The 46,251-nt window shown below is 43.4% G+C and carries 43 protein-coding genes, 1 tRNA gene, 2 pseudogenes and 2 riboswitches (1 of these 48 cut by a window edge); of the genes and pseudogenes, 12 read left to right on the top strand and 34 right to left on the bottom strand.

Annotated features, from left to right (window positions below):
• Positions 1-466: 466 nt before the first annotated feature.
• Positions 467-568: riboswitch (TPP riboswitch) on the top strand.
• Between the two features lie 99 nt (positions 569-667).
• On the top strand, positions 668-1,246 hold the full coding sequence (thiT, locus tag ACQXR1_RS04295) for an energy-coupled thiamine transporter ThiT (protein ID WP_069840206.1): 579 nt from the start codon (positions 668-670) through the stop codon (positions 1,244-1,246).
• Between the two features lie 40 nt (positions 1,247-1,286).
• Here the strand turns inward: thiT and ACQXR1_RS04290 are convergent, their stop codons facing one another.
• From ACQXR1_RS04290 to ACQXR1_RS04280, 3 genes are read right to left on the bottom strand one after another with little or no spacing between them, the layout of a single operon-like run.
• Positions 1,287-1,808 carry a GNAT family N-acetyltransferase gene (locus tag ACQXR1_RS04290; RefSeq protein ID WP_430771774.1) on the bottom strand — a complete coding sequence of 174 codons (522 nt, stop codon included), beginning with the start codon at positions 1,806-1,808 and terminating at the stop codon, positions 1,287-1,289.
• Between the two features lie 17 nt (positions 1,809-1,825).
• Positions 1,826-3,355: a flotillin lipid rafts scaffold protein FloT gene (gene floT, locus ACQXR1_RS04285; protein WP_014665126.1), complete on the bottom strand. Its 1,530-nt coding sequence runs from the start codon at positions 3,353-3,355 to the stop codon at positions 1,826-1,828.
• Between the two features lie 20 nt (positions 3,356-3,375).
• On the bottom strand, positions 3,376-3,900 hold the full coding sequence (locus ACQXR1_RS04280) for an NfeD family protein (RefSeq protein WP_430771773.1): 525 nt from the start codon (positions 3,898-3,900) through the stop codon (positions 3,376-3,378).
• Between the two features lie 168 nt (positions 3,901-4,068).
• On the opposite strand from ACQXR1_RS04280, the gene ACQXR1_RS04275 reads away from it, so the two are divergent.
• Complete coding sequence (locus ACQXR1_RS04275) at positions 4,069-4,557, top strand: DinB family protein (protein WP_069840209.1); 489 nt, start codon at positions 4,069-4,071, stop codon at positions 4,555-4,557.
• 5 nt (positions 4,558-4,562) lie between these two features.
• On the opposite strand, the gene ACQXR1_RS04270 is transcribed toward ACQXR1_RS04275, so the two are convergent.
• The 3 genes from ACQXR1_RS04270 to betB form a co-directional block, all read right to left on the bottom strand.
• On the bottom strand, positions 4,563-5,141 hold the full coding sequence (locus tag ACQXR1_RS04270) for an MOSC domain-containing protein (protein WP_430771772.1): 579 nt from the start codon (positions 5,139-5,141) through the stop codon (positions 4,563-4,565).
• 87 nt (positions 5,142-5,228) lie between these two features.
• On the bottom strand, positions 5,229-6,437 hold the full coding sequence (gene gbsB / locus ACQXR1_RS04265; RefSeq protein WP_040082527.1) for a choline dehydrogenase: 1,209 nt from the start codon (positions 6,435-6,437) through the stop codon (positions 5,229-5,231).
• Positions 6,438-6,453: 16 nt separating this feature from the next.
• Entirely contained in the window at positions 6,454-7,926 is a 1,473-nt protein-coding gene (betB, locus tag ACQXR1_RS04260; RefSeq protein ID WP_069840211.1) for a betaine-aldehyde dehydrogenase, read from the bottom strand.
• Between the two features lie 198 nt (positions 7,927-8,124).
• Here betB and gbsR point away from each other — a divergent pair, with 198 nt between their 5' ends.
• From gbsR to ktrB, 4 genes are all read left to right on the top strand, one after another.
• Entirely contained in the window at positions 8,125-8,667 is a 543-nt protein-coding gene (gene gbsR / locus ACQXR1_RS04255; RefSeq protein ID WP_014665132.1) for a transcriptional regulator GbsR, read from the top strand.
• A 195-nt stretch (positions 8,668-8,862) separates the two neighbouring features.
• A complete protein-coding gene (bslA, locus tag ACQXR1_RS04250) occupies positions 8,863-9,408 on the top strand; it encodes a biofilm surface layer hydrophobin BslA (RefSeq protein WP_014665133.1) in 546 nt (181 codons plus the stop codon).
• Positions 9,409-9,554: 146 nt separating this feature from the next.
• Positions 9,555-9,703: riboswitch (cyclic di-AMP (ydaO/yuaA leader) on the top strand.
• A gap of 73 nt (positions 9,704-9,776) precedes the next feature.
• Positions 9,777-10,445 (top strand): potassium uptake protein KtrA, encoded by a 669-nt coding sequence (gene ktrA / locus ACQXR1_RS04245; protein WP_014665134.1) that lies wholly within the window; start codon positions 9,777-9,779, stop codon positions 10,443-10,445.
• A gap of 6 nt (positions 10,446-10,451) precedes the next feature.
• Positions 10,452-11,789, top strand: coding sequence for a Ktr system potassium transporter KtrB (gene ktrB / locus ACQXR1_RS04240; RefSeq protein WP_306646556.1), 1,338 nt, complete (start codon positions 10,452-10,454; stop codon positions 11,787-11,789).
• A gap of 36 nt (positions 11,790-11,825) precedes the next feature.
• Here the strand turns inward: ktrB and ACQXR1_RS04235 are convergent, their stop codons facing one another.
• The 3 genes from ACQXR1_RS04235 to ACQXR1_RS04225 all read right to left on the bottom strand — a co-directional run bounded on the left by ACQXR1_RS04235 (position 11,826) and on the right by ACQXR1_RS04225 (position 14,739).
• The gene (locus ACQXR1_RS04235; protein WP_003222348.1) at positions 11,826-12,089 is read right to left on the bottom strand and encodes a YiaA/YiaB family inner membrane protein; all 264 of its coding nucleotides are present in this window, start codon (positions 12,087-12,089) and stop codon (positions 11,826-11,828) included.
• A 108-nt stretch (positions 12,090-12,197) separates the two neighbouring features.
• On the bottom strand, positions 12,198-13,046 hold the full coding sequence (gene lytG, locus ACQXR1_RS04230) for an exo-glucosaminidase LytG (RefSeq protein WP_430771771.1): 849 nt from the start codon (positions 13,044-13,046) through the stop codon (positions 12,198-12,200).
• A 160-nt stretch (positions 13,047-13,206) separates the two neighbouring features.
• Positions 13,207-14,739, bottom strand: coding sequence for an MFS transporter (locus ACQXR1_RS04225; protein ID WP_430771770.1), 1,533 nt, complete (start codon positions 14,737-14,739; stop codon positions 13,207-13,209).
• Between the two features lie 493 nt (positions 14,740-15,232).
• Between ACQXR1_RS04225 and cdoA the strand changes: the two genes are divergently transcribed.
• Entirely contained in the window at positions 15,233-15,718 is a 486-nt protein-coding gene (gene cdoA / locus ACQXR1_RS04220; RefSeq protein ID WP_430771769.1) for a cysteine dioxygenase, read from the top strand.
• Between the two features lie 81 nt (positions 15,719-15,799).
• On the opposite strand, the gene ACQXR1_RS04215 is transcribed toward cdoA, so the two are convergent.
• From ACQXR1_RS04215 to ACQXR1_RS04205, 3 genes are all read right to left on the bottom strand, one after another.
• Positions 15,800-15,872, bottom strand: a tRNA-Ala gene (locus ACQXR1_RS04215).
• Between the two features lie 106 nt (positions 15,873-15,978).
• Positions 15,979-16,809 (bottom strand): undecaprenyl-diphosphate phosphatase, encoded by an 831-nt coding sequence (locus tag ACQXR1_RS04210; protein WP_014665140.1) that lies wholly within the window; start codon positions 16,807-16,809, stop codon positions 15,979-15,981.
• A 92-nt stretch (positions 16,810-16,901) separates the two neighbouring features.
• Positions 16,902-18,068, bottom strand: a complete 1,167-nt coding sequence (locus ACQXR1_RS04205; protein WP_040082005.1) for an AI-2E family transporter — start codon at positions 18,066-18,068, stop codon at positions 16,902-16,904.
• A 181-nt stretch (positions 18,069-18,249) separates the two neighbouring features.
• Here ACQXR1_RS04205 and iolU point away from each other — a divergent pair, with 181 nt between their 5' ends.
• On the top strand, positions 18,250-19,236 hold the full coding sequence (iolU, locus tag ACQXR1_RS04200) for a scyllo-inositol 2-dehydrogenase (protein ID WP_430771768.1): 987 nt from the start codon (positions 18,250-18,252) through the stop codon (positions 19,234-19,236).
• Between the two features lie 40 nt (positions 19,237-19,276).
• On the opposite strand, the gene rhaA is transcribed toward iolU, so the two are convergent.
• The 10 genes and pseudogenes from rhaA to mcpB form a co-directional block, all read right to left on the bottom strand.
• Entirely contained in the window at positions 19,277-20,551 is a 1,275-nt protein-coding gene (gene rhaA / locus ACQXR1_RS04195) for an L-rhamnose isomerase (RefSeq protein ID WP_069840216.1), read from the bottom strand.
• Positions 20,552-20,577: 26 nt separating this feature from the next.
• Positions 20,578-20,892, bottom strand: a complete 315-nt coding sequence (gene rhaM, locus ACQXR1_RS04190) for an L-rhamnose mutarotase (RefSeq protein WP_069840217.1) — start codon at positions 20,890-20,892, stop codon at positions 20,578-20,580.
• Between the two features lie 17 nt (positions 20,893-20,909).
• Positions 20,910-22,367 (bottom strand): rhamnulokinase, encoded by a 1,458-nt coding sequence (rhaB, locus tag ACQXR1_RS04185; RefSeq protein ID WP_069840218.1) that lies wholly within the window; start codon positions 22,365-22,367, stop codon positions 20,910-20,912.
• A 4-nt stretch (positions 22,368-22,371) separates the two neighbouring features.
• Positions 22,372-23,148, bottom strand: a complete 777-nt coding sequence (rhaR, locus tag ACQXR1_RS04180; protein WP_430771767.1) for a rhamnose catabolism operon transcriptional regulator RhaR — start codon at positions 23,146-23,148, stop codon at positions 22,372-22,374.
• A 57-nt stretch (positions 23,149-23,205) separates the two neighbouring features.
• A complete protein-coding gene (locus ACQXR1_RS04175; protein WP_430771766.1) occupies positions 23,206-25,275 on the bottom strand; it encodes a bifunctional aldolase/short-chain dehydrogenase in 2,070 nt (689 codons plus the stop codon).
• 136 nt (positions 25,276-25,411) lie between these two features.
• Positions 25,412-27,400, bottom strand: a complete 1,989-nt coding sequence (tlpB, locus tag ACQXR1_RS04170) for a methyl-accepting chemotaxis protein TlpB (RefSeq protein WP_430771765.1) — start codon at positions 27,398-27,400, stop codon at positions 25,412-25,414.
• A 112-nt stretch (positions 27,401-27,512) separates the two neighbouring features.
• Positions 27,513-28,463, bottom strand: a complete 951-nt coding sequence (locus ACQXR1_RS04165; RefSeq protein ID WP_370881213.1) for a methyl-accepting chemotaxis protein — start codon at positions 28,461-28,463, stop codon at positions 27,513-27,515.
• Positions 28,458-29,354 (bottom strand): annotated as a pseudogene (locus ACQXR1_RS04160) (cache domain-containing protein); the annotation flags it as partial. The gene ACQXR1_RS04165 and the pseudogene ACQXR1_RS04160, both read right to left, overlap by 6 nt.
• 266 nt (positions 29,355-29,620) lie before the next feature.
• Positions 29,621-31,618 (bottom strand): methyl-accepting chemotaxis protein TlpA, encoded by a 1,998-nt coding sequence (gene tlpA, locus ACQXR1_RS04155; protein ID WP_243571414.1) that lies wholly within the window; start codon positions 31,616-31,618, stop codon positions 29,621-29,623.
• Positions 31,619-31,794: 176 nt separating this feature from the next.
• Positions 31,795-33,783 carry a methyl-accepting chemotaxis protein McpB gene (gene mcpB / locus ACQXR1_RS04150; RefSeq protein ID WP_014665151.1) on the bottom strand — a complete coding sequence of 663 codons (1,989 nt, stop codon included), beginning with the start codon at positions 33,781-33,783 and terminating at the stop codon, positions 31,795-31,797.
• 158 nt (positions 33,784-33,941) lie between these two features.
• On the opposite strand from mcpB, the gene ACQXR1_RS04145 reads away from it, so the two are divergent.
• Positions 33,942-34,679: a protein-glutamine gamma-glutamyltransferase gene (locus tag ACQXR1_RS04145; protein WP_014665152.1), complete on the top strand. Its 738-nt coding sequence runs from the start codon at positions 33,942-33,944 to the stop codon at positions 34,677-34,679.
• Positions 34,680-34,692: 13 nt separating this feature from the next.
• Here ACQXR1_RS04145 and ACQXR1_RS04140 read toward each other — a convergent pair whose 3' ends face one another.
• The 7 genes and pseudogenes from ACQXR1_RS04140 to ACQXR1_RS04110 form a co-directional block, all read right to left on the bottom strand.
• A complete protein-coding gene (locus ACQXR1_RS04140) occupies positions 34,693-34,947 on the bottom strand; it encodes a hypothetical protein (protein ID WP_014665153.1) in 255 nt (84 codons plus the stop codon).
• Between the two features lie 167 nt (positions 34,948-35,114).
• On the bottom strand, positions 35,115-35,513 hold the full coding sequence (locus ACQXR1_RS04135) for a secondary thiamine-phosphate synthase enzyme YjbQ (RefSeq protein ID WP_014665154.1): 399 nt from the start codon (positions 35,511-35,513) through the stop codon (positions 35,115-35,117).
• Positions 35,473-35,606, bottom strand: a pseudogene (locus ACQXR1_RS04130) (hypothetical protein). The gene ACQXR1_RS04135 and the pseudogene ACQXR1_RS04130 overlap by 41 nt, the downstream one beginning before the upstream one ends.
• A 25-nt stretch (positions 35,607-35,631) precedes the next feature.
• Complete coding sequence (locus tag ACQXR1_RS04125; protein WP_430771764.1) at positions 35,632-37,296, bottom strand: glycoside hydrolase family 13 protein; 1,665 nt, start codon at positions 37,294-37,296, stop codon at positions 35,632-35,634.
• Between the two features lie 125 nt (positions 37,297-37,421).
• Positions 37,422-38,711 carry a hemolysin family protein gene (locus ACQXR1_RS04120; protein WP_069840226.1) on the bottom strand — a complete coding sequence of 430 codons (1,290 nt, stop codon included), beginning with the start codon at positions 38,709-38,711 and terminating at the stop codon, positions 37,422-37,424.
• A gap of 43 nt (positions 38,712-38,754) precedes the next feature.
• Positions 38,755-39,432 carry a zinc metallopeptidase gene (locus tag ACQXR1_RS04115; RefSeq protein ID WP_014477803.1) on the bottom strand — a complete coding sequence of 226 codons (678 nt, stop codon included), beginning with the start codon at positions 39,430-39,432 and terminating at the stop codon, positions 38,755-38,757.
• A 40-nt stretch (positions 39,433-39,472) separates the two neighbouring features.
• The gene (locus tag ACQXR1_RS04110) at positions 39,473-39,736 is read right to left on the bottom strand and encodes a hypothetical protein (protein WP_014665157.1); all 264 of its coding nucleotides are present in this window, start codon (positions 39,734-39,736) and stop codon (positions 39,473-39,475) included.
• A gap of 46 nt (positions 39,737-39,782) precedes the next feature.
• Here ACQXR1_RS04110 and mstX point away from each other — a divergent pair, with 46 nt between their 5' ends.
• On the top strand, positions 39,783-40,115 hold the full coding sequence (gene mstX / locus ACQXR1_RS04105; RefSeq protein WP_014665158.1) for a biofilm formation protein MstX: 333 nt from the start codon (positions 39,783-39,785) through the stop codon (positions 40,113-40,115).
• Positions 40,112-41,098 carry a potassium channel protein KbfO gene (gene kbfO, locus ACQXR1_RS04100; protein ID WP_069150205.1) on the top strand — a complete coding sequence of 329 codons (987 nt, stop codon included), beginning with the start codon at positions 40,112-40,114 and terminating at the stop codon, positions 41,096-41,098. Before mstX ends, kbfO begins: the two co-directional genes overlap by 4 nt.
• On the opposite strand, the gene ACQXR1_RS04095 is transcribed toward kbfO, so the two are convergent.
• The 5 genes from ACQXR1_RS04095 to ACQXR1_RS04075 form a co-directional block, all read right to left on the bottom strand.
• Positions 41,095-41,499: a YugN-like family protein gene (locus ACQXR1_RS04095; RefSeq protein WP_069150206.1), complete on the bottom strand. Its 405-nt coding sequence runs from the start codon at positions 41,497-41,499 to the stop codon at positions 41,095-41,097. The genes kbfO and ACQXR1_RS04095 overlap by 4 nt on opposite strands.
• Before the next feature lie 60 nt (positions 41,500-41,559).
• Complete coding sequence (locus tag ACQXR1_RS04090) at positions 41,560-41,931, bottom strand: hypothetical protein (RefSeq protein ID WP_148343457.1); 372 nt, start codon at positions 41,929-41,931, stop codon at positions 41,560-41,562.
• A 58-nt stretch (positions 41,932-41,989) separates the two neighbouring features.
• Complete coding sequence (locus tag ACQXR1_RS04085; RefSeq protein WP_003243401.1) at positions 41,990-43,342, bottom strand: glucose-6-phosphate isomerase; 1,353 nt, start codon at positions 43,340-43,342, stop codon at positions 41,990-41,992.
• Positions 43,343-43,452: 110 nt separating this feature from the next.
• On the bottom strand, positions 43,453-44,625 hold the full coding sequence (locus tag ACQXR1_RS04080) for an iron-containing alcohol dehydrogenase (protein WP_304592109.1): 1,173 nt from the start codon (positions 44,623-44,625) through the stop codon (positions 43,453-43,455).
• 103 nt (positions 44,626-44,728) lie between these two features.
• Positions 44,729-45,892 carry an iron-containing alcohol dehydrogenase gene (locus ACQXR1_RS04075; RefSeq protein WP_430771763.1) on the bottom strand — a complete coding sequence of 388 codons (1,164 nt, stop codon included), beginning with the start codon at positions 45,890-45,892 and terminating at the stop codon, positions 44,729-44,731.
• Positions 45,893-46,122: 230 nt separating this feature from the next.
• Between ACQXR1_RS04075 and ACQXR1_RS04070 the strand changes: the two genes are divergently transcribed.
• Positions 46,123-46,251, top strand: partial view of a DUF378 domain-containing protein gene (locus ACQXR1_RS04070; RefSeq protein WP_003220771.1) — the 5' portion only. Its footprint extends 108 nt past the window's final position; the window shows 129 of its 237 coding nt (coding positions 1-129); its start codon is at positions 46,123-46,125; its stop codon lies off the right edge, out of view.

Raw genomic sequence — 46,251 nt, 5'->3', positions numbered from 1 at the left:
GTGGATCACAGGTTAAGTTCACCGCATCCTGCGGCGACACCTGTGTGACCTGCATCGTGCAGGCCCTAGTTTGACTGACTATGCACATCGCTGTGCGATTTATAAAAATGAATTAACAGGTACGTTTTGTCTTGTTTAGTTTTCAAAGATCATTTCGTCACTTCTTAATGAAGCAGCTTTACTAATATAACATTCAGCTTCTTTTTTGTCAACAACTTTTTTTGCGTTATTGTTGAAGCTTTTTGTTTGTGTCCGCTGTGCATCAGCGACGTTTAATAATATAACATCTGTGTTTATTTATTGCAATAGTTTTTTTAAAAAAATCTATAAAACAAATAAACTATAATCCTCGCCATGATTTCTAAAGCGTGTGTATCATATAATTTTCTTAAAAGAACATATATATCAGTCATGTGATCTTGTTGTTTTTTTCGTTTTCTTGTATAGTAGAAACGAACTAAATACTGATGACCACAAGGGGAGCATTAAAGCTGAGAGTGAGCGGTTTCGTTCTGACCCTTTGAACCTGTTAGTTAACGCTGGCGTAGGGATGTGGCAAAGTCAAATGAATTGCAGATCGTAAAGCAGTGCGTGGAACTTTTCTCATCCTTCCGCGTGCTGCTTTTTTGTTGTCCTTTTGGTTGTCTGTCAATGGAAGGAGATATTTATGGATCAATCTAAGCAACTGGTTCGCCTTATTGAAATTGCCATTATGACAGCAGCAGCCGTTATTTTAGACATTGTCTCGGGAATGTTTCTTAGCATGCCTCAAGGAGGCTCGGTCTCCATCATGATGATTCCGATCTTTTTGATTTCGTTTCGCTGGGGGGTCAAAGCGGGCCTTACTACCGGTTTGTTGACAGGCCTCGTACAAATAGCGATCGGAAACCTGTTTGCACAACATCCTGTACAGCTATTATTAGATTACATTGTCGCGTTCGCAGCAATCGGCATAAGCGGCTGTTTCGCTTCTTCTGTCCGTAAAGCCGCTGTAGCAAAAACAAAAGGGAAATTGATTGTTTCAGTGGTCAGCGCAGTTTTTATAGGCAGTCTCCTGCGCTATGCCGCGCATGTCATTTCAGGAGCTGTGTTTTTCGGCAGCTTCGCTCCAAAAGGAACGCCGGTATGGATTTATTCTTTAACTTATAATGCGACTTATATGGTTCCTTCATTCATTATTTGCGCCATTGTCCTATGTTTATTATTTATGACAGCACCGCGTTTACTCAAAGCTGACAAAGCTTAAAAGTGACAATCCCCCAGCGAATTCCGCTGGGGGATTTTTGTTATCTGTCAAGAAGTGTTTTTAAAGCAGAAAGATCCGGCCAGCCAAGGCCCGCTTCTTTCAGCCCTACTCCGGCAATTTCAAAGCTGTCCTCCGATACTCTTTCAGGAGAATAGGACTGATAAAATATAATCGAGGGGTTCTGCTCAATGACCCAAACAAACATGCTCGAAAAGCCATGTTGAAGCAAAAACTCTGCTCCTTTTGTTAAGAGCGCCCTCCCTGCACCTTGCCGCTGGTGCTCTTCCAGAAGATAAATAGCATATAGCTCGCCGTCATAGCCTTCTTGTTCAGAGCGAATAGGTCCAAATGAAGCAAAGCCGAATACTGAACCCTTTTCATCCTGGGCAACAAATACTCCCTTTAACGAGCGGCTTTTCCATTTGTCTTCAAATTCCTTATAGTTCAGGCTGTTTAAATAATCAGCCGGGATAATTTCGTGGTATGTTGTCCTCCAGCTGTCTACATGCACCTTTGCAATGTCCTTTATATCATCTAATCTCGCTTCACGTACAGTTACCATCCGGTTCTGTCCTTTCCTTACTCTGATTTTTGGACCGTTTTGGCTTCTTTGATTTCATTTGTTAATTCATTAATGCTTTGTTTTACGTTTCCTTTTCCTGAAAAGTTTTCAATCATTTCTTTTACGTCAATTCCTGAGGATGCTTTTAAACTTTCTTGCAGACTTGACATTAGGTTCGTCGCATAGCTGGTTACTTTGTTTGCGCCGCTTGATTCACCGCTTCCTCCTGTATCTACAACGGTGATTTTATCAATATTTGAAAGAGGAGCCGCTGCTTGTTTCGCGTATTCCGGAAGCATTTTGACGATCATATCGAAAATCGCCGCCTGCCCGTACTGTTCAAAGGCAGCCGCAATTTTCTCTTTTGCTTCCGCTTCTGCAAGACCTTTCAGGCGGATAACCTCAGCCTCTGTTTCTCCTTTTGCCTTTTCAGCTTCTGCTTTGGCTAGCCCGTCAATTCTTACTTTTTCCGCCTCAGCCTTTGCCATTGCTTCTATACTGTACTTCTTGGCATCGGCTTCCGCTAGCTGTTTGGCTTTCTCAGCTGCTGCGGACTGCTCAACAGAATAACGGTCTGCATCGGCTTTTTTCTTCACCTCTGAGTCGTATTGACGTTCACGGCGAAGAATTTCTTTTTCTTCTAGTTCTATTTGCTTTTGGCGTTCGATAATTTTAACCTGCATTTCCTGTTCTGTGACTTGCTGGCGCGCTCTGGCTGTCTCTAAATCATATGCTTGGTCAGCATTCGCTTTTGCCGTATCTTGGTCTCTGCGGAATTCAGCCATTTTGAGCTGATTGATTTTTTCAGCTTCAGCGATTTCCGTCGCCCGTTCAAGTTCAGATTTCTTTGCATCTTTATCGGCTTCTGCCCGCTTAATCCGGGTTTCTTTATCAGCCTCTGCTGTTGCGATATCAGCATCGCGTTTTACTTGGGCAATTCTCGGTTTCCCTAATGATTCAAGATAACCGTTTTTATCACGTACATCTTTAATGGTAAACGAGACGATTACAAGCCCCATTTTTGCGAGATCCTGTGAAGCGACACGCTGCACCTCTTGAGAGAATTTTTCTCTGTTTTTATAGATTTCTTCTACTGTCATTGAGCCGAGAATGGAACGAAGGTGGCCTTCTAAAACCTCCCGCGCTTCCTGCTCACGGTCGTCTTTTGATTTTCCTAAAAATTGTTCGGCTGCTGTAGCGATTTCTCCTATAGAACCGCCGATTTTAATAATCGCAGTTCCATCAGCCATTACAGGCACTCCTTGCTCTGTATAGACTTCAGGTGTCGAAACATCAAGTTTGCTTGACAATAAGCTTAGCGGCTCAGCCTGCTGGAAGACGGGAAGGACAAAGGTTCCTCCGCCGCGGACGATTTTGAGACGGTTGCCGCCTTCATCGACATGAACATTTTTATTGCCCAGATAACTCCCCGTTACGATTAACGCTTCATCAGGCCCTGCTGTACGATACTTTGTAATAAACACAGCTATTAGTGCAATTAATAAAAAGAATACAACTCCGATGATCATTATAATCGGCATTGTCATATCAAATTCCTCCTTGTGTTTTAAATGGATTCATGCGGAGTAACAGAAAGAACTCCATTGCTAATATCTACGACCAACACCGTTGTCCCGTAACTGGTCTGCTGATTATCAAAACTGACCGCTGACTTTGAAATGGTGCCGCCTATTCCTTCAATGACCACTTCGCCAAACCCGTCAACTGGAACAGCTGTAATGACTTTACCGACTCTCCCTCTTAGATCATCTTCTCTATATGCCAATGATTCTTCCGCGGATGATAATGGAACCAGCACAAAGATGTGAAGCAATATCACCAGCATGATTGAAAGGATGCAAGATAAAAGCGCAATCAGCAAGCTTGACAGCGGCAATACGAGCTCGCCTATATATCCTCCTGCTGAAAAACATGTGAAAAATGAGAGCACTAATGTCGGATTTAGAAACGGAATACCTTCTGACAGTCCTGCAAATACATCTCCGAAAAACAGAAATAACAGCGTAAGACTGCCGGCAATCATAAGCGTATAAAGATAAATCGTTTGTATAGGTATACCAAATAACTCCAATTCCCTCATCCTTTCTTCATCAATGCATTGATGAACGGCTGCCGTTACCATTTATACGAGACACCGCAGGAAAGGTTTCAAAATTTTAAGACAAATAACCCATTTTGAAGTGCTTTATAAATGATAATTGCTTATATATATGGTAATGTCATTTTAGGAGGAGATATGATGAGTATCTTTAATGAAGCCAGATTAGAAACGTGGAACGAATTGAAAGGACTTTCTGACGAAAAGCTGAACCAAAAGCCTTCTGCTGATGAATGGAGTATACGGGAAGTTCTTGACCATTTGAAAAAAATCGATATGACAGCACAAAAAATGCTGAAGGAACGTGTAAAGGACGCTCCGATCAAAGAAATTGAAGAAAAACCGCTTGAGGTGGCACAGAACAGAAATAATAAACGGAAAGCTCCGAGTCATCTTGAACCTGCGCATGATTTTATTTCAGGCAGCCAAATGAAACGCGAGCTTGATGTGGTAAGAGAGCAGCTGACAGCCACGATTGCCGCTCTGAAAGAAGAAGATTTTGAAAGAGTGCTTCCGCATCCTGTGTTTCAAGAGCTGACTGTCAGACAGTGGATCGATTTTATCGGCCATCATGAAAAACGGCACCTCAGCCAAATGAAAGAAATTAAAGAAAAGATAGAAAGGGCCTGATTTGTTCAGACCCTTTCTGCTTTTCGTTTAACTTTTCGCTGATAGGAATGAACTTCTATTTCATCACCTGCGTAAACAGCTCCGGGTCTCTCAACAATGCACACAATCCCTCTTATGCCCAGTGCGTGACGGACAAAAGCCGGCGCCAGCTTCGGTTGCTCCGGATAATAAGACTGAATGACTTCTCCCGGCTGAATGCACGGATCATTTTCGCCCTCGCACAGCAGAGCGGCTCCGCTCGGAAAAATAATCCGGCTTCCTTCTTTTAATGTAGTAAGATCTGGTATACCGCTGACTGCCACATTCGCCCCGAGCCATTCCGGAAAAATCCTCGGCACTCCCATTTTTAAAGCGATTTCGTTGCATTCCTCTATAGAAACAATTGAAATTTGTCTTCGGTTGAAAATTTCAGTCCCTCTTGAAAACATTGGTTCTCTGGCTCCCGCTTTTTTGGTCAGGCCAAAATGCAAGTCTCCGGGGATGCCGCCATAATCAAAATCAAGCTTGTCCATTTGCTTTGTTACGAAGCTTTCTGTATCTGCGATATATAAGCCTTCCGCTTTTGCGGTCATACGCTTCCACATCAGCTGGCACCTTCCTTCTCATCTAAAATTTCCATCTATGCTTCATTATCCCAAAAAATCCCGCTCTGTAAAGGAGCGGGATTTTGATTATACCGTTTTAGGCGTAAGGTTAAAGCAGCGCTTGTAGATCCAGTTGTATGCTTTTTCATTTAAATCTCTAGGATTTCCGAAGGTTTGCGGGTCTTTCATTGCTTCTTTAGACAAGCGTTCGATCATGTCAGGTGACACTCCCTGCTCTTCTAAAGTCGGCACTTCTAATTCTTTGACCAGATCATACATCCAATTGACAGATGCTTTCGCAGCTTCTTCTGTTGTCATCTTGCTTGTATCGATACCGAAGGCTTTCGCAATCCGTGCAAACTTCTCAGGATAGCCCTTCCAGTTGTATTCCATGACAGGACCCATCATCGCCGCCACGCATTGGCCGTGAGCGACTGGGATAATCCCGCCAAGCGTTTGGCTCATCGCGTGAGCCGCGCCAGCTGATTCACTGCCGTAAGAAAGACCGGCAAGCATTGCAGCCTGCGCCATTCCGTATCTTGCTTCCAGATCCTCTCCGTCAGCAAATGCCCTTTTAATGTAATGAGCGGCATATTCAATTGCCATTAAGGCAACTGCATCCGTAATTGGCTGCGCAAACTTCATTGTATAGCACTCAATAGCATGAGCAAGCGCATCAATTCCCGTCATGGCAGTTACATGCGGAGGCATTGAAACATGAAGCTCAGGATCAATGATGGTCAAGTGCGCTGCAATCAGCGGACCGCCCGTGTTGAATTTGAATTCTCTTTCTTCATCTGTGATCACCGCCCATTGCGTTACTTCTGATCCTGTTCCAGCCGTAGTGGGAATTGTCGTCAGTGGAGGAATGCGGTTTTCCAGCGGTTTTTTCCCATCTGCCGCTTCATAATCGAGCACGCTTCCTTCGTGAGTTGCTTCTACTCCGATTGCTTTTGCTGTATCCATGGAGCTTCCGCCTCCAACTGCCACCAAGCCATTACAGTTCTCTTTTTTGTAAAGCTCAGATCCTTCATTCACCAGACGGACAGGCGGGTTTGGCTCCACTTTATTAAAGAGCACCACTTCAATGCCTGCTTCTTTAAGTGATTCGATAACAGGATCAGCTACTCCAGCTTTGTAAATCCCTGGGTCTGTGACAAGGAGCGCTTTTGAAACGCCCAGTGCAGCTACTTCCTCACCCGTATGCTTGATTGCTCCGATTCCGTGCTTAATGACAGTCGGAATTTCAAATGTGTGGAATTTCTGCATACTTTCTACCTTCATATTTAATGTCATCATCAATCTCCCCCTCTTATGAATTGAACCAGTTAACCGCTGCCGGTTTTGTATTGCGATATACGTGCTTGACTTCTGTGTATTCTTCAAGGCCTATTTTTCCAAGCTCGCGTCCGAACCCGGATTGCTTATAGCCGCCCCATGGCGCCTGTGCAAAGTACGGATGAAAATCGTTGATCCAAACGGTTCCCATTCTCAAACGGGCTGCTACCCGTTCACATTTTTCAATATCTTTTGACCATACCGCTCCGGCCAAGCCGTAGATGGTATCATTCGCAAGCTCAATTACCTCTTCTTCAGAGCTAAAGGTTTCGACTGTCAAAACAGGACCGAAAACCTCTTCCTGAACGATTCTCATGTCAGATTTACAGTTTGAAAAAATAGTAGGTTCATAGAAAAAGCCATTTTGAAGCGCTGGGTCTTCCGGGCGTTTGCCTCCTGTCTCCAGCTTCGCGCCTTCTTCTATTCCGATTTCTACATATTTTTCTACCTTTGCCCTGTGCTCCGCCGAAATAAGCGGACCGCTTTCTGTCTCTGCGTGAAAACCGTTTCCGAGTTTTATGCGTTTTGCCCGTTTGACCAGCTCCGCCAAAAATTGATCATGAATGGCGTCCTCAACAAGCAAGCGGGAGCCTGCAGAGCATACTTGGCCAGCGTGGAAAAATACAGCGTTTAATGCCTGATCAACCGCAACTTCTAAATCCGCGTCCTTGAAAACGATATTTGGGTTTTTCCCGCCAAGTTCAAGGGCGATTTTTTTGACATTTCCGCTTGCCGCCCGCATGATTTTTTTGCCTGTTTCGATTCCGCCTGTAAACGAAATCAAATCGACGTCTTTGTTTGCAGCAAGCTCATCACCCACTGTAGCTCCCGGTCCAAGGACAAGATTGGCGACACCTTTTGGAACGCCGGCTTCTTCCATCAGCTTAAAGACTTTGATTGTCGTCAGCGGCGTAATCTCACTCGGCTTCATGACGATTGTGTTTCCTGCAGCCAGTGCAGGTGCGATTTTCCAGCTCGCTTGAAGAAGCGGATAATTCCATGGAGTAATCTGGCCGCAAACTCCGATCGGCTCCCTAATGATTTTGCTTTCTGAATCAGGAATCGGAGATGAAATGATTTCTCCGCCATCTTTGTCAGCCAAGCCGGCGTAATATTGAAAAACATTGGCGATATCGTCCATATCGGCTTTGCTTTCTTCGAGTGTTTTTCCTGTATCAAGAGATTCAAGCTCTGCCAGCTCCTCAAGATCGCGTCTGATTAATTCCGCAATTTTCAGAACAATTTTCCCGCGTTCAAGCCCGGAGAGTGATGACCATTCTCCTTTGTCAAATGCTCTGCGCGCGGCTGCGATTGCCTTGATGGCGTCCTCTCGCCCTCCCTCGCTTACAGTTGCAATTTCTTCTTGATTAAATGGATTGATAATGCTCCGGATCTGTCCTTTTTCGGCACTGATCCATTCTCCGTCAATGTAAAATGTTTGACTCATATAAGCCTCCTTGACGTAAATAAAGTTTGTTAAATAAAAATTTAATGTTTTTAACAACCTTAATCTAACATACGGTTTTTAAACTGTCAAAGCCCCTTTTCGATTTTTCTTTTTGACTTTTCCTTATGTTTCGTTAAGATAAAGAACATAAAGAAATAACTTAACGAATTTAACTTTCTAAAGGAAAAGAGGGTCAGTATGGATGAAAATCCAGAATTTGCAGCTATAGAACAGGCTCGGGATCTTGTTATTGACTCCATTGCTGAAACGATGGATCTTTACGGAATTACCCGCAGTGTCGGGATTTTATATGGGACGATGTATATGAGGGATGAGATGACGCTTGACGAAATGCGCGAGGAGTTGCAAATGAGCAAACCAAGCATGAGCACAGGCGTCAAAAAGCTTCAAGACTTAAACGTAGTGAAAAAAACATTTCACCGGGGCATCCGCAAGCATACATTTGTGGCTGAAAAAGATTTCTTTAAATTTTTCACAAATTTCTTTCCCCCTAAATGGGAGCGGGAGGTTCAAGTGAATGTAGCAGCGATCGAAGAAGCTCAGGCTGATTTACAAAAGGTTTTAAGCAAGGAAGATCTCGATAAGGATATCAAAAATGAAGCGCTGCAGTTATATGATCAGCTGGAAAGCTCTAAAGCTTACTACGATTGGCTGAAGCGGCTTGCTGAAGCGGTGCAGAGCGGAGAAATCTTTAAATTTATACCGATTGAAACAAAGTAAAACAGCAAACGCCTGGGAAACCAGGCGTTTTTTAGTGTAACTACTACAAATTTGAAAAATACGGGAAAAACACCCCATTTACTTCCAAAATATTTGATGGTAATTTTATGTAGGTAAAATTTGTATTTGGCCTTTCAGAGGAGGTGAAAAGCGGGCAGGCCTGTTTAAGTTATCAATTTTAGGGGGAATTTTATTATGAAACGCAAATTATTATCTTCTTTGGCAATTAGTGCACTAAGTCTCGGGTTACTCGTTTCTGCACCAACAGCTTCTTTCGCGGCTGAATCTACATCAACTAAAGCTCATACTGAATCTACTATGAGAACACAGTCTACAGCGTCATTGTTCGCAACAATCACTGGCGCCAGCAAAACGGAATGGTCTTTCTCAGATATCGAATTGACTTACCGTCCAAACACGCTTCTCAGCCTTGGCGTGATGGAATTTACGTTACCAAGCGGATTTACTGCAAATACGAAGGACACAATGAACGGTAATGCCTTGCGTGAAACACAGATCCTCAATAATGGGAAAACAGTGAGAATTCCTTTGGCACTTGATTTGTTAGGAGCTGGCGAATTCAAATTAAAACTGAATAACAAAACACTTCCTGCCGCTGGTACATATACTTTCCGCGCGGAGAATAAATCATTGAGCATCGGAAATAAATTTTACGCAGAAGCCAGCATTGACGTGGCTAAGCGCAGTACTCCTCCGACTCAGCCATGCGGCTGCAACTAATGTAAAAGACCGGTTAACACCGGTCTTTTTTTGCTTTTTCCCCTCCCCTTTTTTCTCTCATTTCCGTTATCTTTTTTCTGGTTTAAAATTTAAATTGACAAACACTAGAAACAGGAGTAAATTCTTGAGTGTTCAATTTCATACAGTCTCTTTTACCGCTTAATCAAACACGAACGGGGGAACCAACGATTGGCTGTTTTATTAACAGCCTTGGGGTGAATCTTACTAAGTAAGAGGGGGTACTCTGAATCCCTAACCCGACAGCTAACCTCGTAGGCGTATACAGAGAGGAGGTCTATTGCGACCATTCTTCGAAATGGTCTTTTTTTCTTAAAAAAACGTTAATTTTACTAAGGGAGTTATGAACATTGGGAAGAATAAAAAATAAGCAATTTGCCGTGATCGGGCTGGGCCGGTTTGGCGGCAGCATTTGCAAAGAACTGCACAGAATGGGACACGAAGTCCTTGCAGTTGATATCAACGAAGAAAAGGTCAATGCTTATGCTTCTTACGCCACTCATGCGGTAATTGCCAACGCCACCGAAGAAAACGAATTGCTTTCATTAGGAATACGCAATTTTGAATATGTGATTGTTGCCATCGGAGCGAATATTCAAGCGAGTACGCTGACCACCTTATTATTAAAGGAGTTTGACATTCCAAATATTTGGGTGAAGGCTCAAAACTATTATCATCATAAGGTGCTTGAAAAAATCGGCGCGGATCGTATTATCCACCCTGAAAAGGACATGGGTGTCAAGATCGCACAAAGCCTTTCTGACGAAAACGTTTTGAATTACATTGATTTATCTGATGATTACAGTATTGTCGAGCTGCTGGCAACGCGAAAGCTTGATTCAAAATCAATTATTGACCTGAATGTAAGAGCAAAGTACGGCTGCACGATCCTGGCCATTAAACATCATGGAGATATCCGTCTTTCTCCCGCACCTGAAGACATCATTCACGAGCAGGATTGCCTGGTGATCATGGGGCACAAAAAGGATATTAAACGTTTTGAAAACGAAGGGATGTAGACAAAGGTGACACTTCAAAAGGATAAAGTGATCAAATGGGTTCGGTTTACACCGCCTCAAGTGCTTGCAATTGGTTTTTTCCTAACCATTATCATCGGGGCTGTGCTGTTAAAGCTTCCGATTTCTACACTGAAGCCATTGTCATGGATCGATGCCCTTTTTACTGCAGCTTCCGCTACAACCGTTACAGGGCTTGCAGTTGTCGATACCGGTACAGAATTTACACTTTTCGGGCAAACTGTCATCATGGGGCTGATTCAGATCGGCGGGCTTGGATTTATGACGTTTGCTGTTTTGATCGTCATGATATTAGGGAAAAAAATCGGGTTGAAAGAACGAATGCTGGTTCAGGAAGCCTTAAATCAGCCGACAATCGGCGGCGTCATTGGCCTTGTCAAAGTCCTGTTTCTGTTCTCGATCAGTATTGAATTGATAGCAGCACTCATCCTATCCATCCGGCTTGTGCCTCAGTATGGCTGGTCATCTGGCTTGTTTGCCAGTCTGTTTCACGCGATTTCTGCTTTTAACAATGCCGGGTTTTCGTTGTGGCCTGATAATTTGATGAGCTATGTTGGGGACCCTACAGTGAACCTTGTGATTACTTTCTTATTTATTACAGGAGGGATCGGATTTACGGTTCTGTTTGACATTATGAAAAATCGGCGTTTCAAAGCTTTTTCCTTACATACAAAGCTGATGCTTACAGGAACGCTGATATTGAATGCGATTGCTATGCTTGTGATCTTTATTTTAGAGTACAGCAACCCTGGCACGCTAGGCCACCTGCATATAGGGGATAAACTATGGGCTTCCTATTTTCAGGCAGTGACGCCGAGAACCGCAGGCTTCAACTCCCTTGATTTTGGAAGTATGAGAGAAGGAACGATTGTATTTACTTTATTATTGATGTTTATCGGAGCAGGCAGCGCTTCTACGGCGAGCGGCATTAAGCTGACTACGTTCATCGTGATTTTAACATCTGTTATTGCTTACTTGAGAGGTAAAAAAGAAACGGTGATTTTCCGCCGCTCCATCAAATATCCGATAATCATTAAAGCTTTAGCTGTGAGCGTCACCGGTTTGTTCATCGTGTTTTTAGGGATATTCGCCCTGACGATCACAGAACAAGCGCCGTTTATTCAAATTGTGTTTGAAACCTTTTCCGCTTTCGGAACTGTCGGTCTATCGATGGGGCTTACTCCTGAACTGACAACAGCTGGAAAGTGTATCATCATTGTCATCATGTTCATCGGAAGAATTGGTCCTTTAACGTTCGTGTTTTCATTCGCAAAAACAGAGCAATCAAATATTCGATACCCTGACGGCGAAGTGTTTACAGGGTGATATCAAAAAAATCCGGCGTGCAATCGCCGGATTTTTTTATGATTCGATATGAGATTGATTTTGTCTTTTTTCTTGTTCTGCGATGATCTCGTTGTCCTCTGCGTTATCACGGGTCACTTTTTGTGTAAGAATCGCGCCAACAGCTACGAGTATCATAACAGCGATGTAATAACCTTTTTCATTGAGTTCCAGGTTATCAGCATTATAGAGTCCGATACTAAACAAAAATACTCCCGCAAAAAAAGTGAAATAAGCCAATACGGTAAAGGCAACCGTATTTCTGCGTCTATATTTCTGCACCTTTGTTCCCTCCCAAAAGCATAGTTAATTAGTGTTAACTGTCGTGGAATATTATACCTCAAATTCCCCGGAATGGAACAAAGAATTAAAAATACCAGTAAAAAGGACTTAGGTTGCTTCCTTTATTTCAATAGCTGAATCATCAATCCAGCCGATGAGTTTATTATTGATTTGAAATTGGTACCATACAGACTGGCCTTTCTGTTTTTTAGACACAACCTTTATATCTTTGCCGACGTAAGATTGGGCAGAGGTAAGCCTTATAGACCGATCATCAGTAGAAGGCTTGGACCATACGTCTTGGACGGCACTATCTTTAATGGAAGCATGTAAATCCACTGATTTGAGGGATGGGTTTACCTTATCGTACTCATCCAAATCGTATTTTTCCACAATAGCGCTGATTTTATGAGCGTAGTCAGGGTCTGTAGCATATCCTGCTGTTTGTAGTGCAGTAGCAGCTTCCTTATAATCTCCAGCCTCAAGCACAGGTTTATACTTCTTTTTATTCCACGATGTGCCGCGGACGAACAATTGGGCATGATCATCCATCGATTCAAAAAACGTGCTGTATTTTCGAAACTTCGCACGAATGGTTTTTCTTTTCCCTTTTTCAACTTCGTCCGTTTCCATCGTAACGTGATGGCCTTTATAATTTCCTTTCACGCCAAAAAGGTTGTTGGCCTTAGCAGCCAGTTCGCTGTTCCCCCAGTCGGATTCGAGAATGGCCTGAGCGATTGTGATGCTGGGGAGGACATGATATTTTCCATACAAAATTTGGGCATGCCCGGACAGGCTGTCTATAAATACTTGCTGTTCATCAACTTCTTCGGTTTCTTTAGATGTTTCAATCGGTTTTGATAAAGTTGTCGCTAAAACAAACAGAGCTAGCGGAATCGATACAATGAAAAATAGTGAAATGAAGAGTTTACGTTTTTTCAATTTTTTACGGGCCATGAAAACCTTCCTTCGAATTAAGAGATTACGAATGTAAAAGAATCTACCTTTTAGAATTTTACTTGCACTTCTAATATTTTTCAATTCTTTAGGGATAAAGTTGGGAAAAGATTGCATAATAAAAACCTTTTCGTGAAAGGAAAAGGTTTTTATCACGTTTCTATTTTTGCAAATTTCTGAGTGCATTCCGATATTCTGTATCATTGATTACTTGATGTGATTTGACAGTTGCATTCGACAATCCCTGTCCTGAAACGGCCGGTTCCGGAGCTGTTTTTGCTTGGTCATGTGGTTTATGTGCAAGCTTGTGCCCCATTCCTGTAGCATTCATACAAAATGACAGGCAGACGAGCAGAACGCTGAGGATAAAAGAAATGAAAAAGAGATCATGATAAGCAGTCATCATAGAATCCTGTACCGAACCGTTTTGTCTGGCAGCATCTTTTTTCGTGAAAAAACCGATGAGAATCGGAACCCCCATATAGACAAACAACCTTAAAAACTGGACAGCTGTCATTCTCTTGACCAAATCAGGCAGCGGGCCTCCCATGGCAGCTCCCATCAACCCTGCGGCGACTGTCAGGCCTGTTCCCGCTGCCAGCATGATAAACAGTGCTGCGAACATATAGAGAGACGATTGATCCTGCATATGCAGCCATTGAAAATTTACAAAGACGAGAATAAGTCCGCCGATAATACCGAGCATCCCTGGTCCGACTTTATCATAAAACAGAGCGCTCAAAATGGCCGCGATCGCCACCCCGATTAAAAGAGTCAAGTTTAAAAGAATGAGATGCTCCTGAGAAATATCATACATTTGACGGAGCAAGCCTTGAAAAGCAGACAGGCTGACAGCTACCGTTATCGTCCCTGCAGCTATGATCAATAACCCGAGCACCGGTTTTGGCAGAAGCATTAGTTTAATTGAAATGAAGGGATTTTTCACTTTATATTCTACTATTAATAGAACAATGAACAAACATAACGTCACACCGAAACCTGTCCATACATAACCCGATGAAAGCCCCCATTTTTGCAGAAAAATGAATGAAACCGCTGAGGCTGCGGCAAGGAGAACAGATAAAAGAATTCCCGCACGATCAAGGGGCTGTTCTTGCGACGCTGCTCCGTGATGTTCGTCATGGAGAAAGAAATAGCTCACCGCGACACCGGTCAGTGACAATGTGCCAAAGGTGAAAAACAGCCATCTCCAATGCCCGCAGCTTGTTGCTATCGTTCCCAGGATCGTGCCGATGATAACAGAACCATAAAATCCCCCAATCAGCACAAGCAGGGCATAGTTCCTGCGTTCAATCGGGAATGACAGTACAAGCATTGGAATCATAATCATCAGCATGACACCTGTTGCCGCTCCCTGTAAAAAGCGTCCTGCCGCCATCCATGCAATATCGTTTGAAAATGCGAAGAGCAGTGAGCCTAGTATAAAAACAGGTAATGAAGCAAGGTAGACGGGACGAGCACCGAATTTTTTCCTCAGCAGCGGTCCTGTCGGAACTAACAAGGCAAAGGCCATATTTCCGATCAATATTGGATTTACTGATGTGAAGACACTTGTTCCAACCGCTTTCTGAACAAGGCTTTGAACTGACGACAATGCCGTGTTAGACATCAATCCCGGCCCGACCGCTAAAACGGCGAGCAAAGAAATCACCCAATAGTGTTTTGTCTTCATGTTGTCATTCCTTCCTATATGAATACATGCGAAATACACCATTTTTTGAAAACAAAAGAAGCTAATAGATTTTCGCATACCATTAGCTTTCATTCTAATATTCTCCCTTTCAGGGGAAATGATATTATTTTATTATAAATATGTGAACAAATGAGCATATAATCAAATATTATTTCAAACCGACTGTGTTTTGTCAATGGCGCAAATTTCAAGCTCCAACATAAACAGTTTTTGCCCCGATATTGTGTATAAGAGCCTAAAACTCCTCGCTTGTTCCTTCAAGTGAATCAAAGCAGGCTGCTTGAATCCTTTCATCCCCCTATTCCAACTAATAAGCTCGAATAGGTTGGTGATAAGCCAACGTGTTGACCGCACATTTTTTTGTGTTCACTGGGCGTTTGCCGCCTCTAATTTGTATATAGGTAAATACCATGAATTAATCTGTGAAATACCAATGTTAGGAAATTTTTATTTTTTCCGGGAGGCAAAACGAATGGAACTGTATGAGTGTATCCAAGATATTTTTGGCGGCTTGAAAAATCCATCGGTTAAAGATTTAGCAACATCATTAAAACAAATTCCAAACGCAGCACAATTGAGTCAACCGTATATTAAGGAGCCAGACCAATACGCCTACGGCCGAAATGCCATCTATCGTAACAATGAGTTGGAGATTATCGTAATTCACATTCCGCCTAACGAGGAGACAACCGTCCACGATCATGGCCAATCTATTGGTTGTGCAATGGTGCTAGAAGGAAAACTCCTTAATTCTATCTATCGCTCAACCGGCGAACACGCAGAACTCTCCAATTCATACTTTGTCCACGAAGGAGAATGCCTTATTTCAACTAAAGGTTTAATTCACAAAATGTCCAATCCGACGTCCGAACGAATGGTGTCTCTTCATGTCTACTCACCCCCTTTGAAAGACATGACGGTCTTTGAAGAACAAAGGGGGGTCTTGGAAAGTTCATGATTGACAGATGAACTGCTCAACTGAAGAATTCAGAGAATGAACAAAATAAAAAAAACCTTATCGAATAAGGGTTTACAGGTATGGAGCCAAGGGGGCTCGAACCCCTGACCTCTACGCTGCCAGCGTAGCGCTCTCCCAGCTGAGCTATGGCCCCGTATGTAACGTCATGTTTATTATAGATGATTTTTTTTTGAAAAACAAGCTGTTTCCTCTTGAATTGACAGAAAAAATAAGGCTCGGGATGAGCCTTATTTTTCGAATTACATCATGATTAAAAGTAAAATCACACCGAGAATAATTCGATAGATTGCAAATGGGACGAGTTTGATTTTATTAATCAGTCTTAAGAAGAAACGGACGACAAACAACGCGACAACAAAGGCACAGATAAAGCCGACGATGAAAAACGGCATCAAATCCGAGCTTAAGCTGTCCCAATGCTTCACAAGGCTCAGAAAACTTGCCCCCATCATGATCGGCATCGCCATAATAAACGTAAAATCGGCTGCCGCTCGGTGGTTTAACCCGAGAATAACACCTCCGGAAATGGTTGAACCTGAACGTGAGAAACCCGGCCAAAGGGCAAGACATTGGAATAAGCCGACTGCTATCGCCTGTTTATAGGAAATGCGGTCGAGGGTGTCTGTCGCTGCTTTCCGCTTATTCACCCAGTCAGCAAAAAGCATCAGGATTGCCCCGGCGATTAAACCGAAGGCCACAGTTTTAACGGAAAATAAATATTCATCAATGTAATCTTCAAACAAAAAGCCGAGAACAGCAGCTGGAACGAGCCCGACAGCAATTTGGGCAATGCTTAATTTATGTCCCTGCTTCTGGTCGCTTGTAATATTTTTTTTCAAGCCGAGTAAATTTAAAATTCGGTCTTTAAACACGATAGCTACTGCTAAAATGGAGCCTAGCTGAATAACTACTTTGAATGAATTAGCAGCTTCTTCTGACATCAGATTACTTGATTTAAGCCAGATGTCGTCTACTATGATCATATGTCCTGTCGAAGAAACCGGCGCGTACTCTGTTAATCCTTCTACGATTCCTAAAATGGCGGCTACAAACAATTCCCATAGAGTCATGATTTTGATTCTCCCCATTAGACATTTATTTTTTTACATAACGGGAGCTTCCCATAAATGGAAAGCCCGTCTTATATAACTATAAACGAAAATCACACTTTATGACCCGGCATATTTTCATTTTTTTCTTCGTCGTATAAATGTGACCGCATTTTAAACCAGTCAAATAAATGTGTGGTAATGACTTTGGCGACTGCATAGCCCGGAATGGCAAGAATGATTCCAACAACACCAAACAGCTTGCCGGCTGTTAACAGCAGAAAAATAATCGTGATCGGGTGGATGTGAAGGTTTTTTCCCATAATTTGCGGAGAGATCAGCTTCCCTTCAATCAGCTGAACAATGGTCCAAACGATCACCAGCTTAAGCAGCATGAGCGGCGATGTCACTATGGCGATGATAATTGCAGGCGTAATGGCAATCGTTGGCCCTAAATATGGAACAATGCTTGTACAAGCCGCAATAACTGCGAGCAATGAAGCATAATCCAGGCCGATAATCAAATAACCGATAAACAGCAAAAATCCGATACAGAAGCTGACAATGATCTGGCCTCTGATATAAGAGCTTAACCGATGATTCATTTCACTTAAGACTGTATATGTCTGTTCTTTCAATCGAGTCGGTACAAACTTCAGTATGTAGACCGGTAATTTTTTTCCGTCTTTTAGCAAATAGAAAAGAATAAACGGAACCGTGACGATCGAAATGATAATCTCAGTCAGCGCGCCGATAAAATTCCCAACACCGGTAAAGGTGCTGTTTACGATTGTCGCTGCCTGGTCCGAAACCTTTGTCGCGAGATCAGATATATTAATGTTCATCGTTTGCTGGGCCTGATTGACGAAGTTGCTGCCGATCAGCTGTTTCGTCTGGTCTTCTACGACGTCGACATATCTCGGGATATTGTCAATCAAACTCATAATTTGTTCTTTTAAAAAGGGGATGATGGACACGATTGTGATCGTGATCAGCCCGATAATCAATAGATATAACAGCAATATAGAATAGATTCTTCTTATTCTTCTTCTCTCCAGGAAATCGACGACTGGATTTAACAGATAAAAAACAATGCCTGTCAAAATAATCGGAAGTGAAATTGTTTTGAGCAGAACAATAATCGGGGTGAAAATAAATGATGTTTTTGTAAATACAAGAATATTTAAACCAATCAGCAGCAGCACAAGCAAAAATAAAACAAACTTATTGTCCAAGAAGAATCGCTTGAATCTGCCGCTCCATGTTTGCAACGTCTCCACTATCGTTCCTCCGTCATACATAGTTTAGTTAAATTGTACACTATCGTCCCTATAATGAAAAATAAAAACCGTTAATTGCTGGAAAAGCTTTCTCTGTTGTCACATTCTATTTATCTCTATCATGTGATTTTGTTCTTTTTAAGCTATAATTTAGCTATATCATGCAAAAGGAGCGATACGAGTGATACGTTTTGCGATAATAGGAACCAACTGGATTACAGACCGCTTTCTTGAGTCAGCAGCGGATATAGAAGATTTTCAGCTGACTGCCGTTTATTCAAGATCGGCTGAACGCGCTGCTGAGTTTGCTGCTAAACACAATGCTGCGCATACCTTCTCAGACCTTCAGGAAATGGCGGAGAGCAATTGTTTTGATGCCGTATACATAGCCAGCCCGAACGCTCTTCACAAGGAACAAGCCGTACTCTTTATGAACCACGGCAAGCATGTGCTTTGTGAGAAGCCGTTTGCTTCAAATACTAGAGAAACAGAAGAGATGATCTCAGCGGCTAAGGCAAACGGCGTTGTCCTCATGGAAGCGATGAAGACCACTTTCCTGCCGAATTTCAAAGAGCTGAAAAAACACCTGCATAAAATCGGCACTGTCCGCAGATTTACCGCAAGCTACTGTCAATACTCCTCACGGTATGACGCGTTCAGAAACGGAACTGTTTTGAATGCGTTTCAGCCTGAGCTTTCCAATGGGTCATTAATGGATATTGGCGTCTATTGTATTTATCCGGCTGTTGTGCTGTTTGGCGAGCCGAAGGATGTAAAAGCAAACGGATATGCGTTATCTTCCGGAGTGGACGGAGAGGGAACTGTCATTCTGTCTTACGATGGGTTCGAAGCTGTTCTGATGCATTCTAAAATCTCTACTTCCTATGCCCCGGCGGAAATCCAAGGTGAAGACGGAACGATTGTAATTGATATGATTCACCGGCCTGAACGTGTTGAAATCCGCTACCGCGACGGCCGCCTTGAAAACATTGCGATCCCTGATCCTAAACCGGCGATGTTCTACGAAGCAGAAGAATTTGTCACGCTCATAAAAGAGAATAAGCAGGAATCTGAAGAAAATACATTTGAACGGTCTTTGATCACCGCAAAAATTATGGAAGAAGCAAGAAAGCAAATGGGGATTGTGTACCCTGCTGATCATGCTTAAAAAAATCCGCCCGCGTACAAATGACGCGGCGGATTTTTTATTAGGCAATCGGAGAAGACGCCTTCCTTTTTAAAAGCACCTCTTGTTCATACTCTTTGATGTCATGCAGCCATGCCTCTTTTACCGGCACGCCCATTTGTTCACAGTAGGAATCCCAGATGGCTCCGAAAGGATATGTTTTGAATTCCTCCATCAGGGCCAGCCTTTCTGTATAGCGGCCCTCTTCCTGCAATTGTTTTAAATAGCCGGTCGGGAGGAGCAAGGCATACAATAAAGCTTTGATCATATTTCTCGTTCCGATGGTCCAGGCCGCTACACGGTTAATGCTGGCATCGAAAAAATCCAAACCGATAGCGACCTTCTCAAGAGCCTGATTACGCACAATTTCAAGAGCGATTTCTCTCAATTCATCATCCAAAACCACTACATGGTCGCTGTCCCAGCGAACTGGCCGAGATACGTGCAAAGCAAGCTTGTCTGTATATAGCAGCATGGACGAGATCTTGTTTGATACCGTCTCAGTCGGATGAAAATGGCCTGTATCAAGTAAACAAAGCTTATGATTCGTCAGAGCATAGGCGAAATAAAATTCATGAGATCCGACAACATATGATTCAGAACCAAGCCCGAACAGCTTGCTTTCAACTGAATCGAGATTGTGTTGTTCACTGATCTCTTCTGCGAAAATCTGATCCAGTGATTCTTTTAATCTTTTACGCGGTGTCAGCCTGTCACTCGGGACATCCTTATAGCCGTCGGGAATCCAAATATTCGTCAAGCAAGGGGTGCCTAATTCTTTCCCGAAGTATTCTCCGATACGGCGGCACGCGATGCAATGCCTGATCCAAAATTCTCTGATATCCGGATCGGGGTGTGAAAGGGTGAGTCCATCAGCCGCTTTCTCATGCGAAAACAAGGTCGGATTGAAATCTAAACCTAGCCCTAAATCTTTTGCCCATTTTACCCAGTTTTCAAAATGCTGCGGCTTCAACTCGTCACGTGCTGTCTCTTCCCCGTTAGTTTCTGCGTAAATCGCATGCAGGTTCACACGGTGCTTTCCGGGAATGAGGGAAAGAGCCTTCTCCAAATCTCTTCTTAATTCTTCAGGCGTTTGCGCTTTTCCGGGATAATTGCCGGTCACATCAATTCCGCCTGAAAGCTCGCTTTTATTTACTTCAAAGCCCTCAATGTCGTCCCCCTGCCAGCAGTGGATTGAAATGGGCACTTGCTCTAATTGCCGAAGCGCCTCTTCAACATCAATTCCCCATTTTTCATATGCCTGTTTTGCACTGTCATAATTGGCTTTTATGGTCATGCAGCTCTCTCCCTTATTTCAGTTTTTTAATCCAAATAAAAAACTTCCTTTAGATCTATCGAAACAGGACTGAAATCCGAATTTGTTTTCATTAAGGGCGCCATCGTTTTCCACCATCTCCGGCAAACTTCCGTGTCCGCCATCTTTCTCCATTTCTCTTCATCCTCTATTTCTAAATATGCAAAAAGCCGGCCTGTTTCCTCGTCTAGAAAAATGGAATAATGGTGGGCTCCATGAGCTTTAAGTGCTTCTGCCATTTCAGGCCAAATGTCATCATGCCGCTGCTTGTATTCTTCGTACTTGTCTTGATGGACAAACATGATACTGGCTTTTCTTTTCAAACTTTGTCACCTCTTCATTATTTAGATAGCGCTTTCAAAACAGTTTGCTGAAATGACTGAATGATCGTGCTTCTGTCAATGTCTTTGGGTGTAAACACTTTGATCGGAAAGGAATTTCTGACGACTTGCCGGGCTTCTTTTATGTCTTTGACTTCTTTGGCAGCAATCATTTGCATCAGCAGATTTCCTATGGCGGTTGCCTCTACGGGCCCTGCGTATACTGCTTTTTCGCTCATGTCTGCCGTTAATTGATTTAAGAAATCATTCCGGGCTCCGCCGCCGATGATATGAAACTGCTCGATCGGTTTTTCTGTGATCGTTTCCAGCTCTTTGATGGCTATCGCATAGATGATGGCTAAATTGCTGTAGATGCAGCAGGCAAGTTCACCTGCAGTGCGGGGAATCTTTTGGCGGGTTTCTCTGCAATAATGCTGTATTTCCATTATCATGTTTTCTGGATTGAGGAAGCGTTTATCATTTAAGTTTATAAATTGCTGGAATGGTTCTGTTTTTTCGGCTTCTTCTGCAAGCTGCTGGAAAGAGTAATCTGCTTGTAATTGCTGTCTTACTTCTTGTATCACCCACATGCCGATAATGTTTTTGAGAAAGCGAATGGTGTTGTTTGCGCCGCGTTCATTTGTATAGTTGTTTTTCAAAGCCAGATCAGTTATTATCGGTGTTTTGTTTTCAATCCCGATTAACGACCATGTTCCGCTGCTGATGTACGCCCAGCCATCACTTACACCAGGCGCCGCGATGACGGCCGAGGCCGTATCATGTGTTGCGACTGTCATCACCTTGCACGCCGGGAGATCATAATCCGGAAACCAGTCATTTCTTAGCTTCCCGAGCTCATACCCCGGTTCAGTCAACGGGGCAAATTGCTGTTCGTAAACAGACACGGCTTCAAGCAATTCAGGATCAAACTTTCCCGTTGAGACGTTTAAAAGCTGTGTTGTGGACGCATTCGTGATTTCTGTTACAGCTTTTCCGGTTAAACAATAGCCTAAATAATCAGGAACCATCACAATTTTATCTGTCTTTTTGAGCAGCTCACGGTCTTCTTCATACAATTGATAGATCGTGTTGAAAGGCTGAAATTGTATTCCTGTTTTTTGATAAATTTTAGCCTTCGAGAGGGTATGTTCCAGTTTGTCTATTGTATGATCTGTTCTTCTATCACGATAGGATATTGCTTCGCGCAACCGATTTCCTTTTTCATCCAGCAAGACATAATCAACTGCCCATGTATCGATGCCAATGGTGCAGTGTTCATATCCAAGCGTTTTTACTTTTTGCAGTCCTTGCAGGATTTGTTTTAGCAAATGATCAATATCCCAAAAGCAATGCCCGTCTCTTTGACTAAAACCGTTAGCAAATCTGTGAATCTCTTGTATGTCAAGCTTCCCTTCCTTTAGTTCACCTACCATGATTCTCCCGCTTGATGCGCCTATATCAATGGCAGTATAAATCATTCTTTCACCCTCTCTTCGGAAGAGGAACAGCTGTCACCTTCACCTTTTTGTCCTCAAGAGCTTTTACCGATGCCGGATCAAGTCCAGAATCTGTAATAACGCGGCTGATATCTTGCAGCGAGGCGATATGTGAAAACTCGCGGTTCCCCCATTTGCTTGAATCGGCCATCAAAATGGTCTGATCCGATCTTTCAATCATCCGTTTTTTGAGCAGCGCCTGCCACTCATTTGAGTCACTCATCCCGTTGTTTATATCAAATCCCTTACATGACAGAAAGGTTTTATTGACATGATAGGTCTCAAGTGAACGTTCTGCTAACGGGCCGGCAAATGATAATGATTTTTCCAGCAAAATGCCGCCTGTTGAAATGACTGATATGTTTTTTTTATTGCTGAGTTCAATGGCTGCTTTCATTGAATTTGTAATCACGGTGAGTTCAATGTCAGGGAGTATTTTCGCCATGTACCAGGCGGTTGTGCTTGCATCAAGAATAATTCGGTCTCCGCTTTTTACATATTTGGCCGCTTCGTGAGCAATGGCTTTTTTTTCGATGACATTTGTGATTTCCCGTTCAGAAAAATGAATTTCTGATTCCTTCTGCTGAATACTGACCGCTCCTCCATGACTCCGGCTCAGTTTATGTTCTTTTTCAAGCTTCTCAAGATCACGCCGAATGGTTTCCTCTGTGACTGAAAATATGTCACTTAATTCGGCAACGCGGATGCTTGAACGCGCATTCACTATTTCCACTATTTTTTGCTGCCGTTCTGCTACTAGCATCAGTAACGCCCTTCCTCATATCGTAGTCCATCTTATATTTTTTATCATAGCATATTTCTAACGCGTAAAAGCAGCAGGGACGCCGCCGTCTACCGTAATCATGCAGCCCGTTGTTTTTTCGGCTTTAGAAGAAGCGAAAAATGCAATGGCTTCGGCAATATCCTCCGGGTAAATATTGACGAGCAATGCAGTCCGTTTCCGGTAATGTTCTTCCAGCTGATCCGGTTCAATCCCGTACGCCGCGGCTCGTTCCTCACGCCAGCTTGAACCCCAGATTGCCGATCCTTGAAGAACCGCGTCCGGCAAAACGGAGTTGACCCTAATGCCGAATTCTCCGCCTTCTGCAGCAATGCATCTTGCTAAATGGGTTTCAAGCGCCTTAACCGAGCTGTAGGCAGAGGCGTTTTTCCCCGCATAAACCGAATTTTTCGATCCGACAAATACCATGCTTCCGCCTCTATTTTGCTGTTTCATCTGTTTAAACGCTTCACGGGCTACAAGGAAATAGCCTGTTCCTAAAACATTCATATTAAGATTCCATTCTTTTAGACTTGTTTCGTCAAATGGGCTTGATGTGGCCAGCCCGGCATTATTGATGACGATATCAATGCCGCCGTAAGCAAGTGCCGCTTGTTCAAAAGCTGACTGTACGTCTTTTTCCTTTGTCACATCCATTTTGACAGCCATTGCACGCCCTTCTCCGTACGCATCGTTTATTTCCCCGGCAATTTTCTGTGCACCTTCTATATTCAGATCAGCTGCGATTACGTGCCCTCCCTCAGCTGCAAATCGGCGGCATGCTGCACTGCCGATTCCGCCAGCCCCTCCAGTTATCAGCGCTACTTTTCGGGAAAATTCTGCTTCCGGCGGGGCAAGCGTAAGTTTATATAGTTCGAGCGGCCAATATTCGACATGGTAGGATTCATTTTCATTTAAAGAAACAAATTGCCCCAGAGCTGTTGCTCCTTTCATAACGGCGATGGCCCTCCGATATAAGGCCCCGCTTACTTTAGACATGGTATAGCTTTTTCCTGTATTCACCATTCCGATTCCAGGAATCAATATCACCCGCGGAACGGATTCAAAGATTTGATCCCCATCCTGCTGATTGCGTGTAAAGTAAGCCTGATACTCTGACGTAAAGCGCTCGACTCCTGACTTGAGCAGATCCGCAAGCTTGTGAACATCTTGAGTTTCCGGATTCCAATCAATGTACAGCGGAACCCTTTTTGTGTGAACAAGGTGATCCGGGCATGCCGCACCGATTTGCGAAAGTGCTGGCGCTTGAACACTGTTTACAAATTCCAAGACGTCGTCATGATCATCATAGGAAAGGATCTGTTTCTTTTCTTCACTTACAGTTCCTCTGATCACAGGCATGATCTCAGCCAATATTTGTTTTCTGCGATCTTCCGGCAGCGGCTGATATCTTTTGCCTCCGAATACCTCCTGCTGATTGATACGGTCGTTAATATACTGCTCGGCTTCTTGAATGATGGATATCGTTTTTTGATAACATGTTTCAGACGTCTCTCCCCAAGTGACTAAGCCATGTTTCTCCATTAACACAAGCTCGGCGTGAGGGTTGTTCGCTACGCCTTCAGCGATTATTTTAGACAAAGCAAATCCAGGGCGGACGTATGGCACCCATACAAACCGGTTTCCGTAAATGTCTTCAGCGATCTGTTTTCCATTATCTGCGCAGCATATGCTGATAATCGCATCTGGATGGGTATGGTCAACATGCTTGTATGGCAGAAAAGCGTGTAATAGTGTTTCAATTGAAGGGCGGGGATGTTTGCTGTCAATCATACAATGAGACAGGTAATCTACCATTTCTTCATCTGACATTTGCTCCCTTTCAATCAGTGGGCGGATATCATCTAATTTCAAACCGGTAAAGTTATGCGCTTTCATTGTTGCCAAATCTGAACCGCTTCCTTTTACCCACATGACTTCTATTTCACGGCCTCTAAAATCTTTTTCCGTTGTTTTCATAGATGTATTCCCCCCGCCCCAGTTGCAAACAGTGCGGTCTGATCCGATCAAATTGGACCTGTACACCAATTCCTCTACACCTTTAGGCAGCTTTGCAGCTCGGTCTGAATCCCATATATGCTTCACCATATTTGATATTCCTCCATACCCTTTTATTTGTATCCGTTTTCATTATATATGATCTTCGTTTGTTTTTGAATTATTTTTGTTTATTTTTGTTTTCGATAAAAAAAGAAAGCAGCAGAATATGCCGCTTTCTCGTTCATTATGATTCAATTTTAAATTTTTTCGTAATGTCCTGAAGTTCTTCCGCCATGTTTGCCAACGTTTCCGCTGAAGAACTGATTTCTTCCATGGACGCAAGCTGTTCTTCCGCCGAAGCTGCGATATCCTGAATGCCTGCCGAGCTTTCTTTCGCCACTGCAGAAATGTCTTCAACAGCACTTGACACTTCATGTGATCCGGCTGATAGTTGTTCAACCGTCGCGTTCAAGTTTTGCAATTCGCCGGAAATTTGGGTTGTCATCTCATAGATTTGTTTAAAGCTTTCCGCTGTTTTGTCAGTAATCTGCAAGCCTTCCTTCACTTCATGATTCACAGATTGGAACATCGAAAGGGAAGTGCTGATTTCTCTGACAATCTCTTGAATTAATCCTTCAATTTCCTTGGCGGAGTCTGCTGATTGCACGGCAAGTTTTCTAACCTCTTCCGCAACTACTGAGAAGCCTCTTCCGTATTCTCCCGCTCTTGCCGCCTCAATCGCAGCATTTAATGCCAGCAGGTTGGTTTGGTCAGCGATGCCATTGATCACATTCAAGATGCTGTTGATGTCTTGCGATTTTGTTTCAAGGCCCTTCACAACCGCTTCCGCTTGTTGAACGGATTGGTCGATTGTTTTCATTTGGCCGACTGTGTGTTCCACCAGTTTCTCGCCGCTGCCCGCTGCCTCAGAGGACTGAATCGATGATTTCGTAATGGTTGAAGAGGCTTGTGCCACTTTTGAAATCCCGTGATTCATTTGAGAAAGGTGGTTTGAGCTTGTTTCCAGTTTCTCGCTTTGCGCCTCGTTGCCATCTGAGAACTGTTCGATGGCGAGTGTAATATGTTCAGTTGCCTTACTCGTTTGGGCCGCGCTTGCCGTCAGTTCCTCAGAAGATGAGGCGACGTTTTCGACAGACGTTTGAATAACGCCGATTACAGAACGCAATGATGCAGACATTTCATTAAAGCTCTCGCCAAGCTGGCCAAACTCGTTTTTCGAGTGAATATCAATGACTTCTGTGAGATCACCGCTGCTGATTTTTGCAGACGTTATGACAAGTTTTCTTAATGGCTTGGTGATGGCACGAATAATATAGAGTATGAGTATGCCGCCAATTACAATAGACACGCATAGAATGATAATCGCAGTGTTCAGCACCGGGCTTGAAGCATCTTGCAATTCACTGACAAAATAAGTGCCCGCGATTTTCCAGCCAGTCAATTTATTTGTCGTAAAGGCCATTTTCTTTTCTTTGCCTTCGAATGTATATTCAAAGGAGCCGTCATTTTTGGAATATACTTGGTTTGTCCAATCGCCGGAGCCGGTTGTCCCAGGCTTAATCGTCGGATGGGCGATATATTTTTTGTTGCCTGTCGTAATAAATGCATAGCCTTCTTTACCGATTTTGATTCTCTGTGATGCAGTAAGCACCTCATCCAGGTTTAAATCAAGCGCTATAACCCCTGACCCGTCTTTTAATTGTTTTGAAATTGTGACAACGGTATTCCCTGTTGCTTCATCAGTATACGGTTCTGAGAAAACAGCCTGTCCTTTTTCCGCAAAGGCCTGTTTGTACCAGTCACGTCCTGTCGGATCGAAGCCTTTCGGAACACCGCTGTCCGGATATTTGTAAAGCTTCTTATCTTCTGAAGCAGCATAGATTGCGCCTACATCGTCGTTAAGTGTCGTGTACTGCTTAAATTTCTCTTTCAGTAAGGTTTTGTTTTTGCCTAGCAATAGGTCTTTATCGATTGTCTCACTATAATAATCTATTGCTTTCACTTTATTATTCAATTTGTTTTGCAGGGTGCTATTGAGTTCCTCAACGTTTCCCGCTGCACTATTGGTTAGTTCCCTGTCCAGTGCGTTCCAAGCTGATTGATAACTGAAATATGCTAAAACCCCAACCGGCAAAATAAGCACTGCCAGAAACGCAGCGATTAGCGGTTTGCTGATCGATGGCTGTTTGATCCATTGTATGAATTTTCCCATTCCTGTTGACTCCTCCTTTAAGCTAAATCTAATATCGTCAACTAGGATAAAAGGTTTAATAAAAAAACTAAAAAAAACACCCAAGCGCAACATGCTTGGGTGTTAAGGCTTATTATTCGATTTTGAATCGGTTAGTCATATCGCGAAGCTCTTCCGCCATAGACGAAAGGGTTTCTGCAGACGAGCTGATTTCTTCCATGGAAGCAAGCTGCTCTTCAGCTGACGCAGCGATATCTTGAATATGTGCTGAGCTTTCTTTGGAAATCGATGCAATATGCTCAGACGCTCCCGATACTTCCTCGGAGCTGGCAGAAAGCTGCTGAACCGTCGCACTCATATTTTGCAGTTCGCCGGCGATTTGGTTCGTCATTTCAGAAATGCGCTTAAAGCTCATTTCTGTTTTATCTGTGATATCAAGTCCTGTCTGCACCTCTTGATTGACAGACTGGAACATGCCGAGAGATGTATTAATTTCCTTCACAATTTCGATGATTAATCCTTCAATCTCTTTTGCTGAATCTGCTGACTGTACTGCCAGTTTTCTTACTTCTTCCGCTACAACAGAGAAGCCTCGGCCGTACTCGCCTGCACGGGCTGCTTCAATTGCCGCATTTAAAGCAAGCAGGTTTGTCTGGTCTGCGATGCCGTTAATCACACGCAAAATGTTTGTAATGTCTTTCGATTTCGTTTCCAATCCGCGTACAACTTGCTCCGCTTCTTTAACGGACTTGTCAATGACGTTCATTTGGCCGACGGTTTGGTGAACAAGCTTGCCGCCTTCACTTGCAATTTCTGTCGATTGAACAGATGAATCTGTGATGACTTCAGAAGCTTGAGCCATATTCGTCAACCCGTCATTCATTTGATAAATATGCTCTGCTGCCGTTTCAATATTTTCGTTTTGTTTTTCATTGCCGTTAGAAAATTGTTCAATCGCCAAAGTAATATGCTCTGTTGCCTTGCTCGTTTGTGCAGCAGATGCAGTCAGCTCCTCAGAGGAAGCGGCAACATTGTCTACCGAATCCTGGATGGCGTGTATGAGAGAACGAAGTGACGACGCCATATTATTAAAGCTTTTGCCTAGCTCGCCCAATTCATCTTTTGAACGAATATCAATGATTTCCGTCAAATCTCCCTCGCTGATCCGCTTAGAGGAACCGACAAGCTGTTTCAGCGGTGTTGTAATCGACCGAATGATCAAAGTCATGACGATAATTCCTATGATAATAGCTGCGGCCAAGACAATTAAAGCAAGGTGAAGGACAGGCTGGGCTGCCTCGTGGATTTCGTCTAAATACATGGTGCCGCCGATCTTCCATCCCGTTAACTTATTTGTGTCAAAGGCCATTTTTTTCTTATCGCCGTCCATGGTGTATTGAAAATCGCCTTTATCAGCATTCAGCATCTTATCGAGCCAGTCGCCTTTTAATTCAGTTCCTGATTTTTCATTAGGATGAGCGACAACTTTTTTGTCCTTCGTCATGATAAATGCGTAGCCTTGTGTGCCGATGTTGACTTTTTTGGTTGTTTTCAACAGATTTTCAATGGTCATGTTGATTGCGATAACGCCTGAACCATCTTTTGTCTGCTGGGCGATTGTCACAACCATCGTATTTGTAGACGCGGTTTTATAAGGATCTGTCACAACGACTTTTCCTTTATTCGCAACCGCTTTTTTGTACCAGTCGCGTTCAACCGGATTGTAGCCGCTCGGCATCGGGAGATCCGGGTAGCGGGTAAATCGCCCGTTTTCGTCACTAGTATAAATGGACTCTACATCTTTATTAATGCTGATATATTGTGAGAATTTCTCTTCAATGCTTGCATTGCTTTTTGCTTTATATCTCTCTTTTGTCAGCCATTCGCTGAAGTAAGCAGCGCTGTTTTCTTTTTCACTGATGCTGGTGTTAATGATTTCGTTTAATTGCTGTACATTTTCTAATGCGCTCCCCATCATCTGCCTGTCGAGCGAGCTGCTAGCCGATTGATACGCAAAGATCGCCAATATGACAACCGGTATGATGAGGATCGACAGAAAGGAAACGAGAAGCTTCCGTGTAATTGATCTTTGTTTTATGAGTTGGAGTATTTTTTTCATCATTCATTTCTCCTTTTTTATGCTACCCTTCATATCGGCTGGAAATGGGTAAATATATACAGCAAAAAAGAAGAAATTCAACAAAAGTAACTAATTTCCCATAAATAGATAGTCTTTTAGACCTATTCTTTATCTGCATCTACCTTAAATCGTTTTGTCAGATCACGGAGTTCTTCAGACATTCTTTCAAGCGTCAGTGCTGATGAACTGATCTCCTCCATGGATGCCAGCTGTTCCTCAGCTGAAGCGGCGATATCTTGGATACCGTCCGAGCTTGCCTTAGAAATGGCTGTGATATCATTTGAAGCTGCGGAAATTTCTTGTGCTCCCGCCGACAGCTCCTCAACCGTCGCATTCATGTTTTGCAGCTCGGAAGCAATCTGATTGGTCATTTGCGAGATATGTTTGAAGCTCTGCTTTGTTTCGTCCGTCATGACAAGCCCTGTTTCAACTTCTTTGTTTACGGACTGAAGCACGTTCAATGATGTGTGGACTTCTTTTACTATTTCACTGATCAGCGATTCAATTTCTTTTGCCGAGTCAGCCGACTGTACCGCGAGCTTTCTCACTTCCTCAGCGACGACTGAGAAGCCCCGGCCATATTCACCCGCTCTGGCAGCTTCAATAGCGGCATTTAAGGCCAAAAGATTGGTTTGATCCGCAATACCGTTGATAACACGCAAAATATTTGTGATATCCTTTGATTTGATCTCCAGCCCTTTCACCACTTGTTCCGCTGCTTTTACAGAATGGTCAATTGTGTTCATTTGGCCGGCTGTTTTCTGGACGAGTGTCTCCCCTTTACTTGACACTTCGGTTGAATCTGCTGATGTCTCTGTAATCACTGCGGCCGCCCGCGCCAGCTCTGCCAATCCGTCATTCATTTCATTAATTTGTTCAGTTGTCGTTTCTATTTTCTCGCTTTGGCTTTCGCTCCCGTTTGAAAATTGCTCGATAGCCATCGTAATGTGCTCAGTGGCTTTGCTTGTCTGGTCTGCCGATGCAGTCAGCTCTTCGGACGATGAGGCAACGTGTTCTACTGAGTCTTTGATTCCGTGAATGAGCGAGCGAAGCGAGTGTGCCATATGATTGAAGCTCTCGCTCAGAACGCCGAGTTCATCTTTTGAATTGATTTCAATCGTTTCGGTTAGATCACCTTCACTAATTTTTTCAGCGGATGCGACAATGCGTCTCAATGGCTTTGTGATGGATCGAATCACAAAATAAATCGCCGTCATTCCAGCTCCGATAGCAATCGCCAGAACGATTGAAGCCATGATCAGAACCCTGCTTGCAGCATCGTGAATCTCGTTTGCATACATCGTGCCGCTGATTTTCCAGCCTGTTGTTTCGCTTGTTGCAAATGCCATTTTTTTCTTTTTGCCTTTGTACGTATATTCAAAGTCCCCGCTTTTATCCTTGTAGAGCTTATCAACCCAGTCCCCTTTTAGCTCTGTTCCCGCTTTTTCTCCGGAGTAGGCGATGACTTTCTTGTTTTGGTTCAAAATAAAAGCATAGCCTTCTTTTCCGATATTGATTCCTTTCGCGGTAGTGACTAAGTCATCAATTTTCATATCAATGGCGACAACGCCTGATCCATCCACTGTTTGACGGGCGATGGTGACGACCATTTTTCCTGATGAAATCGATTCATAAGGCTCAGTGACAATTGTTTTGCCTTTATTGGCCATTGCTTCTTTGTACCAATCTCTTTCCAAAGCATTAAAGTCACTTGGCATGTCAGCGTACGGATAACGTGTGAATTCCCCGTCTTTGCTGCTGGAAAATACCGCAGCGACATTATCATTCATTTGGATAAATTGTTTAAATTCCTGTTTCAGCTCTGTTTTCTTTTTATCCTGAAACTTATCTGCTGTCGCCCAATCGCTAAAATACGCGAGGCTCTTTTCAGTCGTTCTGATTTTATCATCAATAATGTGATCTAATATTTGAACATTTTCCTTGACGCTTTGCGTCATCTGTACATCAAGTGAGGAAACTGCTGATTGATAAGCGCTTACCGAAAGGGCGGTTATCGGGACAATTAAGATCAGCAGGAAAGAAATGATAAGTCTCCTTGCAATTGATGATCTGCGAATAGTGGTAAGTGTTTTTTTCATTTCCTTTTGAACCTTCTTTCAATAATTTACAAATTATATCGACATATCTTCCTTTAAATTACATTGAAAATAGAGGAAAAAATGAAAAATAGTTCAAAACTCACCGAATAAACTAGGACTTTGTTAATGTTTCCTGCATAAAGAAACAGCGCCTTCATCAGCGCTGTTTTTCGGCTTTACTCAATTTTAAATTGTTTCGTCAGATCGCGAAGCTCTTCTGCCATCTGCGCAAGAGTGGTTGCTGATGAACTGATTTCCTCCATGGAAGCAAGCTGTTCCTCAGCTGATGCGGCAATGTCCTGTATGCTTGCCGAGCTTTCTTTCGACACGTCTGCAATGCCGCTGACTGCTGCTGAAACGTGCTGTGAACGGCCTGACAGCTGCTCGACGGTGGAATTCATCGTCTGCAGCTTGCCCGCGATTTCGTTTGTCATGCTGAAAATGCTCTGGAAGCTTTCTTTTGTATTGTCTGTGACAACAAGTCCAGATTGCACTTCCTGATTAACCTCTTTAAACATGTGAAGGGAGGTTTCAATCTCTGCGACAATTTCTTGGATCAGCTTTTCGATTTCTTTTGCTGAATCGGCTGATTGAACAGCCAGCTTGCGCACTTCCTCCGCTACGACAGAGAAACCGCGGCCTGACTCTCCGGCACGCGCCGCTTCAATAGCCGCGTTTAGTGCAAGTAAATTTGTTTGGTCAGCGATGCCGTTGATGACTCTCAAAATGCTTGTAATGTCTTTTGATTTTCCTTCTAAGCCTTTGACTACAGCTTCAGCCTGCTGAACAGATTGATTAATCGAGTTCATTTGGCCGACTGTCTGCTGCACAAACTTTTCACCTGTTCCGGCGATTTCCGTTGATTGGATAGACGCCTTTGTAATATCTGACGATGTTTGTGAGACTTGCTGGAGTCCTTCATTCATTAAGTTCAACTGATGAGAGCTGGATTCAACCTTTTCACTTTGCTCTTCGTTTCCGTTTGAGAACTGCTCAATCGCCATCGTAATATGCTCGGTGGCTTTACTTGTCTGTCCGGCAGATGCGGTAAGCTGTTCGGAAGATGCGGCCACATTGTTCACCGAGTCCTGAATTGCGCTGATTAGAGAGCGGAGGGATTGTCCCATTTCGTTGAAGCTTTCTCCTAGCTCCCCTAGCTCATCCTTTGAATGAATTTCGATCGTTTCGGTCAGATCTCCTCTGCTGATCGTTTTCGATGATTGAACAAGACGTTTTAACGGTTTTGTAATCGAACGAACGATAAACAGAATTAAAATCCCGCCTGCCACAATGGAGGCAATCAGCACGATCATGCCCGTTACCAGCACAGACTTTGAGGCATCCTTAATTTCATCCATATACATAGTGCCGGCTATTTTCCAACCAGTCAGTTCATTTGTAGTATAGGTCAGCTTTTTATCTTCGTTATTCAGAGTGTACTTGAGCTCACCGCTGTCATTCGCATACATTTTGGCTACCCAGTCGCCTGACAGCTTTTCTCCAGCCTTATGGTTCTTGTGTGCGACGTAGGTTTTGTTTTTTGTTGCAATGAAAGCATAGCCTTCTTTTCCGACCTTGATTTGTTTCATCTGTTCTAACAATTTATCAATGGTAATATCCATGGCGACAACGCCTGATCCGTCCTTCAGCTCTTGTGCAATGGTAATGACCATGCTTCCGTCACTCGCAGCCACGTAAGGATCTGTCACGACAATTTCACCGCCGGCCTTCATCGCATCCTGGTACCAAGGGCGTTGTCTAGGGTCGTATCCGTCCGGCAATGTCTCTTTTGGCGCTTGTACGTAAGTGCCGTTATCTGCGCCTCCATAAATTCTGGCTACGCCCTGATTAATAGATACGTATTGTGAAAATTTAGCTTTGATCTCTTCTTGATTCGATTTTCCTTTGAATGCGGATCTTTTAAGAGATTCACTGAAAAAGGTAACTGCTTTCGCTTTTTCTCCCAGATCATTTGTAACGGTTGTATTAAATGTATCGACACTGTTTTTCGCATTCCCCATCATTTCCTCATCCAGCTTTCCGCTGGCGCTTCGGTAAGAACTAAATTCTAATATAAGAATAGGGATAATGAGAATCGCAATAAATGAGACGATTAATTTCTTTGAAATAGACGGTTTCTTCAACCAATTGATAAAAGTCTTCATGTCTACTTGCTCCTTCAGGTTTGATACAGTATATATCGGCTGCTTAAAAAAGTTTTAAAATAAAAAATGGAAGAAGTTCTTTTTGGCAGTCTTCAGTCTTTTTAGCTTTCATTGCCCAAGCCCTTTGCATATCTTATAAAAAAGAAGGGGGGCTAAACATGATTATTGTATCAGGACAATTGCTCCGTCCCCAGGATATTGAAAATTGGCAGATTGATCAAAATCTGAATCCGCTCTTAAAAGAGATGATTGAGACGCCTGTTCAGTTTGATTATCATTCAATTGCTGAACTGATGTTTGAGCTGAAACTGCGAATGAATATTGTCGCAGCGGCAAAGACACTGCACAAAAGCGGGGCGAAGTTTGCCACTTTTTTGAAAACATACGGGAATACAGCGTATTGGAGGGTTTCACCAGAGGGTGCATTAGAGCTGAAATACAGAATGCCGCCTTCAAAAGCGATTCGGGACATTGCAGAGAACGGTCCTTTTTACGCGTTTGAATGCGCAACCGCAATCGTTGTTATTTATTACTTGGCCTTAATCGATACAATCGGGGAAGACAAATTCGATGCCAGCTTTGACAGAATTATTTTATATGATTGGCATTATGAGAAACTGCCGATATATACAGAAACAGGACATCATTTTTTCCTTGGTGATTGTTTGTATTTTAAGAATCCTGAATTTGATCCGCAAAAAGCCCAATGGAGAGGCGAAAATGTGATTTTACTGGGGGAGGATAAATATTTTGCCCATGGTCTTGGAATCTTAAACGGACAGCAAATTATTGATAAGCTGAATTCATTTAGGAGAAGAGGAGCCTTACAGTCAGCCTATCTTCTGTCTCAGGCGACCAGACTGGATGTTCCGTCTCTTTTCCGCATCGTCCGCTAAAAAGCCCCATCGCCTATTTTCGGGACGATGGGGTTTCAAATGCCTTCCGTTTTCGATAGAAAGGGGCTGTGCCTAAATATTGGTTCGCAGCCCACTCCATTTTTTCAAGGTCATTTCTTGTCACGATTGGATCTAGGCTGCTCCATTTGATAAAGCGGACAAAATAGTAGCCTTTGATTGGAGCCATTGTAACTTTTGAGTGAGGCCAGCCTTCAAATACAAACTCAATTTTCCCTCTTTTTTTATAAGAGTATTGAAGAATGTTCATATCTGTCACCTCAGTTTTATCAAGTTACATTCGCAAAACAGTGTCTTCACGTCAGCAGGCCCGTAAAGCATCCGTGTCTGCTCCCTTCAATTTTTTAAATCTAAAACTGGATTTGCTTTTTGAGATGTCGGGACTGAGATAAATGTTTCGTCATAAAAAACAACCTGCTACCCCATGATTTTGATATAACATGTCCGGGTGCGAGGGCCATCAAATTCGCAGAAATAAATGCCCTGCCACGTTCCAAGAATGAGCCGGCCGTTTTCCACAATGACATGCTGTGAAGCGCCGACCGTACTCGACTTCATGTGTGCAGCTGTATTGCCCTCCATGTGGCGGTCGAGCTCATGTTCCCACGGATATACCTCATCAAACCTTCTGAGCATATCTTTTTTGACGTCCGGGTCGGCATTTTCATTAATTGTAATGCCCGCCGTCGTATGTGGACAGTAAATCAGCGCTGCGCCGCTCGTTACACCTGTTTCTTGAAGAAACGCATCCACCTCACGGGTGATATCAATCATTTCATCTCGTTTGGAAGTCTTGATTTGCAGTGTTTTCAGCATTTGTTTCTCCTTTCGGTTGTCCGCTCTATTTGCTTAATTCGTTCTGTGTTCTTTTTTTCCTGTTAAACCGCTCTCATAAACCTGATAAAACAAAAAAACTCCAGTCTAAGGCTGGAGTTTAGCGCCATAGATATATTCTTGCCTCATACGGCTTTAAGAGTATTGATGTCATATGCTTGTGCGGCTCTGTTTCAATATTTGACAAGACAAGGGCATCTGATGACAACGGCAATCCAGAGTGCTTGAATAACGCCGGTGTTCTTGTCAGATTGGCTGCAATCAGTGCAGTATGGCTCTCGTTATTTCGAAGATATGCAAAGATTTGCTGATCTTCCGGTAAAATGAGCTCGTATGTCCCGTTGATAAAAACATCATATGTTTGGCGCAGCTTGATCAAGCTTTTGTAAAAATGGTAAACGGATGTATTATCGTTTTTTTGCGCCTCAGCATTCAGCCATTTGTAATTCTCATTGACTCCAATCCACGGCTTGGCCTCAGAAAATCCGGCGTATGGATCTGCGTTCCATTGCATAGGTGTTCGTGAATTGTCTCTTCCCTTTTTCCAGACAACCTTCATCGCGTCCTCGTGTGATGCGCCTTTCGCTATTTTTGTTTCATAGAGGCGTTTCATTGCGACATCATCATAGTCCTCAATAGACGGAAATGCCACGTTCGTCATTCCGAGTTCCTGTCCTTGATAAATAAACGGCGTGCCTTTCATAAGAAAGTAAACAGCAGCCAGCGCTTTTGCACTTTCTTTCAGGTACACTCCGTCGTCTCCCCAGACAGAAACTGAACGGGGCTGGTCGTGATTCTCCATAAACAAAGCATTCCAGCCAATTCCTTCAAGACTGTCCTGCCAGTCAGTTAAAATTCGTTTAAATGAGGCAATATCAATGCTTTCATCGATCTCTACATCCCACAGGCCAAGATGCTCAAATTGAAAAATCATGTTGAATATGCCGTTTTTTTCTCCAGCCCAATCAGCAGCTTCCTTTGCAGAGACGCCGTTTGCCTCGCCGACCGTCATAATCGGATAGCGGGAAAATGTGTTTTCCTTCAGCTCTGTTAACAAATCCATAATGCCGTCAGCATTCATATGATAAGGAAAGGAAGGAACATAATCCAGTCCCTTTGGATTCGGCATGTTGGGAAGCCCTTCTTTTTTCTTAATATGCGTAATGGCATCCACCCGAAATCCGTCAATTCCTTTATCAAGCCACCAATTGATCATGTCATAAACGGCATTTCTCACCTTTTCATTTTCCCAATTCAAATCAGGCTGTTTTTTATCAAAAAGGTGAAGATAGTACTGGCCTGTCTTTTGATCATACTCCCAAGCCGGCCCGCCGAAAATGCTTTCCCAATTGTTCGGTGCTTTTCCGTTTTTGCCGTCTTTCCAAATATACCAGTCGCGCTTTTCCGAGTGTATAGATGAACGGGATTCTATGAACCATGGATGTTCATCGCTTGTATGGTTCACAACGAGATCCATAATCAGCTTCATGCCCAGAGCATGAATGTCACCAAGAAGCTCGTTAAAATCTGCCATGGTGCCAAAATCGCTTAATATGTTTTGATAATCCCTAATATCATAGCCATTATCGGCATTTGGTGAATCATACAGGGGGCAAATCCAAAGGACGTCAGCGCCCAGCTCTTTTATGTAAGAAAGTTTAGATCTGATTCCTTGAATATCCCCGATTCCGTCGCCATTTGAATCTTTAAAACTGCGGGGGTAAATTTGGTAAACAACCGCTTCCTTCCACCAAGCCTTTTTCATACAGCCACTCCTTCCCAGTGTACCGGTCTTATATATCCTATGTAGAAAAAAGGCTTCACAGCATTGCTTTTTAAGAAATGACTTGATCACACAAAAAACAGCCGTTCGTTCCCGGCTGTTTTTTATCAAAAATCGGTTTTTTTTATTTCTACAAAACGGATGTGATGATCTTCGGCGTCGAGGATTGTAAATTCACAGCCTTCCGCGTGTATGACGTCTCCTGCTTTCAGCTCCATTTTTTGCGTTAGAAGCCAGCCTGCAATCGTATCAATCTCTTCATTTTCAATCGCAATGTCGAGCAGGTCATTTACTTCGTCTATTAACGCTTTTCCATCCATCACATAATGGTGCTCGCCCTTTTTCAGGATGTGCGGTGTTTCATCCTGATCATACTCATCGCGAATTTCTCCGACGATTTCCTCGATAATATCCTCGACAGTGACAAGCCCCGCCGTTCCCCCATATTCATCCACGAGAATCGCCATGTGAATCCGCTCCTTCTGCATGCGGATTAACAGCTGCTGAACAGGAATGCTTTCAATGACCCTGATAACGGGCCTCATGATTTGCTCCAGCTTTATCGGCTGGCCGAGAAAATAAGCTTTAAACATATCTTTGCTGTTGATGATCCCTAAAATATGATCCTTGTCATCTTTGATGACAGGGTAGCGTGTATATCGTTCATTAATGATGTGATGAATCGCCTCTTCAAGCGACTGCTCAAGAGAGATGACGGCAATTTCTGTCCGGGGAATCATAATCTCTCTCGCTACCCGGTTGTCGAATTCAAAAATTTTATTTACATAGCGGAATTCAGACTGATTGATTTCTCCCTTTTCATAGCTTTCTGAAAGAATCAGCCTTAGTTCCTCTTCGCTGATGACAACCTCATGCTCCTTTACTGAATGAAAGCCAAACAATTTCACAAGAAAGCTTGCAGAGCCGTTTAATGCCTTAATAAACGGGTACGTGATTTTATAAAACCAGATGAGCGGCTTTGCAATCCATAAGCTTACAGCTTCAGCTTTTTGAATAGAAACCGTTTTCGGGGCAAGCTCCCCCATCACCACATGCAAAAAAGTGACGATAATAAATGCAACTACAAATGTGACAATGTGATTAAACGGTTCCGGCATGCCTGTCATTGTAAATAAGGGATGAAGAAAACGTTCAAATGTAGGTTCACCAAGCCATCCAAGGCCGAGTGCTGTAATCGTAATCCCGAGTTGGCAGGCTGATAAATACTCGTCAAGATTGGAGATGATTTTATGTGCGGCCAGCGCCCGACTGTCACCGCTTTCGATGAGCTGATTGATTTTTGAACCTCTGATTTTGACGATCGCAAATTCTGCTGCAACGAAAACAGCCGTAATGCCAATCAAAACAAAAATGGCGATCAATTGTAAAATAAGCAAAAAAAGCCCTTACCATAAATGGTAAGGGGCCACCTCCTTAACGTTAATTCTCATCACGACCGTTTAAGAAGATCATCACAAAACGAAGCAGTTCAAACAGGGAAACCAGGGCGGCGGCCACATACGTTAAGGCAGCAGCGCTCAGCACTTTATTTACCCCATTTTCTTCATTGTTTCGGATGAATCCTTCTGACACAATAATCTGCTTCGCGCGTGAGCTTGCATTGAATTCGACAGGCAATGTAATCAGCTGGAAAAAGACAGCCGCTGAAAATAATATGATGCCAAGCCCGATCAAATTCAGGCTTCCGAGAAGCATGCCTCCTAAGAAAAGCAAAGGGGCTACACCGGATGCAAAATTCACGACTGGGAAGATTTTATGTCTTATCACAAGCGCACCATATGACTCCTGATGCTGCAAGGCATGTCCGACTTCATGGGAAGCTACGGATATGGCGGAAATTGAGCGGCCGTAATAGACCGGCTCAGATAAACGCACCACCCGTCTTGTCGGGTCGTAATGGTCTGTTAAAGTGCCTCTTACCGGTTCGACCGGCACGTCGTAAAGACCGTTTATATCTAAAATCCGTCTTGCTGTTTCTGCCCCTGTACGTCCGCTTGAGGCTTCCACTTTTGAATATTTTTCAAAGTTGCTCTTCACTTTAAATTGTGCCCAAAACGACAATCCCAATGCGGCTATTGTTAAAAATATAAACAGCATTTTTCATCATCCTTTTTCCATGATCATTTCTCTATTACGATTATTTTAATGAGTTTTCTTTCCCGTGTACAGAAATGCGCTTTTTCTTCCGGCTCGGGGCACACAATCCAATCAGCAAAAAGAACAGACCTGCTGAAAACAAATACAAGGCGAAACTGCCGGCCAGTTCTTTCAGAAAATGAAGCCAGGAGAAGCTGCCGGAAAAGTGATTATATGAGTTTAAATCGAAAATAAACAAAATCACCGCGGATGCCGCCAGCTGCGTACCGATCAAAACCACGATCGTTCTTTGAAAGATCGTCATCTTTTTCATCCTTTTTGTTTTAGTTTATGGAGAAATCCGTTTTTATATGTTTTGTTCATTTTTTGAAAAACATCATCGGAAGTGGGACATACTGTTAGAAAAAAGCACGGGTGTGATGGAAGCTATGAAAGTGACGAGTGAGGAAAAGGAACAGCTGAGCACAGCAATCGACCGGATGAATGAAGGATTGGACGCGTTTATTCAGCTTTATAATGAATCAGAAATTGATGAGCCGCTTATTCAGCTTGATGATGATACAGCCGAGTTAATGAAGCAGGCCCGAGATATGTACGGCCAGGAAAAGCTAAATGAGAAATTAAATACAATCATTAAACAAATTTTATCCATTTCAGTATCTGAAGAAGGAGAAAAAGAATGAAATCAAATCGGATATTTATTTCATGGCTTAGATGGCCGTTATTTATCCGAATCGGGGTTATTATTTTATGTCTGATTCTTTTGTTCGGCCAAATCATTTATATACTTGAGCCGAAGCAGTTTACTTCGGTATTTGAAGGCATTTGGTGGGCTGTCGTTACGGTTTCGACAGTCGGTTATGGAGACTATGTGCCGCACACGCCGCTGGGTCAGGCAGCTGGAATTCTGCTGATTTTGAGCGGCGCAAGCTTTGTCACTGCATATTTCGCAACGTTATCAGCGGCCGCATTCAGCAGACAGCACCGCTATATCGAAGGAAAAGTTGCTTACAAAGGCCGGGGCCACATCATTCTGATCGGGTGGAATGAAAAAACAAACCGGCTTTTGAAGGACCTTCAGCTTGCGGCCCCTTCCAAAACAGTCGTGCTAATCGATGAATCTTTAACAGAAGGCCCGCTGATCGAAAACGTCCATTTCATACGCGGGCACGCTGCCGATGACGAGACACTGAAACGGGCCAATATTACCGAAGCGGAATCAGTGATGATTACAGCCGATCAGTATAAAAGTGAAACTGAAGCAGATATGCTGTCAGTGCTGACTCTTTTATCTGTGAAAGGGCTTAATCCCCTTGCTTACTGCATCGTCGAGATTTTGACTGACCGTTTTGTCACCAATGCGGAGCGGGCAGGCGCAAACCAAATCATCGGAACGTCAGAATTTATCAGCCGGGCGATGCTGCAGCATTACCAAGTCAAATTACGGCCGTCGAAACAGCAGAACGGAATTAAGCTGCCACTTGACCAGCATGTAGAGCTTCTTGCTGTTCCTGACGAACTAAAGGGAGCGGCTTACAAAACCTGCGTTCTCTATTTCCTGGATCACAACAAAACAATTATAGGTGTACAAAAAGAGGAGGGGCCGATGATTTCCCCTCCTCTTACATACACGGTACTCGAAACAGACCAATTCCTTGCCATCTAATGCAGCAGAACATCCTCCAATTCTTTTACGAGAGAGGCGCCGATATCCAAAAATGCCGGATCAATTTCCGCGTCCCGCCTTTCCGGTTCGGAAAATTGATTAAACAGTGATTGGAAAGGCCCTCCCTCGGCTTGATCATCAACATCCGTCTGAAACACCTGTCTCAGCATAAACGGCGTTCCGATCCGGACGGCCGCCCCGCGTTCATCGAGACTGCCCTGTACCGCATTGACAGGAATTCTCAAAAATAAATAGCCGTCTCTATCATCAATTTTATAATCAAAGTAGCCATGATCGTATTCCCAGCCGCCGTTTATCACATAACCGAGCGGCTTCATCACTTGTTCCAGTTCTTGAAGCAGAAAAGACTGCCCATCTATCGCTGAAGGTATTGGTATCATCAAAAATGCCCCTTTTTTCACTTATCCTGTCCTGCCGAACAAGACTTCATTCAGAGGCGCCTACATGGAAATCGTTGTTTCTTTCGCGCGTCCAACAAAAAAGAAAGCGCATTCAATTAAGAAGTAAACAGCCATTGCCGCAGCAAGCCCTGCAGCTGAATCCCAAGACACATAAACAACCGTTGCATAGAGTCCTAATTTAGTGAAAAGAGTATGGGTTCGTTTCAAATGCAAAATCCGATGTACCGCATCGGTAAAAAGCGCAAGCGGCAAACCAATGAGAAGAAAGGCGTGGATGAAAAAATGTGACAGCGTGCCGCCAAAGCTTGAAGAAAAATCTGTATACACGGCATCAAAGGAGATAAGGATACTTAAAAGAGCTGCAGAAAAGCCGGCAATGATGAGATGTTTAACCACTTGTTTCATGAACATCAGCACCTTTCTGATTTTATAAAAAGCCGACCGGCAATTGCCAGTCAGCTTTCTCACATTAATCTTCCAGACGTTTTTCAAGCTCTGCTTTTTTCTCTTCAAAGCCAGGTTTGCCAAGCAATGCAAACATATTGACTTTGTACGCTTCTACACCAGGCTGGTCAAACGGATTGACGCCAAGGAGATACCCGCTCATCGCGCAGGCTTTTTCGAAGAAATATACAAGGTATCCAAAAGTATATGCATTCAGTTCAGGAATGTTAACGATTAAGTTCGGAACATTCCCGTCAGTATGGGCAAGCATTGTGCCTTGGAATGCTTTCTTGTTAACGAAATCAACCGTTTTACCGGCTAAATAGTTCAAGCCGTCAAGATCGTTATCCGCTTCCTCGATTGTCAGTTCATGTTTAGGTTTCTCTACGTTCAGCACCGTTTCGAATAAATCTCTGCGGCCTTCTTGTACATACTGGCCTAAAGAATGAAGGTCTGTTGAATAGTTGGCTGAAGAAGGATAAATGCCCTTCTCATCTTTCCCTTCACTTTCTCCGAACAGCTGCTTCCACCATTCCGCAAAATATTGAAGCGCTGGTTCGTAGTTGATGAGCATTTCGATCGTTTTGCCTTTGTTATAAAGGACATTGCGAACAACCGCATATTGGTATGCAGGGTTATCTTCCAGTTCAGATGTTGCAAAATCTTTGCTCGCATCCAAGGCGCCTTTCATCATGTCGTCAATGTTGACGCCGCTGACAGCAATCGGCAAGAGACCTACAGCTGTTAAGACTGAATAACGGCCGCCGACATCGTCAGGGATAACGAATGATTCGAAGCCTTCTTCATTAGAAAGCGTTTTTAATGCGCCGCGCTCTTTATCTGTTGTTGCATAAATCCGCGCTTTCGCTTCTTCTTTACCGTATTTCTCTTCAAGAAGCTTGCGGAAAATACGGAAAGCGATTGCAGGTTCAGTTGTCGTACCTGATTTAGAAATGACATTAATAGAGAAGTCAACATCTTCAAGAAGATCCATGACGTCTCTCATATAAGATGAACTAATGTTGTTTCCGATAAAAATGACTTGCGGATTGCCGCGTTTTGCTTTTGGCAAAGTGTTATAAAACGCGTGATTCAGCGCTTCAATCGCTGCCCGCGCCCCAAGGTAAGAGCCGCCGATGCCGACAACAAGCAATACATCAGAGTCAGATTTGATTTTTTCCGCGCTTTTTTTGATGCGCGCGAATTCTTCTTTATCATAATGTTCAGGGAGGTCCACCCAGCCTAGAAAATCGCTGCCCGCGCCTGTTTTTTCATGGATATTATGGTGTGCAGTTTTTACAAAGTCCCGCAGGTATGTAAGTTCATGTTCGTTGAAGAAAGTCAACGCTTTTGAGTAGTCAAAGCGTACATGCGTCATTGCTTGTCCCTCCATAACGGTATAATGTTTTCATCTTTCACTTTATATGAACTTATCTGTGAAATCAAGTCAAGAAGAAAGGCGGAATGACTGGATTCCGCCCTTTGGGGTTATAGAGACGCGCGAAGGATGGCAAGCACGTCATCTTTGTTCAGTTTTTGGAAGTTGCCGAAGCCGCCGTGTTCCATTTCCTTGGCTGCGATATCAGCAATCAGCTCAAGCTTTTCTTCTCCGATATTGTAATCAGCAAGACGGGAAGGCGCGCCAAGGCTTGTCCAGAAAGCAGACAGTTTATCGATTCCTTCAAGCGCAATTTCTTTATCTGTTTTGCCTTCCGTATCAATGTCAAACATGTTGAGCATGAGGTTTTTGAAGCGGCCTACGTTTGTATCAAGCGTATATCTCATCCAGTTCGGGAACAGTATCGCCAAACCGCCCGCATGCGGAATATCATACACAGCTGAAACGGCGTGTTCCATTGTATGAGAAGCCCAGTCACCAAAGTAGCCCATTTGGAGCGTGCCGTTTAAAGCGATTGTACCAGCATACAAAATCGTTTCACGAAGCTCGTAGTTTTCCAGATCTTCAAGAAGCTTAGGAGCTGTTTCGATGACCGTCTGCAAAACAGCAAAACACATTCTATCCTGAAGCGGCGTGTTTTCAACATTGTGGAAGTATTGTTCGAATACATGGCTCATCATGTCAACCATGCCGTATACTGTTTGATTTTCAGGAACCGTGAACGTATTTTCAGGATCTAAAATTGAGAAACGCGGATGAGTCACATTGCTGCCCCACACATATTTCTCGTTTGTTTCCCAGTTTGTAATCACGGAATCAGGGTTCATTTCAGAGCCTGTTGCAGCAAGCGTTAAAACAGTGCCAAATGGCAGCGCATCCTCCGCTGTTACTTTTTTGCTGAAAATATCCCAAGCGTCACCGTCATATTTGACGCCCGCTGCAATTGCTTTTGTACAGTCAATGACACTGCCTCCGCCGACAGCAAGCAGAAAATCAATGCTATGTTCTCTGCAAAGGCCTATGCCTTTTTCCACTGTCGCAAGTCGCGGGTTCGGCTCAACACCTGAAAGCTCATGAACAACAGCGTCCTCTTCTTTTAAAATGCCTGTGACTTGATCATAAAGGCCGTTGCGTTTAATGCTGCCGCCCCCGTAAACAAGCAGTACATTCTTGCCGTATCGTTTTAATTCTTTTCTTAACTGTTCAAGCTGGCCTTTTCCAAAAATCAGCTTTGTCGGATTATAATAAGTGAAATTTTCCATAGTAAAACCTCCAATAATGCTGGCTTAAAAAACAGATTTCCCATTGTAACATAAGTTTGACAAAAAGAAAAAGGGAAGCAGCCAAACGGCTATTTCCCCTTTTTTATAGAGATGCCTTCAGAATTGACAGCACATCTTCTTTGTTGAGTGATTTAAATTGGCCGAATGTACCGTTAGCCATTGCCTTGTCAGCGATTGTGTCAAGCTGCTCATCATTAATATCATAATCAGCAAGACGGTTCGGAGCGCCAAGGCTTGTCCAGAACGCAGACAGTTTATCGATACCTTCACGTGCGATTTCTTCATCTGTTTTACCTGCTTCTTCAACATCAAACACACGAACTGCAAGCTGTTTCATGCGGGCAGGGTTTTCAGACAATGTGTGTCTCATCCAGTTCGGGAACAGAATTGCCAGTCCCCCGGCATGCGGAATATCATAAACGGCTGATACTGCATGTTCAATATTATGAGTAGCCCAATCCCCTCTAGCACCCATAGAAAGCATGCCGTTTAATGCGATTGTTCCTGTGTACAGAATCGTCTCACGCAATTCGTAATTTTCGAGGTCATTGATCAGCTTAGGCGCTGTTTCAATCACTGTACGAAGAAGTGATTCACACATGCGATCCTGATACGGTGTGTTTGATACATGATGGAAGTATTGTTCGAATACATGGCTCATCATGTCAACCATCCCGTAGATCGTGTGGTTTTTAGGTACAGTGAATGTATTCACCGGATCAAGAATCGAGAATTTAGGGAATACGAGCGGGCTTCCCCAGCCGTATTTTTCTTTTGTTTCCCAGTTTGTAATAACAGAGCCTGAGTTCATTTCAGAACCAGTCGCAGCGAGAGTCAATACCGTACCGAATGGCAAAGCATCTTTTGGCTGATGTTTTTTCGTGACGATATCCCACGCATCACCATCATACTTTGCTCCTGCGGCAATCGCTTTTGTACAGTCGATGACGCTTCCGCCTCCGACAGCCAGTAAGAAATCAATGTTGTGTTCTTTACAGATGGCAACACCCTTATTAACAGTCGACACACGCGGATTCGGTTCCACACCTGCTAGTTCATGCACGGTCGCTCCGGCTTTATTCAGCTGTTCGATCACTTGATCATACAGGCCGCTACGTTTAATGCTGCCGCCTCCGTACACAAGCAATATGTTTTTCCCGTAAGGTTTGAGTTCCTCCGGAAGTCTTTCCACTTCGCCGCGCCCGAAAATTAATTTGGTCGGATTCCAGTATGTAAAGTTTTGCATGACATCTCCTCCTTAGATTTTTTATTATGCAGAATGTCCTCACCACATGTAAAGCAATCAGCTCTCGCCTCTCAGCATATCTGATGGTTTTATCTTGCAAGACGCTGGGAAAGAAGCTGATATAAGCGAGGGCAGGCCAGTTTCCCCTCATATGGAGAATGCATGTATAGATTCTCCAATATGTCACAATCTATAACTGTTTTAATAATTCATGGAGGAGGTTGCAAAACATGAGTACCATTCAAAGAATTTGTCTTGTATTAACCATCATTGGCGCCATTAACTGGGGATTGATCGGATTTTTCCAATTTGACTTAGTAGCGGCTATCTTCGGCGGCCAAGGGTCAGCTCTTTCCCGA

Source organism: Bacillus sp. ATD, assembly GCF_050585765.1.
Classification (GTDB): domain Bacteria; phylum Bacillota; class Bacilli; order Bacillales; family Bacillaceae; genus Bacillus; species Bacillus stercoris.
Note: the sequence above shows the minus strand (reverse complement) of the source record. Positions and strands in the feature narration are given on the sequence as shown.

Bases quoted from the DNA above. Each gene is read 5' to 3' on its own strand.
- tlpA (WP_243571414.1), bottom strand. From the start codon at position 31,618: ATGAAAAAAACACTTACCACTATTCGCAGATCATCAATTGCAAGGAGA.
- ACQXR1_RS04115 (WP_014477803.1), bottom strand. From the start codon at position 39,432: ATGCTGTTTATATTTTTAACAATAGCCGCATTGGGATTGTCGTTTTGG.
- rhaA (WP_069840216.1), bottom strand. From the start codon at position 20,551: ATGACCATAAAAGCCAATTATGACAGTGCAAAACAGGCATATGAAAAA.
- ACQXR1_RS04175 (WP_430771766.1), bottom strand. From the start codon at position 25,275: ATGGTGAAGCATATATGGGATTCAGACCGAGCTGCAAAGCTGCCTAAA.
- ACQXR1_RS04145 (WP_014665152.1), top strand. From the start codon at position 33,942: ATGATTATTGTATCAGGACAATTGCTCCGTCCCCAGGATATTGAAAAT.
- mcpB (WP_014665151.1), bottom strand. From the start codon at position 33,783: ATGAAGACTTTTATCAATTGGTTGAAGAAACCGTCTATTTCAAAGAAA.
- gbsR (WP_014665132.1), top strand. From the start codon at position 8,125: ATGGATGAAAATCCAGAATTTGCAGCTATAGAACAGGCTCGGGATCTT.
- cdoA (WP_430771769.1), top strand. From the start codon at position 15,233: ATGGAACTGTATGAGTGTATCCAAGATATTTTTGGCGGCTTGAAAAAT.
- floT (WP_014665126.1), bottom strand. From the start codon at position 3,355: ATGACAATGCCGATTATAATGATCATCGGAGTTGTATTCTTTTTATTA.
- bslA (WP_014665133.1), top strand. From the start codon at position 8,863: ATGAAACGCAAATTATTATCTTCTTTGGCAATTAGTGCACTAAGTCTC.
- ACQXR1_RS04080 (WP_304592109.1), bottom strand. From the start codon at position 44,625: ATGGAAAATTTCACTTATTATAATCCGACAAAGCTGATTTTTGGAAAA.
- ACQXR1_RS04275 (WP_069840209.1), top strand. From the start codon at position 4,069: ATGAGTATCTTTAATGAAGCCAGATTAGAAACGTGGAACGAATTGAAA.
- lytG (WP_430771771.1), bottom strand. From the start codon at position 13,046: ATGGCCCGTAAAAAATTGAAAAAACGTAAACTCTTCATTTCACTATTT.
- betB (WP_069840211.1), bottom strand. From the start codon at position 7,926: ATGAGTCAAACATTTTACATTGACGGAGAATGGATCAGTGCCGAAAAA.
- ACQXR1_RS04110 (WP_014665157.1), bottom strand. From the start codon at position 39,736: ATGACGATCTTTCAAAGAACGATCGTGGTTTTGATCGGTACGCAGCTG.
- ACQXR1_RS04075 (WP_430771763.1), bottom strand. From the start codon at position 45,892: ATGCAAAACTTTACATACTGGAATCCGACCAAATTAATTTTCGGGCGC.
- rhaB (WP_069840218.1), bottom strand. From the start codon at position 22,367: ATGATTTATACTGCCATTGATATAGGCGCATCAAGCGGGAGAATCATG.
- ACQXR1_RS04090 (WP_148343457.1), bottom strand. From the start codon at position 41,931: ATGTTCATGAAACAAGTGGTTAAACATCTCATCATTGCCGGCTTTTCT.
- ACQXR1_RS04270 (WP_430771772.1), bottom strand. From the start codon at position 5,141: ATGTGGAAGCGTATGACCGCAAAAGCGGAAGGCTTATATATCGCAGAT.
- ACQXR1_RS04210 (WP_014665140.1), bottom strand. From the start codon at position 16,809: ATGACTCTATGGGAATTGTTTGTAGCCGCCATTTTAGGAATCGTAGAA.
- kbfO (WP_069150205.1), top strand. From the start codon at position 40,112: ATGAAATCAAATCGGATATTTATTTCATGGCTTAGATGGCCGTTATTT.
- rhaR (WP_430771767.1), bottom strand. From the start codon at position 23,148: ATGCTAGTAGCAGAACGGCAGCAAAAAATAGTGGAAATAGTGAATGCG.
- mstX (WP_014665158.1), top strand. From the start codon at position 39,783: ATGTTTTGTTCATTTTTTGAAAAACATCATCGGAAGTGGGACATACTG.
- ACQXR1_RS04140 (WP_014665153.1), bottom strand. From the start codon at position 34,947: ATGAACATTCTTCAATACTCTTATAAAAAAAGAGGGAAAATTGAGTTT.
- thiT (WP_069840206.1), top strand. From the start codon at position 668: ATGGATCAATCTAAGCAACTGGTTCGCCTTATTGAAATTGCCATTATG.
- gbsB (WP_040082527.1), bottom strand. From the start codon at position 6,437: ATGACATTAAATATGAAGGTAGAAAGTATGCAGAAATTCCACACATTT.
- tlpB (WP_430771765.1), bottom strand. From the start codon at position 27,400: ATGGGAAAATTCATACAATGGATCAAACAGCCATCGATCAGCAAACCG.
- ACQXR1_RS04290 (WP_430771774.1), bottom strand. From the start codon at position 1,808: ATGGTAACTGTACGTGAAGCGAGATTAGATGATATAAAGGACATTGCA.
- ACQXR1_RS04095 (WP_069150206.1), bottom strand. From the start codon at position 41,499: ATGATACCAATACCTTCAGCGATAGATGGGCAGTCTTTTCTGCTTCAA.
- ACQXR1_RS04225 (WP_430771770.1), bottom strand. From the start codon at position 14,739: ATGAAGACAAAACACTATTGGGTGATTTCTTTGCTCGCCGTTTTAGCG.
- ACQXR1_RS04125 (WP_430771764.1), bottom strand. From the start codon at position 37,296: ATGAAAAAGGCTTGGTGGAAGGAAGCGGTTGTTTACCAAATTTACCCC.
- ACQXR1_RS04165 (WP_370881213.1), bottom strand. From the start codon at position 28,463: ATGGCGTCGTCACTTCGTTCTCTCATACACGCCATCCAGGATTCGGTA.
- ACQXR1_RS04085 (WP_003243401.1), bottom strand. From the start codon at position 43,342: ATGACGCATGTACGCTTTGACTACTCAAAAGCGTTGACTTTCTTCAAC.
- ACQXR1_RS04135 (WP_014665154.1), bottom strand. From the start codon at position 35,513: ATGCTGAAAACACTGCAAATCAAGACTTCCAAACGAGATGAAATGATT.